The organism is Streptomyces sp. S3(2020) (genome assembly GCF_013044505.1).
Taxonomy (GTDB): Bacteria; Actinomycetota; Actinomycetes; order Streptomycetales; family Streptomycetaceae; genus Streptomyces.
Genome location: NZ_JABERD010000021.1, coordinates 1 through 55,955 on the forward strand (window position 1 = coordinate 1; position 55,955 = coordinate 55,955).

49 protein-coding genes, 4 pseudogenes and 1 riboswitch are annotated in these 55,955 nt (G+C 72.6%); of the genes and pseudogenes, 28 read left to right on the forward strand and 25 right to left on the reverse strand.

Annotated elements, in window-relative coordinates; genetic code table 11:
• Positions 1–253: pseudogene (locus HLK59_RS09815) on the forward strand (hypothetical protein); the annotation flags it as partial.
• Positions 254–269: 16 nt separating this feature from the next.
• Here HLK59_RS09815 and HLK59_RS09820 read toward each other — a convergent pair.
• Positions 270–1,298: a cation diffusion facilitator family transporter gene (locus tag HLK59_RS09820; protein WP_171140935.1), complete on the reverse strand. Its 1,029-nt coding sequence runs from the start codon at positions 1,296–1,298 to the stop codon at positions 270–272.
• Between the two features lie 60 nt (positions 1,299–1,358).
• Here HLK59_RS09820 and HLK59_RS09825 point away from each other — a divergent pair, with 60 nt between their 5' ends.
• On the forward strand, positions 1,359–1,718 hold the full coding sequence (locus tag HLK59_RS09825; protein ID WP_171140936.1) for a metalloregulator ArsR/SmtB family transcription factor: 360 nt from the start codon (positions 1,359–1,361) through the stop codon (positions 1,716–1,718).
• Positions 1,719–1,724: 6 nt separating this feature from the next.
• Here HLK59_RS09825 and HLK59_RS09830 read toward each other — a convergent pair whose 3' ends face one another.
• The 4 genes from HLK59_RS09830 to HLK59_RS09845 all read right to left on the reverse strand — a co-directional run bounded on the left by HLK59_RS09830 (position 1,725) and on the right by HLK59_RS09845 (position 5,140).
• Positions 1,725–2,948 (reverse strand): 4-hydroxybenzoate 3-monooxygenase, encoded by a 1,224-nt coding sequence (locus HLK59_RS09830; RefSeq protein WP_171140937.1) that lies wholly within the window; start codon positions 2,946–2,948, stop codon positions 1,725–1,727.
• 95 nt (positions 2,949–3,043) lie between these two features.
• The gene (locus HLK59_RS09835; protein ID WP_171140938.1) at positions 3,044–3,949 is read right to left on the reverse strand and encodes a formylglycine-generating enzyme family protein; all 906 of its coding nucleotides are present in this window, start codon (positions 3,947–3,949) and stop codon (positions 3,044–3,046) included.
• Positions 3,950–4,016: 67 nt separating this feature from the next.
• Complete coding sequence (locus HLK59_RS09840; RefSeq protein WP_171140939.1) at positions 4,017–4,424, reverse strand: CoA-binding protein; 408 nt, start codon at positions 4,422–4,424, stop codon at positions 4,017–4,019.
• A gap of 98 nt (positions 4,425–4,522) precedes the next feature.
• Entirely contained in the window at positions 4,523–5,140 is a 618-nt protein-coding gene (locus HLK59_RS09845) for a YitT family protein (RefSeq protein ID WP_171140940.1), read from the reverse strand.
• A 98-nt stretch (positions 5,141–5,238) separates the two neighbouring features.
• Here HLK59_RS09845 and HLK59_RS09850 point away from each other — a divergent pair, with 98 nt between their 5' ends.
• The gene (locus HLK59_RS09850; RefSeq protein ID WP_171140941.1) at positions 5,239–5,700 is read left to right on the forward strand and encodes an Lrp/AsnC family transcriptional regulator; all 462 of its coding nucleotides are present in this window, start codon (positions 5,239–5,241) and stop codon (positions 5,698–5,700) included.
• Between the two features lie 44 nt (positions 5,701–5,744).
• Here the strand turns inward: HLK59_RS09850 and HLK59_RS50890 are convergent, their stop codons facing one another.
• Positions 5,745–5,930 (reverse strand): hypothetical protein, encoded by a 186-nt coding sequence (locus HLK59_RS50890; RefSeq protein WP_240982306.1) that lies wholly within the window; start codon positions 5,928–5,930, stop codon positions 5,745–5,747.
• Positions 5,931–6,229: 299 nt separating this feature from the next.
• A complete protein-coding gene (locus HLK59_RS09860) occupies positions 6,230–6,862 on the reverse strand; it encodes a TetR family transcriptional regulator (RefSeq protein WP_171140942.1) in 633 nt (210 codons plus the stop codon).
• Positions 6,863–6,997: 135 nt separating this feature from the next.
• On the opposite strand from HLK59_RS09860, the gene HLK59_RS09865 reads away from it, so the two are divergent.
• The 9 genes from HLK59_RS09865 to HLK59_RS09905 all read left to right on the forward strand — a co-directional run bounded on the left by HLK59_RS09865 (position 6,998) and on the right by HLK59_RS09905 (position 15,339).
• Positions 6,998–8,602: a bifunctional 3-(3-hydroxy-phenyl)propionate/3-hydroxycinnamic acid hydroxylase gene (locus HLK59_RS09865; RefSeq protein ID WP_346779686.1), complete on the forward strand. Its 1,605-nt coding sequence runs from the start codon at positions 6,998–7,000 to the stop codon at positions 8,600–8,602.
• Positions 8,603–8,610: 8 nt separating this feature from the next.
• Positions 8,611–9,486, forward strand: coding sequence for an alpha/beta fold hydrolase (locus HLK59_RS09870; protein WP_240982307.1), 876 nt, complete (start codon positions 8,611–8,613; stop codon positions 9,484–9,486).
• Positions 9,487–9,491: 5 nt separating this feature from the next.
• A complete protein-coding gene (locus HLK59_RS09875; protein WP_171140943.1) occupies positions 9,492–10,493 on the forward strand; it encodes a VOC family protein in 1,002 nt (333 codons plus the stop codon).
• Positions 10,494–10,577: 84 nt separating this feature from the next.
• Positions 10,578–10,783, forward strand: a riboswitch (cobalamin riboswitch).
• Positions 10,784–10,852: 69 nt separating this feature from the next.
• The gene (locus tag HLK59_RS09880) at positions 10,853–11,860 is read left to right on the forward strand and encodes an ABC transporter substrate-binding protein (protein WP_171140944.1); all 1,008 of its coding nucleotides are present in this window, start codon (positions 10,853–10,855) and stop codon (positions 11,858–11,860) included.
• Positions 11,857–12,870, forward strand: a complete 1,014-nt coding sequence (locus HLK59_RS09885) for an iron chelate uptake ABC transporter family permease subunit (RefSeq protein WP_171140945.1) — start codon at positions 11,857–11,859, stop codon at positions 12,868–12,870. Before HLK59_RS09880 ends, HLK59_RS09885 begins: the two co-directional genes overlap by 4 nt.
• The gene (locus tag HLK59_RS09890) at positions 12,867–13,637 is read left to right on the forward strand and encodes an ABC transporter ATP-binding protein (RefSeq protein ID WP_171140946.1); all 771 of its coding nucleotides are present in this window, start codon (positions 12,867–12,869) and stop codon (positions 13,635–13,637) included. The genes HLK59_RS09885 and HLK59_RS09890 overlap by 4 nt, the downstream gene beginning before the upstream one ends.
• Before the next feature lie 111 nt (positions 13,638–13,748).
• Positions 13,749–14,450 (forward strand): hypothetical protein, encoded by a 702-nt coding sequence (locus tag HLK59_RS09895; RefSeq protein ID WP_171140947.1) that lies wholly within the window; start codon positions 13,749–13,751, stop codon positions 14,448–14,450.
• On the forward strand, positions 14,447–14,989 hold the full coding sequence (locus HLK59_RS09900) for a histidine phosphatase family protein (protein ID WP_171140948.1): 543 nt from the start codon (positions 14,447–14,449) through the stop codon (positions 14,987–14,989). Before HLK59_RS09895 ends, HLK59_RS09900 begins: the two co-directional genes overlap by 4 nt.
• Entirely contained in the window at positions 14,986–15,339 is a 354-nt protein-coding gene (locus HLK59_RS09905) for a DUF6210 family protein (protein WP_171140949.1), read from the forward strand. The genes HLK59_RS09900 and HLK59_RS09905 overlap by 4 nt, the downstream gene beginning before the upstream one ends.
• On the opposite strand, the gene HLK59_RS09910 is transcribed toward HLK59_RS09905, so the two are convergent.
• On the reverse strand, positions 15,336–17,300 hold the full coding sequence (locus HLK59_RS09910; RefSeq protein WP_171140950.1) for an amino acid transporter: 1,965 nt from the start codon (positions 17,298–17,300) through the stop codon (positions 15,336–15,338). The genes HLK59_RS09905 and HLK59_RS09910 overlap by 4 nt on opposite strands.
• A gap of 89 nt (positions 17,301–17,389) precedes the next feature.
• Between HLK59_RS09910 and HLK59_RS09915 the strand changes: the two genes are divergently transcribed.
• Positions 17,390–18,016: a YigZ family protein gene (locus HLK59_RS09915; protein ID WP_171140951.1), complete on the forward strand. Its 627-nt coding sequence runs from the start codon at positions 17,390–17,392 to the stop codon at positions 18,014–18,016.
• A gap of 120 nt (positions 18,017–18,136) precedes the next feature.
• Here HLK59_RS09915 and HLK59_RS09920 read toward each other — a convergent pair whose 3' ends face one another.
• Entirely contained in the window at positions 18,137–19,063 is a 927-nt protein-coding gene (locus tag HLK59_RS09920) for a LysR substrate-binding domain-containing protein (RefSeq protein WP_171140952.1), read from the reverse strand.
• A gap of 116 nt (positions 19,064–19,179) precedes the next feature.
• Here HLK59_RS09920 and HLK59_RS09925 point away from each other — a divergent pair, with 116 nt between their 5' ends.
• From HLK59_RS09925 to HLK59_RS09940, 3 genes are all read left to right on the forward strand, one after another.
• Positions 19,180–20,301 (forward strand): diaminopropionate ammonia-lyase, encoded by a 1,122-nt coding sequence (locus HLK59_RS09925; protein ID WP_171140953.1) that lies wholly within the window; start codon positions 19,180–19,182, stop codon positions 20,299–20,301.
• Positions 20,302–20,390: 89 nt separating this feature from the next.
• Entirely contained in the window at positions 20,391–21,836 is a 1,446-nt protein-coding gene (locus HLK59_RS09935; RefSeq protein WP_346779687.1) for a M20 family metallo-hydrolase, read from the forward strand.
• A gap of 44 nt (positions 21,837–21,880) precedes the next feature.
• The gene (locus tag HLK59_RS09940; RefSeq protein WP_171140954.1) at positions 21,881–23,056 is read left to right on the forward strand and encodes an ArgE/DapE family deacylase; all 1,176 of its coding nucleotides are present in this window, start codon (positions 21,881–21,883) and stop codon (positions 23,054–23,056) included.
• Between the two features lie 107 nt (positions 23,057–23,163).
• On the opposite strand, the pseudogene HLK59_RS09945 reads toward HLK59_RS09940, so the two are convergent.
• Both HLK59_RS09945 and HLK59_RS09950 read right to left on the reverse strand, forming a co-directional pair.
• Positions 23,164–23,826: pseudogene (locus HLK59_RS09945) on the reverse strand (CocE/NonD family hydrolase); the annotation flags it as partial.
• Positions 23,739–24,767: pseudogene (locus tag HLK59_RS09950) on the reverse strand (CocE/NonD family hydrolase); the annotation flags it as partial. The pseudogenes HLK59_RS09950 and HLK59_RS09945, both read right to left, overlap by 88 nt.
• Before the next feature lie 657 nt (positions 24,768–25,424).
• Between HLK59_RS09950 and HLK59_RS09955 the strand changes: the two are divergent.
• Together HLK59_RS09955 and HLK59_RS09960 are read left to right on the forward strand one after the other, a co-directional pair.
• Positions 25,425–26,588 (forward strand): exonuclease SbcCD subunit D, encoded by a 1,164-nt coding sequence (locus tag HLK59_RS09955; RefSeq protein WP_171140955.1) that lies wholly within the window; start codon positions 25,425–25,427, stop codon positions 26,586–26,588.
• 34 nt (positions 26,589–26,622) lie between these two features.
• Complete coding sequence (locus HLK59_RS09960) at positions 26,623–29,619, forward strand: SMC family ATPase (RefSeq protein WP_171140956.1); 2,997 nt, start codon at positions 26,623–26,625, stop codon at positions 29,617–29,619.
• Position 29,620: 1 nt separating this feature from the next.
• Here the strand turns inward: HLK59_RS09960 and HLK59_RS09965 are convergent, their stop codons facing one another.
• The gene (locus tag HLK59_RS09965; RefSeq protein ID WP_171140957.1) at positions 29,621–30,067 is read right to left on the reverse strand and encodes an Lrp/AsnC family transcriptional regulator; all 447 of its coding nucleotides are present in this window, start codon (positions 30,065–30,067) and stop codon (positions 29,621–29,623) included.
• 135 nt (positions 30,068–30,202) lie between these two features.
• On the opposite strand from HLK59_RS09965, the gene HLK59_RS09970 reads away from it, so the two are divergent.
• The 3 genes from HLK59_RS09970 to HLK59_RS09980 all read left to right on the forward strand — a co-directional run bounded on the left by HLK59_RS09970 (position 30,203) and on the right by HLK59_RS09980 (position 32,243).
• Entirely contained in the window at positions 30,203–30,685 is a 483-nt protein-coding gene (locus HLK59_RS09970; RefSeq protein WP_171140958.1) for a rhodanese-like domain-containing protein, read from the forward strand.
• Positions 30,686–30,849: 164 nt separating this feature from the next.
• Entirely contained in the window at positions 30,850–31,368 is a 519-nt protein-coding gene (locus HLK59_RS09975) for an immunity 21 family protein (RefSeq protein ID WP_171140959.1), read from the forward strand.
• A gap of 41 nt (positions 31,369–31,409) precedes the next feature.
• Positions 31,410–32,243, forward strand: a complete 834-nt coding sequence (locus HLK59_RS09980) for an SDR family oxidoreductase (protein WP_171140960.1) — start codon at positions 31,410–31,412, stop codon at positions 32,241–32,243.
• 13 nt (positions 32,244–32,256) lie between these two features.
• Here the strand turns inward: HLK59_RS09980 and HLK59_RS09985 are convergent, their stop codons facing one another.
• Together HLK59_RS09985 and HLK59_RS09990 are read right to left on the reverse strand one after the other, a co-directional pair.
• Complete coding sequence (locus tag HLK59_RS09985; RefSeq protein ID WP_171140961.1) at positions 32,257–33,945, reverse strand: DUF885 domain-containing protein; 1,689 nt, start codon at positions 33,943–33,945, stop codon at positions 32,257–32,259.
• A 33-nt stretch (positions 33,946–33,978) separates the two neighbouring features.
• Complete coding sequence (locus tag HLK59_RS09990) at positions 33,979–34,470, reverse strand: Lrp/AsnC family transcriptional regulator (RefSeq protein ID WP_171140962.1); 492 nt, start codon at positions 34,468–34,470, stop codon at positions 33,979–33,981.
• A gap of 60 nt (positions 34,471–34,530) precedes the next feature.
• Here HLK59_RS09990 and HLK59_RS09995 point away from each other — a divergent pair, with 60 nt between their 5' ends.
• Positions 34,531–35,757, forward strand: coding sequence for a PLP-dependent transferase (locus HLK59_RS09995; RefSeq protein WP_171140963.1), 1,227 nt, complete (start codon positions 34,531–34,533; stop codon positions 35,755–35,757).
• Here the strand turns inward: HLK59_RS09995 and HLK59_RS10000 are convergent.
• The 5 genes from HLK59_RS10000 to HLK59_RS10020 all read right to left on the reverse strand — a co-directional run bounded on the left by HLK59_RS10000 (position 35,754) and on the right by HLK59_RS10020 (position 44,793).
• Entirely contained in the window at positions 35,754–37,109 is a 1,356-nt protein-coding gene (locus HLK59_RS10000; RefSeq protein WP_171140964.1) for a GNAT family N-acetyltransferase, read from the reverse strand. The genes HLK59_RS09995 and HLK59_RS10000 overlap by 4 nt on opposite strands.
• Positions 37,110–37,217: 108 nt before the next feature.
• Positions 37,218–39,860, reverse strand: coding sequence for a DUF6493 family protein (locus HLK59_RS10005; RefSeq protein ID WP_171140965.1), 2,643 nt, complete (start codon positions 39,858–39,860; stop codon positions 37,218–37,220).
• Entirely contained in the window at positions 39,857–41,269 is a 1,413-nt protein-coding gene (locus tag HLK59_RS10010; RefSeq protein ID WP_171140966.1) for an SWIM zinc finger family protein, read from the reverse strand. The genes HLK59_RS10005 and HLK59_RS10010 overlap by 4 nt, the downstream gene beginning before the upstream one ends.
• Positions 41,270–41,425: 156 nt before the next feature.
• Complete coding sequence (locus HLK59_RS10015; RefSeq protein ID WP_171140967.1) at positions 41,426–43,000, reverse strand: alkaline phosphatase D family protein; 1,575 nt, start codon at positions 42,998–43,000, stop codon at positions 41,426–41,428.
• A gap of 173 nt (positions 43,001–43,173) precedes the next feature.
• Positions 43,174–44,793 (reverse strand): PLP-dependent aminotransferase family protein, encoded by a 1,620-nt coding sequence (locus HLK59_RS10020; protein ID WP_240982308.1) that lies wholly within the window; start codon positions 44,791–44,793, stop codon positions 43,174–43,176.
• Positions 44,794–44,840: 47 nt separating this feature from the next.
• Here HLK59_RS10020 and HLK59_RS10025 point away from each other — a divergent pair.
• Positions 44,841–45,677, forward strand: a pseudogene (locus tag HLK59_RS10025) (DMT family transporter); the annotation flags it as partial.
• A gap of 33 nt (positions 45,678–45,710) precedes the next feature.
• On the opposite strand, the gene HLK59_RS10030 reads toward HLK59_RS10025, so the two are convergent.
• Positions 45,711–46,541: an alpha/beta hydrolase gene (locus HLK59_RS10030; RefSeq protein ID WP_171140968.1), complete on the reverse strand. Its 831-nt coding sequence runs from the start codon at positions 46,539–46,541 to the stop codon at positions 45,711–45,713.
• Between the two features lie 143 nt (positions 46,542–46,684).
• On the opposite strand from HLK59_RS10030, the gene HLK59_RS10035 reads away from it, so the two are divergent.
• Positions 46,685–47,566: an RNA polymerase sigma-70 factor gene (locus tag HLK59_RS10035; RefSeq protein ID WP_171140969.1), complete on the forward strand. Its 882-nt coding sequence runs from the start codon at positions 46,685–46,687 to the stop codon at positions 47,564–47,566.
• A 166-nt stretch (positions 47,567–47,732) separates the two neighbouring features.
• A complete protein-coding gene (locus HLK59_RS10040) occupies positions 47,733–48,494 on the forward strand; it encodes a GntR family transcriptional regulator (RefSeq protein WP_171140970.1) in 762 nt (253 codons plus the stop codon).
• A 106-nt stretch (positions 48,495–48,600) separates the two neighbouring features.
• On the opposite strand, the gene HLK59_RS10045 is transcribed toward HLK59_RS10040, so the two are convergent.
• From HLK59_RS10045 to HLK59_RS10055, 3 genes are all read right to left on the reverse strand, one after another.
• Positions 48,601–49,758 (reverse strand): ROK family protein, encoded by a 1,158-nt coding sequence (locus HLK59_RS10045; protein WP_171140971.1) that lies wholly within the window; start codon positions 49,756–49,758, stop codon positions 48,601–48,603.
• Positions 49,759–49,856: 98 nt separating this feature from the next.
• Positions 49,857–50,519 carry a response regulator transcription factor gene (locus HLK59_RS10050; protein ID WP_171140972.1) on the reverse strand — a complete coding sequence of 221 codons (663 nt, stop codon included), beginning with the start codon at positions 50,517–50,519 and terminating at the stop codon, positions 49,857–49,859.
• Between the two features lie 14 nt (positions 50,520–50,533).
• Complete coding sequence (locus HLK59_RS10055) at positions 50,534–51,703, reverse strand: histidine kinase (RefSeq protein WP_171140973.1); 1,170 nt, start codon at positions 51,701–51,703, stop codon at positions 50,534–50,536.
• A gap of 108 nt (positions 51,704–51,811) precedes the next feature.
• Here HLK59_RS10055 and HLK59_RS10060 point away from each other — a divergent pair, with 108 nt between their 5' ends.
• From HLK59_RS10060 to HLK59_RS10070, 3 genes are read left to right on the forward strand one after another with little or no spacing between them, the layout of a single operon-like run.
• Entirely contained in the window at positions 51,812–52,732 is a 921-nt protein-coding gene (locus HLK59_RS10060) for an ABC transporter ATP-binding protein (protein WP_171140974.1), read from the forward strand.
• A 1-nt stretch (position 52,733) separates the two neighbouring features.
• Positions 52,734–53,459, forward strand: coding sequence for an ABC transporter permease (locus tag HLK59_RS10065; RefSeq protein ID WP_171140975.1), 726 nt, complete (start codon positions 52,734–52,736; stop codon positions 53,457–53,459).
• A gap of 41 nt (positions 53,460–53,500) precedes the next feature.
• Positions 53,501–53,887, forward strand: a complete 387-nt coding sequence (locus tag HLK59_RS10070; protein ID WP_171140976.1) for a hypothetical protein — start codon at positions 53,501–53,503, stop codon at positions 53,885–53,887.
• Between the two features lie 4 nt (positions 53,888–53,891).
• On the opposite strand, the gene mug is transcribed toward HLK59_RS10070, so the two are convergent.
• The gene (gene mug / locus HLK59_RS10075; RefSeq protein WP_171140977.1) at positions 53,892–54,437 is read right to left on the reverse strand and encodes a G/U mismatch-specific DNA glycosylase; all 546 of its coding nucleotides are present in this window, start codon (positions 54,435–54,437) and stop codon (positions 53,892–53,894) included.
• Between the two features lie 29 nt (positions 54,438–54,466).
• Positions 54,467–55,909: an adenylosuccinate lyase gene (gene purB / locus HLK59_RS10080; RefSeq protein WP_046263405.1), complete on the reverse strand. Its 1,443-nt coding sequence runs from the start codon at positions 55,907–55,909 to the stop codon at positions 54,467–54,469.
• Positions 55,910–55,955: the final 46 nt, after the last annotated feature.

Consider the following 55,955-nt stretch of genomic DNA (forward strand, 5'->3'; position numbering starts at 1 on the left):
CGTGATCGCGCTCCTGTGGCGCGGCGGGGCCGGGGGGGTGGTCGACGGCGAGATGACGGCAGCTCGGTTGCGCGCGGTCAGCGGCGCGGCCGAGCACGCCCGGCTGCACGCCGCGGCCGGGCTGACCGCGGCCCGGCTTCACGCCCACCCCGTGCCATTTCCCGCCGGGGAGGACCCGGCACTCGCCCTCGCCCATCACACCGCGGGCTGCGGTCGGGTGCCAGTGCTCAGGGCCCGTGGCTACGGGCCCTGAGCCCTGGCCCCTGACCTCAGGCCGCGGTGTGATGGGCGAGGGTGAGATGCGGGTCGTCCTCGCCGGGCAGTGGCGCGGGGTCGGCGTGCACCAGGGCCGCGGTGAGCCGGGGCACGGCGTGCAGCAGGGCGTGCTCGGCCTCGACGGCGACCGCGTGGGACTGACGTACCGTCATGTCGCCGTCGACGACCACCGCGACCTCGGCGCGCAGCCGGTGCCCGATCCAGCGCAGCCGCAACTCGCCCACCTCGCGCACCCCCTCGACCTCCCGCAGGGCGTGCTCGGCCAGGTCGACCAGGGTCGGGTCGACGGCGTCCATGACCCGCCGGAACACCTCGCGTGCCGCGTCCCGCAGGACGAGCGCGATGGCGGCCGTGATCGCCAACCCCACCACGGGGTCGGCGAGTTGCCAGCCCAGGGCTGAACCGCCAGCGCCCAGCAGGACGGCCAGTGACGTGAATCCGTCCGTACGGGCGTGCAGTCCGTCCGCGACGAGCGCGGCCGAGCCGATGTCCCGGCCGACCCGGATCCGGTACCGCGCCACCCACTCGTTGCCCGCGAAGCCGACGAGCGCGGCGACCGCGACCGCAGGGACGTGCTGGACGGGCCGCGGGTCCAGGAGCCGCTCGATCGCCGTCCACCCGGCGAACGCCGCCGACGCGGCGATCGTCAGCACGATCACGATGCCCGCGAGATCCTCCGCCCGCCCGTACCCGTAGGTGAAACGCCGTGTCGCCGCACGCCGGCCGAGCACGAACGCGATGCCCAGCGGTACGGCGGTCAGCGCGTCCGCGGCGTTGTGCACGGTGTCCCCGAGTAGCGCGACCGACCCGGACATCACCACCACGACCGCCTGCGCCACCGCCGTCGCACCGAGCACCGCGAGCGAGACCCACAGGGCGCGCATGCCCCGCGCCGAGGACTCCAGGGCGGAGTCGAGCTTGTCGGCGGTCTCGTGGGAGTGGGGGGTGAGGAGATGGGTGAGGCGGTGCCGCCGGCCATGGGTGTGCTCGTGCTCGTGCTGGTGATGATGCCCGTCGCTCACGTGCTTCCCCTCCCGGTGCGTGTAGTGGACGTTCCCCGCCCATCGCGCCATTATGTGCGTATGAGCGCACGCATGCACCTGTCACCTGCGCATCATGCGCACCCGCTCACCCCCGGCGACGAACAGTTCGTCCTCGCCGCCGAACTCCTCGCCCTCCTCGGCGACCGCACCCGCCTCACGCTGCTGCACGCGCTGACGGGCGGCGAGGCCGATGTCACGACCCTCACGGAGACCTGCGGAGCGGCCCGGCCCGCGGTCAGCCAGCATCTGGCCCGGCTGCGGCTGGCCGGGCTCGTGAACACGCGGAAGGAAGGACGCCGGGTGATCTACTCGCTGCGGGACGGGCATCTGCGGCGGCTCGTGGACGAGGCGTTGAACGTGGCGGACCACCGGCTCAGCGATCGGCCGGTGCACGACTGAACCGGGTCAGTACCCCGACCCCTTGCCCAGGTACTGCTCCGCGAAGGCCGACGCCGCGGACGCGGAGCCGAAGAGGCGGCGCAGACGGGCCAGGGTGGTGCCCGCCCGGTAGGGGTCGCCGGAGGACGTGCCGTGGTAGATGTCGGAGAGCCACTGGGAGAACTCCTGGTAGTCCCAGACCCGGCCCAGACACGCCGCCGAGTAGCCGGACAGACCCGTGCCGTCGCCCTTGGTGAGCTGGGCGATCAGCGCGTCGCCGAGCAGGAACGCGTCGTGCAGGGCGAGGTTCATGCCCTTCGCCGCGATGGGCGCCGTGAGATGGGCGGCGTCACCGGCGAGGAAGAGGCGGCCGAAGACCATCGGCTCGACGACATAGCTGTGCATGTCGAGGACCCGCTTCTCGATCAGCCGGCCCTCCCTGAGGGGCGGTGCGCCCGACGCGCCCAGGCGCTCCCGCAGTTCGGACCAGACACGGTCGTGCGACCAGTTCTCGGGGTCGTCGCCCGGCGGGCACTCCAGGTAGTAGCGGGTCACCTCGGGGCTGCGGGCCATATGGCCGGCGAAGCCGTTCGGGTGCATACCGAAGATCACGCAGTCGTTGGACGGCGGGGCCTCGGCGAGCAGCGCCAGCCAGCCGATGCCGTAGTCGTAGCGGGAGATGTGCGCGCGGTCCGGAGTCAGTACGGCCCGGGTCGCGCCGCGCGCGCCGTCGCAGCCCGCGACGAAGTCACAGCCGATCAGCACCCGTTCGCCCGACTCCGGGTCCGTGTACGACACCGACGGGCGGCCCGTGTCCAGGTCGTGCAGCTCCACGTCCCGCACACCGAACCGTATGTCGCCGCCGCGCACGTCGGCGTACTCGCGCACCAGGTCGGTCACCAGCAACTGCTGCGGATAGATCCAGTGATGATGACCCGTCAGCTCGGCGTACTCGAAGCGGTACCGTTCCCCGCCGAACCGGAACTCGCACTCGGCGTGCCGCTGCGCCCGCTCCAGCAGGCGCACCGCGAGACCCCGCTGTTCGAGACCGCGTACCGCCCACTCCTCCAGGACCCCGGCGCGGGGCCGCTGTTCGATGAACTCTCGGGTCTCGGTCTCCAGGACCACGCAGTCGACGGAGGCGGCCCGCAGAATGTTCCCGATGGTGAGCCCCGCGGGCCCGGCGCCGATGACGACGACCGGACTGCGCTGTGCGGCACCGGAGTTGGAGTGGGGGGTGGGGGAAGTCATCCGAGCATTATGTCCGCGCCCTGTCGCACCCGGGAACCGCGTACCGCGGAAATCGGGGTGACCGTGCGGTGCTCGCGAACGGGGTGATGGGTGGGTCAGCTCCGCGCGCAACGGAATCCCGTATGACCACTGGAACTGTCAGGGGTGTTGGCGCTGCGCGCGGCGACACGGTAGCGGTTGCAGTAGGACTTGTGGCACAGGTAGGAGCCCCCGCGGATGACCCGAGAGGGGAGTCCGGCATCCCACCGGTCGGCGCACCATTCCCACACGTTCCCGGACACGTTGTGGAGCCCGAACCCGTTGGGCGCGAAGGCGTCCACCGGAGCCGTGCCGCGATAGCCGTCGGCGGCCGTGTTCCTGGTGGGGAAGGTGCCTCGCCAGATGTTGCAGCGGTACTCGCCGCCGGGGTCGAGTTCATCGCCCCAGGGATACCGCTTCTGCTCCAGACCGCCCCGGGCCGCGTACTCCCACTCCGCCTCCGTGGGCAGCCGCTTGCCCGCCCAGGCCGCGTAGGCCGCCGCGTCGTGCCACGACACATGGACGACCGGATGGTCAGCTCGCTCCCCGACCGAACTGCCGGGCCCCTCCGGCCGGTTCCAGAACGCCCCCTCCACCCCGCACCACCAGGGTGTGTGCTCGGGCCGCGGGGCGCCGCGGCGCAGCCCGGCGGGCAGGAAACCGGCGAAGACGTACGACCATCCCAGGCGCTCGGCGTCGGTGCGGTACCCGCTGTCGGCGACGAACTCGGCGTACTGCTCGTTGGTCACCGCGCACGCGTCGATCAGGAAGGGCTCGACCCGCACCGCCCGCACCGGCCCCTCCCCGTCGGCGGGAAACCCCTCCGCGTCCTGCGCGCCCATCAGGAACTCGCCACCGGGCAGCGCCACCATGCCGGCGACCGGACCCCGGGGAGCCCGCGACGGCGGCACGACCCGTGGCTCCTCGCTCGGGCCGCCTCCCGACGGCATGCAGCAGCGGGCGGGTGGCGGCGACTCGTGCATGGCGCGAGGCTAGGCGACGTTCCTGTGCGGCCGGTCAGCGCTCGGTCAGCGGCCGGTCAGCGGTCGGTCAGCCGAGCCGGGGGATCTCGATGGCGGGGCAGCGGTCCATGACCATCTCCAGACCGGCGGCGCGGGTGCGCTCGTACGCGGCCTCGTCGATCACTCCCAGCTGGTACCAGACGGCCTTGGCACCCTTCGCGACGGCCTCGTCGGCGACGGCACCGGCCAGGTCGCTGTTGACGAACACGTCCACGACGTCGACGTCGAAGGGGATCGCCTCCAGCGAGGGATAGCCCTGCTCGCCGTGGACCGTCTCCGCCTTGGGGTGCACGGGCACGATGCGCTTGCCGTACCGCCGCAGCACGTCCGCGACGCCGTAGGCCGCACGTCGCTGGTTCGACGACAGGCCCACGATCGCCCAGGTGTCGCCGCTCTCGGTGAGGATCTTGCGGATCGTTGCTGGGTCGCCGTACACGCTCGGCCTCCTGTGAAGTCCTGTGCTGCCCTGCCGGGGCTGGTGTGCGCGACAACAGTGGGCCGGGCGCCGGGATTCCCGAGGCGGCCCTCCCTCCGTCAGAGCGCCGCGGGGTAGCGGCCCGGCCGATGGTTCATGACCAGGACCAGGTCGAGCACGGCGACCCCCACGGCGGACAGGGCGACGGTGTGGAGCGGCGCCGTCACGGCCGACAGGGCGACGACCGTGGCGTCGAGCGCGAGGAGCACGTATCCGGCCCGCCACCCCAGCCGGTCCTGGCAGACGAGGGCGACGACCTGGAAGCCGCCGAGGCTGGAGTGGTGGCGCAGCACGATGAGCAGGCCGAGTCCTCCGGCGAGGTTGCCCATGATTACGGCGTACACCGGGTTGATCCGGGCCGCCTCGATGTACAGCGGGTGCAGCAGCGAGAACGCCGACAGCGCGGCCACGGCCAGCACCGAACTCACGACGAACCGCCACCCCCGGCGCGTCCAGGCCAGCACGGCGAAGGGCAGGTTCACGAGGGCGAAGAGGATGCCGAAGGGACAGTGCAGCAGCTGCGAGAGCAGCAGTACGAGGCCGGCCGTGCCACCGGTCACCGCCCCGGCGGTGCCGATCAGGAACAGCCCGAAGGACGTGACGAAGGTGCCGACGGCGATGGCGACGACGTTCTCGGCGAGGCTGTGCGGGACGGGTAGCGAGGCGGACTCGTGCATCCCGTCAGCTTGGGGAAGAGGCCCAGGATGTGCAACACAGGGTCTGAGGGTTGAGCAGAATGGAACATGACTGAAGGGTTGGGTGGCATTGTGTTCAGATGGACAGTCTCGACGCCCAGATCCTCCTCGCCCTCGACGACGAGCCCGACGCCACCGCCCTGGCGCTCTCCGCACGGCTGGGCATCGCCCGCAACACCCTCAGTTCCCGCTTGCAGCGCATGCAGCGGTCGGGCGTCCTGAGGGAGTTCACCCGCCGCGTCGATCCGGCGCTCCTCGGCCACGGGCTGACCGCGTTCGTCTCCATCGCCGTGAGCCAGACCGACTCGGCCCACGCCATGCGGACTCTGCGCGGCATCCCGGAGGTGGTCGAGATGCACTCCACGACGGGAGAGGCGGACCTTCTGGTGAAGGTGGTCGCCCGGGACACCGCCGACCTCCACCGGATCACCGGCCGGATCCTCGACGCGCCGGGCGTGGTGCGCACCAGCACCGCCATCTCCCTGTGCGAGGAGATGCCGCTGCGGATCCGGGCACTCATCGAGGAGGCCGCGAAAGCCTGATCACGCGGCCGACGCCGAGCCGGCCCGGCCGCCGGGGCCGGGGATCACACGAAGTGCACCGAGACCGCGCCGAGGAGGCCGAAGCGTGCCTCGGCCTCCTGGCCGGCCGCGACGAAGGGCGCGGTGGTCATGGCGCCGGGCAGCACCGACTGCCCGGCCTCCAGGGCGGTTCCGAAGGTGGCCAGGGTGTTGGCCAGCCAGGCGACCGCCGTGCCGTCGCCGGAGGCCACGGGGTCGTCGTCGATGACCAGTTCGGCTGTGACGCCGGCGAGGCCGGTGCTGCGTGGCCGACGACGGTCGCCCCGTCGGCCGGCCGCCGGGTGACGTTGTCCCGCTGGATCGCTGGATCGCTGGATCGCTGGATCGCGTAGGCGTCGGCCAGGCCCAGGCCGGGGAGCAGCTCCGTCAGCGGCTCGACGGGACTGACCCGGTGCTCGGCGTGGCGCAGCAGGCGGGCCGCCTCCTGTCTCACGCCCGGCTCCTTGCCTCTCACGCCCGGCTCCTTGCTCTTACACCCGGCTCCTTGCTCTTACCCCCGGCTCCTCGCCGCCATGCGGGTGGCGGCGTCGTAGACGAGCTCGGCGTGCAGCTCGAACATGGCCACGAGGTCGACGGCGTCGCCGTGGATCTCGCGGTGCACGAACAGCCCGTCGGCGCCCGCGACGGCGTAGGTGGTCAGGGTGCGGACGGCCGCGTCGTCCAGGTCCGGGAACAGGGTCCCGATCATCTCGCTGATCTTGCCGCTCGCGACTCCGCGGACCTGGAGGAAGACCGTGCGGCCGCGCGGTTCGGCGGGTCGGCGTTCCAGGGCGAGCATGAGCCCCAGGCGCAGGAAGTCGGGTGCGTCGACCAGGGACTCGGCCACGTTCGCCGCCATGGTGACGCACCGCTCCAGCGGGGTCCCGGTGCCCTCGCCCGGCAGCTCCACGGCCGTGAGCCAGCTCTCGAAGCTGCGCTCGATCACCGCGGCGATCAGGTCGTCCTTGTCCTTGAAATGCCAGTAGATCGAGCTGGCGGGCAGTCCGCACTTGGCGCTGACCGCCGCGATCGACGTGCCCTCGTACCCGCGTTCGCCCGCGATCTCGACAGCCGCGTCGAGAATCCGCAGCCGCGACTCCACCCCGTTCGCACGCTTCTTGCGCGCCGTCTGCGGCCTGGTCATGAGAGGTGCCCTTCCTGCCGTGTCGATCTCTTGACCGTATCCAACACCCAGCTTACCGTAGCGGTTATTCCAATTGGAATGAACGCTACAGCAAGAGTCGCGAAGAGCCGCAGTGAACGACAGTGAGGTGGCCTGGTGAGTGGAATCAGCGCCGAGGAAAGAGCCGGGACCAGCGTTGGGAACGGCGCGTACGACGTGGCGGTGATCGGGTACGGGCCCACGGGTGTCACGGCGGCGAACCTGCTGGGAGCCCTGGGCCTGCGGGTCGTCGTCCTGGAACGTGACGCCGAGGTCTACTCCCGGGCCCGGGCGATCTCCACGGACGAGGAGGTCGTCCGGATCTGGCAGCGGATCGGCCTGGCCGACCGGCTGAAGCAGGACATGCTGGCCGAGCGGCCGCTCGACTTCGTCGACGCCAAGGGCCGCGCGTTCGTCACCGCCCGGCCGACCCCGCGCGGGCACGGCCATCCGCCGCAGATGTTCATCTACCAGCCCGCCCTGGAGCAGGTGCTGCGCGACGGGGTCGACCGCTACCCGAACGTGGAGATCCTGCTCCGGCACGAGTGCCTGCGCATACGTCAGGACGCCGACGGGGTGGAGCTGACGGTGCTGGGCACCGTCGACGACTCCGTACGACGGGTGCGCGCGAAGTACGTCATCGCGGCCGACGGCGGCTCCAGCCTGACGCGGGCGCAGCTGAACGTGGGGTACGAGGGACGGACGTACGAGGACCGCTGGGTGGTCGTCGACACCGAGATGCTCACGCCGTGGCCGGACCACGACCGGCTGCGTTTCCGCTGCGACCCGGACCGGCCCGCCGTGGACTGTCCGACCCCGCTCGGACACCACCGCTGGGAGTTCCCGATCCTGCCGGGCGACGACGAGAAGTACCTGGTCACCGATGACGCGATCCACTCGATGGTGGCGAAGTACGGGATCGGCCGGGACCAGATCCGGATCCAGCGCGCCACGGTCTACAGCCACCATGTCCGCTTCGCCGCCCGCTTCCGGGTCGGCCGGGTCTTCCTCGCGGGTGACGCCGCGCACGCCATGCCGCCGTGGATCGGGCAGGGCATGGCCGCCGGGGTGCGGGACGCGGCCAACCTGTGCTGGAAGCTGGCCGCCGTGCTGCGGGGCGAGCTGCCCGAGTCGGTGCTCGACTCCTACGAGGCCGAGCGCAAGCCGCACGTCAAGGAGGTCACCAGGCGGGCCGTCTTCGTCGGGCGGATCATCACCGAGCGGCGACGCGCGGTCACCCGGGTCCGCGATGCCGTGATGCCGGTGCTGAACCGGGTCGGGGGCTTCAGCGAGTGGCTCCAGGACTCCCACTGGATCCCCGTCGCCCACTACGCCGAAGGACTTCAGGCCCGCCCCCGCACCAAGGCCGCCGGGCACCAGATACCCCAGCCCTGGGTGACCGGCGCCGACGGCGAACGCGTGCGCCTGGACGACGTGCTGGGCGGCGACTGGCGGCTCCTGCACCTCGGACTCCCGACACCGCAGCCCGCCTGGAAGCGCCTGGGCGTCGAGTCGCTGGCCGTCCTGCCGGTGGGCTCCCGGCCCACCGAGGGCGCGGTCGTCGACAGCGACGGCGTGCTGTTGCCCTGGCTCACCGGTCATCGCGCGACCACCGTCGCCCTGCGCCCCGACGCCTACGTCTACGCCGCGGCCTCCGCGGGCGCTCAACTCCCGCCGCCGCCCGCCGGATTCGCCCCGGCATCCCGACTGATCGCCACGTGAGGACGACCATGACCGCGCACACGCACACGCACACCGAACTCCCGGCGATGCAGGAGCGACTGCTCGACGTCGACGGCAAGAAGATCTTCGTCGCGGAGACGGGGCAGGGAGCGCCCGTCCTGCTGCTGCACGGCGGCGGACCCGGCGCCTCCGGCGTCTCCAACTACTCCCGCAACATCGCCCGGTTGGCGGGGGAGTACCGGGTCATCGTCCCCGACCTGCCCGGCTACGGCCGCAGCAGCAAGGGCATCGACCTCACCGACCCGTTCGGCGCCCTCGCCACCGGCATCCGCGGCGTCCTCGACCGACTCGGCCTGGACAAGGCCCACTTCGTCGGCAACTCCTACGGCGGCGCCTGCGCCCTGCGCCTCGCCCTGGACACCCCCGAACGCGTCGACCGCATGGTCCTCATGGGCCCCGGCGGCATCGGCACCACCCGCGCCCTGCCCACGCCGGGACTGAACTCGCTGCTGAACTACTACTCCGGGGACGGCCCCTCACGGCTGAAGCTGGAGAAGTTCATCCGCAACCACCTGGTCTTCAACGCCGCCCAGGTACCCGACTCGGTCATCGACGCCCGCTACGAGGCCAGCATCGACCCCGAGGTGGTCGCCGCCCCGCCGCTCCAGCGCCCCAAGGACCTGCGCACCGTCTGGAAGATGGACTTCACACGCGACCGGCGGCTGTCCCGGCTGCCCGTGCCCACCCTGGTGCTGTGGGGCGCGTCGGACCAGGTCAACCGGCCCTCCGGCGGACGCATGCTGGCCGACCGCATGCCCAACTGCGACCTGTACGAGGTCGCCAACACCGGCCACTGGGTGCAGTGGGAGCGCGCCGACCTCTTCAACCAGCTCTGCGCCGACTTCCTGGCGGGCCGTCGATGAAGTCGATGAACACGAACGTCTTCGGCGCCGTCCACCTCGGCTACGTCGTCATCGAGTCCCGGCGCTTCGCCGACTGGCGCCGCTTCGGCACCGACGCCGTCGGCATGCACCACGACGACATCTCCCCCGACGTGATGCGCTTCCGGCTCGACGACCAGGAGTGCCGGTTCCTGATCCGGCGCGGTCCCGCCGAGGACGTCACGGCCCTCGGCTGGCACATCGACGACCACGCCTCCTTCGAGCGGATCGAGGCGCGGACCCGGGCCCATGGCGTCCCCGTCGTCCGGGGCTCCGACGAGGAGGCCGCCCTGCGCGGGGTGGAGCGCCTCCTGCGCTTCCCCGGCCCGAAGGGCATCGCGCAGGAGATCTACACCACCCCGCTCACCTCGGCCGAGCCACTGAAGATGCTCTCCTCGGGCTGGGTGACCGGTGACTCGGGCATGGGCCATGTCGCGATCACCTCCGCCAGACCCGCCCTGACGCGCGGCTACTTCACCACGGTCTTCGACGCCCGGCTCACCGACTACATCGACGAGACCATCAGCGGCGTCAAGCTCAGGATCCGCTTCCTGCGGGTGAACGAACGCCACCACTCCATCGCCGTCGCCGCCGTCCGGGGCCTGCCGATCGACCCGGTCCGTACCCGCGTCCAGCACCTCAACATCCAGGCGGCCGGCCTCGACGACCTCGCGCGGAGCTATGACCGGGTGCACGAACTCGGCTTCGACATGGCCCTGTCGGTGGGACAGCACACCAACGACAAGGAGCTCTCCTACTACGCCCGCACCCCCTCGGGCTTCGAGTGGGAGGTCGGCTGGAACCCCGTCGTCGTCGACGAGTCGACCTGGGAGCCCACCACCCACCAGGGCATCAGCGTCTGGGGCCACAAGCCGGTCGGCCGGACGATCGTCGACCTGCTCGACCAGTTCCGCCTCGGCGCCCGCTCCCTGGCCCGCCCGGAGATCACCGTTCCGGCGCTGAGCGGCGGCGGCATCCCGGACGACTGACGGATCGGACGGGTGATGGACCCCGTGCCGGACCGGCCTCCCCTCCGGTCCGGCACGGCCGTTCGAAAGGGGCACGCACGGCCGTGATAGCTTGCCGAGGCCAGTCGAACCCATGGACGTGGGTCAGGGAATCCGGTGCGAATCCGGAGCTGACGCGCAGCGGTGAGGGTGACGGGCGGGGCCTTTCGCCACTGGATGCCGTACGACTGAATGCCGTACGACGGTCCGGGAAGGCGCCCCGATCCGGTGGAACCCGAGTCCGAAGACCTGCTGGCGGCCCCCGCGGCCGACCTGCGGCGGGGGAGCCCCGTACGACCGGGCTCCGCGTTCGAGCCCTCGACGACCGAGGACCTACTCCCGTGCCCCACGCGCGTTCTGCCACCCTGCTCGTGGCAGGAACCCTGCTGCTGACCGCCTGCTCCGACGCCGGTCCGACCGAAGCCGAGGCCGCCGTCACCCTGAAGAACTGCGGCCGCACCGTGAGCGTCGACACCCCGCCGAAGCGGGCCGTCTCCCTCAACCAGGGCACCACCGAGATCATGCTCTCCCTCGGCCTCGCCGACCGCATGGCGGGTACGGCGACCTGGACCGACCCCGTGCTGAAGGGGCTGGAGAAGGCGAACGCGAAGGTGGAGCGGATCGCCGACAACGCCCCTTCCTACGAGCGGGTCCTGGAGGCCGAACCCGACTTCGTGGCCGCCTCCTTCGTCTCCACGCTCGGCAAGGGCGGCGTCGCCACCCGCGAGCAGTTCGACAAAGTCGGCGTCCCCACCTACGTCTCCCCGTCCGACTGCACCGGAAAGGACAACGACAGCGGCGGCGACGGATCGCGGAGCAAGGCACTCGGCATCGACGCCGTCTACGGCGAAGTCCGTGACCTGGCCAAGGTGTTCGGAGTCGAGGAACGCGGCGAGAAGCTCGTCGCCTCCCTCAAGGAGCGGGTGCGGAAGGCCGGTTCGGGACTCGACGCCTCGGACGTGACCCTCCTGTACTGGTTCGCCAACTCCGAGTCGCCCTACATGGCGGGCTGTTGCGGCGCGCCCGGCATCATCACCCGGACCCTCGGCGCGCAGAACGTCTTCGACGACACGCACGAGGAATGGCCCCAGATCAACTGGGAGACCGTCGCCGACCGCGACCCCGACGTCCTCGTCATCGGCGACCTCACCCGCAAGTCCCAGACCGCCGAGTCCGCCGCGAAGAAGATCGCCTTCCTGGAGTCCAACCCGGTCACCAAAAACATGGACGCCGTCAGGCACCAGCGGTACGTGCTGCTCAGTGGACAGGCCATGAACCCGACCATCCGCACCATCGAGGGCGTGGAGAAGGTCGCGGCCGGACTCCGCGAGTTCGGGCTCGCGAAGTGACCGCAAGGCCTCTCGCCCTGGGGGCGGCCGGGGCCTTCCTGCTGGTCGCGTCCGTCGCCGTGGCGATCACCATCGGCCCGGCCGACATCCGGGTCCAGGACGTGTGGTCCACCGTCATCGCCCATCTCGGCGTCGGCACCTCGGAGTTGACGCCCATCCGGGACGGCATCGTCTGGCAGCTCCGGCTGCCGCGCACCCTGCTCGCGGCGGTGTGCGGCGCCGGACTCGCCGTGTGCGGTGCGGTGATGCAGTCGCTGCTGCGCAACCCGCTCGCCGACCCGTTCGTCCTCGGCGTGTCCTCGGGCGCCTCGACAGGGGCCGTCGCGGTGGTCGTCCTCGGGGTCGGCGCGGGCGCGGTGTCCGTGCCGGCCGGCGCGTTCGCGGGCGCCCTGGTCTCCTTCGCGCTGGTGCTGTTCCTCAGCCACACCCTGGGCGGCAGCACCGACCGGGTCGTCCTCGCGGGCGTCGCCGCCATGCAGCTCTTCTCCGCGCTGACCTCCTTCATCGTGCTGACCGCGGCCGACGCCGAGACCACCCGGGGCGTCCTCTTCTGGCTCCTCGGCTCGCTCAGCGGCGCGGGCTGGACCGACGTCTGGGTGTGCGCGGCCGTGCTCGCCGCCGGACTGGCGGTGTGCCTGACGTACGCCCGTACCCTCGACGCCTTCGCCTTCGGCCAGGACGCGGCGGCCGCCCTCGGGGTCTCCGTCGCACGCACCAGGCTGGTCCTCCTCTGCGTCACCGCCCTGCTCACGGCCGCGCTGGTCAGCTCCGCCGGGGCGATCGGCTTCGTCGGTCTCGTCCTGCCGCACGCCGTGCGCGCCCTCGTCGGCGCCGGCCACGCCCGGCTGCTGCCGCTGTCCGCGCTGGCCGGGGCGGTGTTCCTGGTGTGGGTGGACACCCTGGCCCGCACCGCGCTCGACCCGCAGGAGGTGCCGGTGGGCGTGGTGACCTCGCTGATCGGAGTGCCGGCGTTCGTGGCGGTGCTCCACCGGACGAGGAAGGTGCGATGAGCCTGCGCGCGGACCGTGTCGGCCGTACGACCGACGGCCACCTCATCCTCGACGGCGTCACCCTCGCCCCCGAACCGGGCTCCGTCGTCGGACTGTTGGGCCCCAACGGCTCCGGCAAGTCCACCCTGCTGCGGCTGCTCGCGGGGCTGCTCGCCCCGACGACGGGGACCGTCACACTGGACGGCGCGCCCCTGTCCGGCCTGCCCCGGCGAGAGGTCGCCCGACGGCTCGCCGTGGTCGAGCAACAGGCGGACACCCAGGTCGAGTTGACCGTCCTCGACGTCGTACGACTGGGCCGCGTCCCGCATCGCCGTGCCTGGACGCCCGCCACCGAGCAGGACGAGAAGGCCGTACGCGCCGCCCTGGAACGCACCGGCCTCACCGACCGCGCCCACCAGCCCTGGCACACCCTCTCCGGCGGCGAACGCCAGCGCGTGCAGATCGCCCGCGCCCTCGCCCAGGAACCCCGCGAACTCCTCCTCGACGAACCCACCAACCACCTCGACATCCACCACCAGTTGGACCTGCTGGACCTCGTCGCCGGACTCCCCGTCACCACCGTCGTCGCCCTGCACGACCTCAACCTCGCGGCGATGTACTGCGACCAGGTCGTCGTCCTGCACACCGGCCGGGTGCACTCCCGCGGTGCACCCGGGGACGTGCTGACGCGGGAGCTCATCGCCGAGGTGTACGGCGTGCGGGCGGCCGTCAGCAGGGACGGCGCCGACGGGCGGCCGCACGTGCGGTTCCTGGGGACGCTGCTCTGAACGCCTGTCCGGGCAGCCGTACGCCCTGCGCGGTCGTCGCGAGGTCGCCGCTGTGACCGGAATCCGCGCCACCTGCCTGCGCACGGCCCCGACCCCGCCTACGCTCACCCCGTGCTGCACATCATCGACGCCCGAACCGGCGCCCCCGTCCCTGCCCGCCGTGGCCCGACCCGCGTCGAGGCACATGTGCCGGGGTACGACGGCACCGCCCTGCGCGTGCTCCTCGTCGCCGACGTCCTCGCACGCGCCCTGGAGATCGGCGGCACACCCGTCTGGTCACTGCTCAGCGCCGAACGGGACCGGGCGGAGCTGCGGGCAGGTGCCGCGGACCTCGGCATCCGGCCCTTCGAGGACGGCCGGGACGGTGGCCCGGGGACGGGCGGGTCCCAGGTCATCCACGTGGTCGGCGAGGGCGGGGCGACACCCGACGGGGTGCGGCTCGCCGTCGCGCCGGTCGCGGGTGCCCCGGAAGGCGCCGACTCCGGTGCGCTCCGGCTGGCGCTGCTGTCCAGCCGCCACGGCCTGCCCGTACGGCTCGACGAGGACGCCGTGTCCCAGGCCCACGACACGCTCGTACGCTGGCGCCGAGCCGTCGCCGTATGGGCGCGCACCCCGTCGAAACCGGTCCCCGACGACGTGCGCGGAGAGCTGCGCACCGCCTGGGAGGACGATCTGGACGTCCCCGGGGTGCTGCGGGTCCTGCGCCGGGTCGAGACCTCCGGCCTCCCGGAGGGCGCCCGCTTCGAGACGTACGCCTACACCGACCGGCTCCTCGGCCTGGAGCTCACCCGCGAGCTGGGAACCCTCGCGTGATCGCGCGCGCCGGAGCGGGCCCGCTGCGCCGCCTGGTCGTGCTGCGGCACGCCAAGTCCGCCTGGCCCGAGGGCGTCCCCGACCACCGGCGCCCCCTGGCCCCGCGCGGCCGCCGCGACGCACCCGCCGCGGGGCGCGCACTCGCCGAGGCCGACTTCCTGCCCGACCTCGCGCTGTGCTCCACCGCCGTCCGCGCCCGTCAGACCTGGGACCTCGCCTCCGCCCAGTGGGGCACCCCGCCACCGGTCCGGCACGACACGCGCCTCTACGGAGCCGACGTGGCCGAACTCCTCGACGTCGTGCACGAGGTGCCCACCGAGGTCGAGACGCTGCTGCTGGTCGGCCACAACCCCGGTCTGGAGGAGCTCGTCGTCGACCTGGCGGGCGACGGCCTCGACGACACCCTGGCGCGGGTCCACGTGAAGTTCCCGACCGCGGCCGTCGCCGTGCTGACCTGGCGCGGTACCGGGTGGGAGGACCTGCTCCCCGGCACGGCACTGCTGACCGCGGTGACGGTGGCGAGGGGGAGGAAGCAGTGAGCGTGGCCAAGCGGTACGTCGTCCTCGACCCCGACGGCACCGGAACCGATCAGGGCTGGATGTTCGTCGTCGTCGCGGCGCCCACCGGCGTGGTCTACCAGAACCAGGGCGGCAGCTACGGCTGCATACCCTACGAACAGGAGGGCTATCTGCTCCCCGTGTTCGGGCGGGACCTCGACGACGAGCTGAAGGGATGGGGTGCGGGCGGCCTGGACTGGCCGGAGGAACTCCTGGCCAGGCTTGGGAAGGCGGTCGCCGTCCAGATCTACGGTTCCGCCGACCGCGACGACACCTGGCCGGTGCTCACACCCGACGGACCCGGCTTCCTGGCCTGGGAGAACTCCGACTAGCCGACGTGCACCCGCGGCCGGCGCTCCGGATCCGGCTCGGCCCGCCGCAGCACCTCGCGGGTGACCGGTGCGACCTCGCCGTCGCCGAAGACCAGGAACCGGACGAGATGACCGACCGGGTTGCCCTCGGTCCAGCTGAAGTAGGCGTGCGGCACCTGGCCCGTCCGGTCGCGCAGGGCGAGCAGGACGGCGGCGACGGTGTTGGGGACCGTCGCGCCCTCCACCCGAAGCCTCCTCACCCCGTGCTTCTCGTCCCCGCGCACCACGAGATCGGCCGTGAAGTCCGAGGAGTCCCGCACGAACGCCTCCAGGAACAGCACGGGACCGCCGCTCGGGATGTGGGTGTGCTCGCGCTGGCTGTACTCCTTGGCCCGGTACTCCCGCGTGCTGTGCTCCCGCGGCTCGTTGGCGATCAGCCGCAGCGGTCCGTGCCGGGCGGCCTCGTCGACGAACGCCGCCGCCGTCTCGTCGAAGGTGACCTCGGCGGCCCGCAGTTCGAAGGCACGGTGGATCCGGGAGCCGAGCGAGGTGACCAGGATGGCGAAGATGAAGATGGCGGCGATCCGGATGCCGTCCGGCCGCTCGATGACATTGGCGACCAGGGTGTAGGCGAAGACGGCGGTGATGGCGCCGAAGCCGAGCGTCGCCCGCCGGTGCCCGTGCCGGTGCACCGCGACCGTGGACGCGAACGCCGCGGACAGCATCAGCACCAGCACGCCCGTCGCGTACGCCCCGCTCTGGTCGTCGACGCTCGCGTTGAACCACAGCGTGATGAGGACCGCGGTCGCCATGAACACCAGCACCAGCGGGCGCACCGCGCGTGTCCACTCCGGCGCCATGCCGTAGCGCGGCAGATAACGCGGTACGAGGTTCAGCAGCCCGGCCAGCGCGGAGGCGCCCGCGAACCAGAGGATGGCGATCGTCGACACGTCGTAGACCGTCCCGAACACCTCGCCCAGATGCGCGTGCGCCAGATACGCGAGCGCCCGCCCGTTCGCCGGGCCGCCGCTCTCGAAGTCCTCCTGCGGGATCAGGATCGTCGTCGCCAGACTGGACAGCAGCAGGAAGCAGCTCATGATGACGGCGGCGGTGGTGAGCAGCTTGCGGGTGTCGCGGATCCGCCCCCGCGGATGCTCCCACGTATCGCTCGCATCCCCCTTGACCTGCGGCATCACCGCCACACCGGTCTCGAACCCGGACATGCCGAGCGCCAGCTTCGGAAACACCACCAGCGCCACACCGACCATCACCCAGGGCGAGGAGTGCTCGGCCGTCATCGCCTGGGTCCAGTCCTCGATCCGCACCGGACGGGAGAGCACCTCCCAGGCCGCGACGGCCAGAACGACGACATTGAGCGCGAGGTAGGTCGCCACCAGCACGACCGCGATGCCGATGGCCTCCCGGAACCCCTTCAGGAAGACGGCCGCGAGCCCGCCGACGAGGACCAGGGTGATCCACTCGTTCCCGCCGTCCATCCAGTGCGGTGCGTACGGGTTCTCCACGACGTGCGCGGCGGCGTCCGCGGCCGACAGGGTGATCGTGATCATGAAGTCGGTGGCCGCGAACCCCAGCAGCACCAGGACGAAGATCTTCCCCGACCACCACGGCAGCAGCCGCTCCAGCATCGCGATCGACCCCTCGCCGTGCGGACTCTCGTGCGCCACCCGCCGGTAGACGGGCAGCGCGCCGAGCAGCGTCAGCGCGATCAGTACGAGGGTCGCCAGCGGGGAGAGCAGCCCGGCCGCGAGCGCGGCGATGCCCGGCTGGTAGCCGAGGGTGGAGAAGTAGTCGACGCCGGTGAGACACATGACCCGCCACCACCGGTGGCCCTCGGTCCCCTCCTCCGGGGCGGCGTGCGGCCCCGGGTGCCGGGCCGTCCGCTCGCTCAGCCCCTCCAGCAGCCACTCCCGGCAACGGGCCCTGGCATCGCCCCGCGAGCCCTCCACCTGCCTGCCGGTCATGCGGTGATCTCCCTGCGCGCGATCTTCCCCACATCGTCGCCCGCGCCTTGGGGGCGGGCGAGCCGGGACGGTCCGCATAGGGTGGCCGGATGCAGGACGAGTACCGCACAGTCGCCCACGCGGGCGTGCACGAGACCGAGGTCAACCGCTCCCGCTTCCTGTGCGCCCTCGCCCCTGCGGCCACGGAGCAGGAGGCCCAGGACTTCATCGCGTCCGTCCGCAAGGAGCACGCCGACGCCACCCACAACTGCTTCGCCTACGTCATCGGCGCCGACGCCGCGATTCAGAGGGCGAGCGACGACGGCGAACCCGGCGGCACCGCGGGCGTCCCCATGCTCCAGATGCTGCTGCGCCGCGACATGCGGTACGCCGTCGCCGTCGTCACCCGCTACTACGGTGGCGTCAAGCTCGGCGCGGGCGGCCTCATCCGCGCGTACGGCGGCGCGGTCGGCGAGGCCCTGGACGCCCTCGGCACGATCACCCGCCGCCGCTTCCGCCTCGCCACGGTCACCGTCGACCACCAGCGCGCCGGCAAGCTCCAGAACGACCTGCGCTCGACCGGCCGCGAGGTACGCGACGTGCGCTACGCCGAGGCGGTCACCATCGAGATCGGCCTCCCGGACACGGACGTCCCGGCCTTCGAGTCCTGGCTCGCCGACGTGACCGCCGGGACGGCCGGGTTCGAACTGGGCGGAGAGGCGTACGGCGATGCCTGAAAGGCCGGTAACCGCCCTGTTGTAAGACCCGGTCGTCGGTCTCGGGATCATGCGAAAGCGGAAGGGCGTCAGACGTATCTGTTGTCGCACCGTGAACTGCGCTTGTCACGGTGGGTGTGGTCACGACGGAGAAGCGACGGCCTGGTGGAGGGCGGTCCGGCCCGCCTGGATGGCGGGGTGCCCGCTGCTGCCGCGGCGTACGACGGTGAAGACGCGCCGGGTGCGCTGACCGCGCGGGAGTTGTCGCAAGGGCGTCGTCGGTGGTTGTCCGCTCCAGACGAGGTCGGGCAGGAGAGCGGCGGCGTGCCCCTGCTCCACGAGGCGGCGGTGGAGCAGGAGGTCGGTGCTCTCGAACCGGACATCGGGTTCGAAGCCGGCGTTGCGGCACAAGGTCATGGCCCAGTGCCGTGCGGCGGTGTCCTCGGGTTCCATCACCCAGGGGTGGTCCGCCAGCGAACGCAGTGCCGCCACCGGGGTCTCGGCGACGACCGGGGCGTCCGCCGGATCACCGGGGAGCTGCGGCAGGGCGAGGCGGAGGGGGTCGTCGAGCAGGTCTTCCTGTTCGAGCTCGGCGGGGCGCGGATTGGGGTTTCCGGGGTACTCCTCGGCGAGGACCAGGTCGAAGTCGCGGGCGAGGAGGGCCGGGAGAGCCTTCTCCGGTTCCGTCTGGGTGACGTGGACGCGCAGGTTCGGGTGCTGTTCGCGCAGCAGTCCGAGCGCGGTGGGAACGAGGGCCAGGGCGGCGGTCTGGAACGCGGCGATGCGCAGGGTGCCGGTCAGCTCGGTCAGGGAACCGGCGATGTCCGCCTCCGCGCGTTCCAGGCGTTGCAGGACCGCTTCGGTGTGGGCGACGAGGATCTCTGCCTGCTCGGTGAGCCGTACGCGCCGCCCGACCGGTTCCAGCAGCGTGACGCCCACTTCGGCTTCCAACTGCGAAAGCTGTTGCGAGACGGAGGAGGGGGCGTAGGACAGGGCGGTGGCGACGGCTGCCAAGGTGCCGCGGTGCTTGAGTTCCCGCAGCAGGCGCAGGCGGTGCAGGTCGAACATCGTCGGGTGGCCCTTCCTCACTGCCGCGGAGAGAACTGAATGCTCGGTTTTTCCGATGAGTATAGGTCGGAAACATTCGCTGGACCGATCACGGGAAGGTGGCGGACCCTGAGCGAGTGACCAAGAGGACTTCCACTTCACGTACGTTGCCGTGGTTCGCGCGGCCCGGCGCCCGTACGTGGCGCTGCGACGCCGTACCCGCAGAGGTGCGCGCCTTCCACACGACCCTGCCCGACTACGCGCCCACCCCGCTGACCGAACTCCCCGCCCTGGCAGCCGAGTTCGGGGTCGGCCGGGTCGTCGTCAAGGACGAGTCGAGCCGTCTCGGACTGCCGGCCTTCAAGGCGCTGGGCGCGTCCTGGGCCGTCCAGCGAGTCCTTGACGACCGGGCCGCCGGCGGTGCCGCGCCGGGCCCGGTGACGCTGGTGACCGCCACCGACGGCAACCACGGCCGGGCGGTGGCCCGCATGGCGCGGCTGCTCGGCCAGCAGGCCCACGTCTTCGTCCCGCGGGGTGTGCATCCGGCGGCGGTCGCGGCCATCGTCGCCGAGGAGGTCGAGGTCACCGAGGTTCCCGGACCGTACGACGAGGCCGTACGCCTGGCCGCCGAGGAGGCAGCCGTGCCGGACGCGGTCCTGGTCCAGGACACCGCCTGGCCGGGCTATGAACGGATCCCGGGATGGATCGTCGAGGGCTACTCCACCCTCTGCGCCGAGATCGACGAGCAGTTGACGGCCGCCGGGGTCGTCGGGGGACCGGACCTCGTCGCCGTACCCGTGGGTGTGGGGTCACTGGCCCAAGCCGTGATCGCCCACTACCGCAGCCGCCCCTCGGGGCACGCCCCCGCGCTGCTGTCCGTCGAGCCGGAGGCCGCGGCCTGTGTCCTCGAAAGCCTCACCCGCGGCGAACCCGTCAGTGTCACCACAGGCGACACCACCATGGCCGGCCTGAACTGCGGCACCCCCTCCAGCATCGCCTGGCCCTACCTGCACGGCGGCCTCGACGCCGCGGTCGCCGTCACGGACGCCGACAGCGCCCGCGCGGCCGAGGATCTCGCCGCCTTCGGTGTCTCCTCGGGCCCCTGCGGGGCAGCGACGCTCGCCGGCCTGCGGGCGGCGCTCACCGGCGAGGGCGCCGAGGAACGCCGTACGGCTCTTGGCCTCGGGCCGGCCTCGGTCGTCGTACTGCTGAGCACCGAGGGCACGGCCGCCAACCCGCGTTCCGCCACCGACCACTGAAGTCCCGATCCGCGAGAGACCCCTGAGCTGAACCCCCGCACCTGCTTCACCCCACCCCCGACCGGCTCGATCAGGAGGAGGCCGATGACGTGCTGACCCCGCTCACGGCCGCGACCGGCGTCCTCGCCTGGCCGGGCAGCTACGTGCTCCTGCTGCCCAAGGCCGGTCCTGTCCTCCAGAGGCCGCGGATCAGCCGTGCGCTCGGCCGACGAGCAGTCACCACCACCCACCGCTTCCACCACCGTCTCGGGAGACAGCCCATGAGCAGCCCCACCCCCGACACCGTCACGGTCAACGGCGACCGCCTGTGGCAGTCCCTGATGGCTCTCGCCGAGATCGGCGCGTACGACGACGAGCGCACCGGCCTGCGCGGCGTCGACCGTCTCGCCCTGACCGACGCGGACGCGGCCGGCCGTCGCCTGGTCATCGGGTGGATGGAAGAGGCCGGACTGGCCGTCCGCGTCGACCGGATGGGGAACATCTACGGCCGCCGCGAGGGCACCGACCCCACCGCGCCCCCCGTACTGACCGGCTCGCACATCGACAGCGTCGCCACCGCGGGGGCCTTCGACGGCTGCCTGGGCGTCCTGGGCGGCATCGAGGTCGTCCGCACCCTGAACGAACGTGGCATCACCACCCGTCGCCCGATCGAGGTCGGCGTCTTCACCGAGGAGGAGGGCGTCCGCTTCGGCACCGACATGCTCGGCAGCGCCGTCGCCGCGGGCCGCCTGACCCTGGAGTACGCCCACGCCCTGACCGACCGCGACGGCCGTACCCTCGGCGGGGAACTCGCCCGCACCGGCTTCGACGGCCCCGTCGACGTACGGCTGGACCCTCCGTACGCCTACGTCGAGTGCCACATCGAGCAGGGCCCGGTGCTCGCCGAGAACGACGTCGAGATCGGCGTCGTCACCGCGGTGCAGGGCATCTCCTGGCAGGAGATCACCGTCCACGGCCGTGCCGCCCACGCCGGCACCACCCCCACCCACCTGCGCGCCGACGCGGGGCTCGCCGCCGCGCAGATCGTCGTCCACCTGCGGGCCCTGGTCGACTCCGGTGACTACGGCGACCTGCGCGCCACCGTCGGCCACCTGATGGTCCACCCGGACCTGACCAACATCGTCCCGGCCCGCGCCGAGATGACCGTCGACCTCCGCAACCCCGACGACGTCCAGATGGCCCGTGCCGAGGAGGCCCTGGCCTCGTTCCTGCGCGACCTGGAGGACAGCCGGCCGGGCCTGTCCCTGTCCGTCCGGCGGATGGCCAGGACGGCGTACGTCCCCTTCGACGAGGGCGTGCGGAAGGTCATCGCGCGGGCCGCCGACGACCACGGCCTCGATCACATCTCCCTGCTCTCCGGTGCCGGTCACGACGCCCAGGAGATCGCCGCGCTCTGCCCGACCGCCATGATCTTCGTGCGCGGCGAGTACGACGGCATCAGCCACAACCCCCGCGAGTACTCCACCCCCGAGGCCTGCGCCCACGGCGTCGACGTCCTGGCCACCACCCTCCTGCGCCTGGCCGACCAGGACTGACCAGCCACGACCGATGCGCAAGAGCCGCATTCCGAGAGGCACCCATGCTCCCCGAGACGTTCTCCGCTCCCGACCGCCCGGACTCCGACCCCACCGGTCTGCTGGCCAGGCTGATCGCCATCGACTCCGTCAATCCCGACCTGGTACCCGGCGGCGCCGGCGAGACCGTAGTCGTGGACCTCTGTAGCCAATGGCTGACCGCCCGCGGGTTCGAGGTCCACCGGCTGGAGAAGCGACCCGGCCGGCCCTCGCTCGTCGCCGTCGCCCGCGGTACCGGCGGTGGCCGTTCGCTGATGCTCAACGGCCACCTCGACACCGTCAGCCTCGCCGACTACGACGGAGACCCGCTCCACCCGCGGATCCACGACGGCAGGATGTACGGCCGCGGCACCTTCGACATGAAGGGCGGCATCGCGGCCATGATGGTCGCCGCCGCCCGCGCCACCGCCGACGGCCCCCTGCGCGGCGATGTCATCCTCGCCTGCGTCGCCGACGAGGAGCACGGCAGCTTCGGCACCGAGGAGGTGCTGGAGTCGTTCACGGCCGACGCGGCGATCGTCACCGAGCCGAGCCACCTCGAAGTCACCCTCGCCCACAAGGGCTTCGTCTGGTTCGACGTGGAGATCGAGGGCCGTGCCGCGCACGGTTCCCGCCCCGACCTCGGCATCGACGCCATCGCCAAGGCCGGGCACTTCCTCGTCGCCCTGGAGGCCCTGGGCCGGCGCCTGGCCCAGGGGCGGGCGCATCCCCTCCTGGGCAGCGGCACCGTGCACGCCTCGGTCATCCACGGCGGCGAGGAGGCGTCCACCTACCCGGCGAGCTGCCGCATCACCCTGGAACGCCGCACCGTCCCCGGCGAGAACGCCGACAGCGTCGAGCGGGAACTGGCCGCCGTCCTCGACGAACTCTCCGACAGGGTCCCCGACTTCCGCTCCCGGCTGACCCGTGGCCTGCACCGCGAGCCGTTCGAGGCCGACACCGAGGCACCCATCGTCCGCACGCTCACCCACCACGCCGAGCAGGCCCTCGGCCACCCGCCCGTGGTACGCGCCGAGCCCTTCTGGACCGACTGCGCCCTCCTGGACCGGGCCGGCATCCCCTGCCTGCTCTTCGGCGTCGACGGCGAAGGCGCCCACGCGGCCACCGAGTACGTCGACCTCGCCTCCCTGGACCGCCTCACCGGCATCCTCACCGCCACCATCACCGACTTCTGTTCCTGAACCCCGCGGCCGGCCCCGATGGGACCCGGGCCCGGCACGGAACGAAACGCGCATCACCATGACCACGCCCGCACTCGTCCCCGGGATGTCAGCGGCAGACGGGCGACCTACTGAGCTTCCCCGTCCGGGGCCTCCGCGACGGTGATGACGGGGAGGACGAGCCGTGCGCCGGTGATGCCTCCGACGGTGAGGCTCTGCGTGCTCGGGGTCCGTTTCGTCGTGAGCCACGGGTTGCTCTCGGTGCCCGGGTGTGCGGCGGAGTGGGGGAAGTCGCTCGACTGGATCTGCAACTGGAGACAGTGGCCCTCGCGGAGCCGGTAGGCGTTGTCGTCCAGGGCAAGGGTCAAGGCATCACCCGCCCGCGCGGACAGAACGGCGCGGCCCCACGAGATCGGGTGTGTGGTGCCGTCGGGGTGCACATCCTGGAGCTTCGCGAAGACGTGCGTGGACGGCGCCGAGAAGGAGACGCGCCCCGTGAGGACCGGCTGTCCGGCGAAGTCGAGGTGCTCGGTGAGGGGTTCGGTCCGGAAGGTCAGCACGTCGGGGCGGTCCGCGAGGTCACGCTCGTCGGGGTAGGCCGCGAGGAGGTACCAGATCGCCTCGATGCCGGTGCTCGACGGGACGGGGTGGTCCGGGTCGTGGACCCACGTCAGCGACGTCGCCTCCTCGTCCGGTTCGCCGTTCAGGAGGTAGGTTCCCGTGCCGTGGGCGGAGAGGTGGAAGGCGCGCGGTTCGCTCGGCGGCGGGTACTCCGGCGAGGACTGCCAGCCGACGTGTCCGACGTGCCACCGGGCGCGCGGGCGGGGGGCGTCGGCCGTACGCCGTTGAGATGCTCGTCGAAGAAGTCCGCCACCTCACCGCACTCGGTCTCGATCTTCTCGGCGAGGGCGGTGCCACTGAGGTACGGGTTGCGCTCGTCCCCGGCCCCGACGTCCTGGAGCAGGTAGCCGGAGTGGTCGGCCGATCCGACGCGGAGGTGGTGCAGGTCGCGGGTGCCGGCCAGGGAGCGGAAGTGCCGCCAGTCGCGCAACCCCAGGGGGGCCAGGCCGGGGTCGTACCAGTTCTGCCAGTGCAGGATCGGGACGGAGGTGGTGTGGTACGGGTGCCGGTCGCCGTACGGGTTGTACCACCCCTGGTCCACGGAACGCTCCAGCATCTCCGTGGCCGCCCGGCACTCGCCGATCCGCGCGCGGGCCGCGGCGACGATGTTCTCGACGGAGTCGGCGCTCCAGTCGATCTCGGCGAGATAGCCGTTGTTGCCGGTCCAGATCTGGAGGAGGTCGTTGAGGCCCGCGAGGTAGGGGATCTGCCGGCCCCACTGCGCTCCCACGTGCCCGGCGGCCATGTCGATCCCCGTCACCATCGGGACCGCCGCCCTGATGGCCGGGTGGCCGCTCGCCACGGCGGCCCAGGTGGTGAAACCGTAGTACGACTGGCCGGTCACTCCGACGCGGCCGTTGGACCAGGGCTGTCGGGTGATCCACTCGACCGTGTCGTAGCCGTCGGCGACGTCGTGGGCGTAGGGGAGCGTCTCGCCGCCCGAGCGGAACTTGCCCCGCACGTCCTGGGTCACGAACGCGAATCCGCGTGCGCGGTAGTACTCGGCCTCGAAGGCGAGGGCGGTGTAGCGGCTCGACTTGTCGTAGCAGGTCCGCACGAGAATGACCGCATGGGCGGTCGCGTGGTCCGGCAGGTAGACGTCCGTGGCGAGTTCGACTCCGTCAGGTCGGCGTCAGGTTCGGGCGTCGGCAGCAGTCGGCCCATCGCCTGCCCAAACGCGTCCGCACCCGCATCGGAGACCCCCTCGATGCGGTAGACCACCGGCTGGGTTCCGCCCAGCAGTTCGATTTCGACGGCGCGTCCCTCCACCCGTACCTCCGCCACGGCATCCACCGGTATGCGCAGCTCCTCGGCGGAGCTCCGCAGCACCACCGTCTGACCCTCCAGGCGGAGCGCCGTGCGCCCCTTTCCCCGCAGCACCAGTGCGGCAGCCGTCGTCGCCATCCCCGTGACTCCCCCTCGACAGCCCTCGACAGCCCTCGACAGCCCGCGACGGGCCCGTCCCCAAGAGCGCGGCATCCACACTGACAGGCGATCTTGGGCGCAGGCAACCGCCCACGACCAGTGCGAGTACGAGACCGCTGAAGCCGGGGTGTTCGGCGTCGGCAAGGAATGAGGGGCATTTCCAGTGAGGGAGTGACGGACATTTCCAGCGGTCCGCTGCTCGGCGTCACCCTGTGGTGTGAGGTCAGCGGGGAATCAGGTGCCGGCAGGCGTTAGCGTGGTGGGTGCCGATCGGCGTGGTCGTGCTGGTCGGTTCTGGTTCCAGGGGTGTCATGGGGGTAAATGTGCAGGTCGGGGTAGTTTGATGAGAATCCTGCACACTTCCGACTGGCATCTCGGCCGGGCGTTCCACCGGGTCAACATGCTCGGGGCGCAGGCCGAGTTCATCGGTCACCTCGTCACCACCGTGCGCGAGCGCGGGGTGGACGCCGTGGTCGTGTCGGGGGACGTGTACGACCGGGCGGTGCCGCCGCTGGCCGCGGTGGAGCTCTTCGACGACGCCCTGCACCGGCTGGCCGACCTCGGGGTGCCCACGGTGATGATCTCCGGGAACCATGACTCCGCCCGCCGGCTGGGGGTGGGAGCCGGCCTCATCGACCGTGCGGGCATCCATCTGCGGACCGAGCCCGCGGCGTGCGGGACACCGTTGGTGCTCGCGGACGCCCACGGCGACGTGGCCTTCTACGGGCTGCCGTATCTGGAACCGGCGCTGGTGAAGGACGAGTTCGGCGTGGACAAGGCCGGCCACGAGGCGGTGCTCGCCGCCGCCATGGACCGCGTCCGCGCCGACCTCGCCACGCGCGCGGAGGGAACCCGTTCCGTCGTCCTCGCGCACGCCTTCGTCACCGGAGGCGAGGCCAGCGACAGCGAGCGGGACATCACGGTCGGCGGCGTGGCCGCGGTCCCCGCCGGTGTCTTCGACGGCGTCGACTACGCGGCGCTGGGGCATCTGCACGGCAGCCAGACCATCACCGAGCGCGTGCGCTACTCGGGCTCCCCGCTGCCGTACTCCTTCTCCGAGGCCGACCACCGCAAGAGCATGTGGCTGATCGACCTGGACGCCGGGGGCGCGCTGACCGCCGAGCGCCTCGACTGCCCGGTGCCCCGCGCGCTGGCCCGCATCCGCGGCACGCTGGAGGACCTGCTCGCCGACCCGGACCTCGCCCGCCACGAGGAGGCGTGGGTCGAGGCGACCCTCACCGACGCGGTCCGCCCCGCCGACCCCATGGCCCGTCTCACCGAACGCTTCCCGCACACCCTCAGCCTCGCCTTCGACCCCGAGCGGACCCCGGACGACCCCGACGTGTCCTACGCCCAGCGGCTCGCGGACCGCAGCGACCAGGAGATCGCCGAGGACTTCGTGGCCCATGTGCGCGGCGCGGGGCCCGACGAAGACGAACAGGGCGTGCTGCGGGACGCGTTCGACGCGGTGCGCGCGGACGAGGCGGTACGGGAGGTGGCGCGGTGACGCCGCGCGCGACGAGGACAGGGGAGGGCGCCCGGTGAGGCTGCACCGTCTCGACATCACCGCGTTCGGGCCCTTCGGCGGCTCCCAGAGCGTCGACTTCGACGAACTGTCGGCCGCCGGACTCTTCCTCCTGCACGGACCGACCGGCGCGGGCAAGACCTCCGTCCTGGACGCCGTCTGCTACGCGCTCTACGGCGCCGTTCCCGGTGCTCGGCAGAGCGGCCAGGGGATGACCCTGCGCAGTGACCATGCCGCTGCCGAGACCCGTACCGAGGTCCGTCTCGAACTGACCATCGCGGAACGCCGGTTGGAGATCACCCGGCAGCCGCCCTGGGAGCGTCCCAAGAAGAAGGGGCGGCCTGGGACCACGGTCGACAAGGCCCAGAGCTGGCTGCGCGAGTACGACGCCCGGGCCGGTACCTGGAAGGACCTCAGCCGTTCCCACCAGGAGATCGGCGAGGAGATCACCCAGCTGCTCGGCATGAGCCGCGAACAGTTCTGCCAGGTCGTGCTGTTGCCCCAGGGCGACTTCGCCCGCTTCCTGCGCGCCGACGCCGAGGCGCGTGGCCGCCTCCTCGGCCGGCTCTTCGACACCCACCGTTTCGCCGAGGTCGAGAAGCGCCTCGCCGAACGCCGCCGCGCCACCGAGACCCAGGTACGCGACGGCGACACCGAACTCCTCGCCGACGCCCACCGTATGCAGCAGGCGGCCGGCGACGCGATGGAACTGCCGGACACGGCACCGGGAGAGCCGGGCCTCGCCGAAGCCGTACTGTGCGCCGCGGCCGTCGCCCGCAGTACCGCCCGCGAGCAACTCGGCATCGCCCGCGGCCGGCTCACCGCCGCCGAGTCGGGGCAGGCCGGCGCCGAGCGCGCCCTGGCCGACGTACGCGAACTGGCCCGGCTCCAGCAGCGGTTCACCCAGGCGCGGGAGCGGGCCACCCTGATGGAGGAGCGCTCCGACAACTACCGGCAGGCGCTCGTACGGATGGAGCGGGCGCGCAAGGCGGAAGCCGTGAAGCCCGCGCTGGACTTGCGGGAGGCCGCCGACGCCGAGCACCGTCGGGCGGGCGCCGCCCAGGCACACGCGCGTGGTCTGTTGCCGGACACCTTCACGGACGCCGGTGCGTCCGGGCTCGCGTCCGCCGCCCGGCGGGCCGCGGAGGAGCTGGGCGGGCTGGAGTCGGCGCGCCGGGGTGAGCAGCGGCTGGCCGAACTCGTCGCCGAGCGGGAAGGGCTGGACCGTCAGGAGCGTGCGGACGAGGACGTTCTCCAGGACGCGGCGGCCTGGCTCGCCGGGTGGGAGACGATCCGCGCCGGGTTCCAGGCCCGGATCGACTCCGCGCAGGAGGCCGCGACGAGGGCCGAGCAGCTCGGCGTGCAGCGCGAGCCCGCGCAGAAGCGGCTGAACGCGGCCCGGATGCGGGACCAGTTGGCCGGCGACACGGACACGATCGCCGAGCGCGTCCGCCAGGCCCAGGAGGACGCGCTCGCGGCCAAGGCGCACTGGCTCGACGTCAGGGAACAGCGCCTGAACGGCATCGCCGCCGAGCTCGCCGCGCGGCTCGCGGACGGTGAGCCCTGTGCCGTCTGCGGTTCGCCCGACCACCCGGCCCCGGCCCGCAAGGACGCCGGGCACGTGGACCGGGAGGCCGAGGAGCGCGCGCTGGCCGCCTACCAGCAGGCGGACGAACGGCACGTCGAGCAGGAACGGCGCCTGGGCACCGTACGGGAGGCGCTGGCCGCCGCCACGGCAGAGGCGGGGGACACCCCCACCGGGCAACTCGCCTCGGCGTTCGAGGAGTTGGAGCGGCTGTACGCCCAGGCCCACCGGGACGCCTCGGACCTGCACCCCGCGCGCGAGGAACTCCGCCGTGCCGAGGCCGAGCACGAGCAGCGGGCCACCGCACGGCAGCAGGCCGAGGTCCGGGCGGCCTCCCGGGTGGGGCACCGGGAGCGGCTTGACCAGGAACGGGCCCTGCTGGAGGGGGAGTTGACCCAGGCGCGGGGCCCCGCCGACAGCGTGGCCGCACGGGCCGCCCAGCTGGAGCGGCAGACCGCGCTGCTCACCGACGCCGCCGACGCCGCGCGCGCCGCCGAGGACTCCGCCCAGCGGCTCAAGGACGCCGACGCCCGACTCGCGGACGCCGCGTTCCGGGCCGGCTTCGACACCCCGCAGGCGGCGGCCGACGCCCTCCTCGACGACGCGGCCCACCGTGACCTCCAACGGCGGCTGGACGCCTGGCAGTCCGAGGAGGCCGCCGTGCGGGCCGTCCTCGCGGAGCCCGAGACCGCGGACGCCGCCCGGCAACCGGCCGCCGACCTCGCGACGGTGGAGCGGGGAGCGGCCCTCGCGGGCCAGGGGGTGCGCGACGCCGCCTCCGCGCGCGACGCGGCGGCCCGGCGCTGCACCGACCTCGACCGGCTCTCCACGCGCGCGGCCGGCTCCGTACGACGGCTCGCCCCGCTGCGCGAGGAGTACGACCGCGTGGCCCGCCTCGCCTCCCTCGCCGCGGGCACTTCGGCGGACAACGAGCGCAAGATGCGCCTGGAGTCGTACGTCCTGGCGGCCCGCCTGGAACAGGTCGCCGCCGCCGCGACCGTCCGGCTGTTGCGGATGTCCTCCGGCCGCTACACCCTCGTCCACTCCGACGACCGGGCGGGGCGCGGCCGCAGCGGGCTCGGGCTGCATGTCGTCGACGCCTGGACCGGCCGTGAGCGGGACACCGCGACGCTGTCCGGCGGCGAGACGTTCTTCGCCTCGCTCGCCCTCGCCCTCGGGCTCGCGGACGTCGTCACCGACGAGGCCGGCGGGGTCCGCCTGGACACCCTCTTCATCGACGAGGGCTTCGGCAGCCTCGACGACCAGACCCTCGACGAGGTCCTCGACGTCCTCGACTCCCTGCGCGAGCGGGACCGCAGCGTCGGCATCGTGAGCCATGTCGCGGACCTGCGGCGCCGTATCCACGCGCAGTTGGAGGTCGTGAAGGGCCGGGCCGGGTCGGCGCTGCGGCAGCGCGGCACGGAGTGAGTCAGCGGCCCAGCGGGCGGCGGGGGAGCGGCGAGGAGTACACGACGCTCGTGGTCACCGAGCCCAGCGAGCCGATCTTGCCCGACACCTCCTCCAGGTGCCGCATCGAGCGGGCGGCGACCTTGATGACGAAGCAGTCGTCGCCCGTGACGTGGTGCGCCTCCAGGATCTCAGGGGTCACCTCCACGAGGTCGTGGAACGGCTTGTAGTTGCCGTTCGGGTACCGCAGCCGTACGAACGCCAGGATCGGCAGCCCCAGCCGGTCCGGGTCGACCACCGCGGAGTACCCCTGGATCACCCCCGCCTCCTCCAGGCGGCGTACCCGCTCGGTCACCGCGCTCGGGGACATGGAGACGGCCCGGGCGAGCTCGGCGAAGCTGGCCCGGCCCTCCCGCTGGAGGACATCGAGAATGCGCCAGTCGGTGGCGTCCGGGGAAAACGCGGTCATACACGAGAGATAGCAGGGGATTCACCGGCCGATCAAGCCGAAGGCCGGGGATCGACACTTCTGAATCATGATCATCGGCCATAGATTTCTGGTCGTGGCGATACGCCGCGAGAACCGCCAGGGAAAGGCCAGAGCATGAGCACCAGCACCGCCGTCGTCAACCCCGTCCTGCGTGTCGCCCCCGCGGCTCCGGCCGAGGCCGCCGCCTACTTCCGTGCGAGCCTCGTCTTCCACGCCGACGTGTCCGACGTCGCCGCCGCCCTCGCCGCCGAAGGCGACCCCGGCTTCGTCGTCCTCGACTCCCGCTCCACCGAGGCCTGGGACCAGGGCCACATCCCGGGCGCCGTCCACCTGCCGACCGCGCTCGTCGCCGAGCAGGCCGAGCAACTCCTCGACAGGAACGTGCCGGTCGTGACGTACTGCTGGGGCCCCGGCTGCAACGGCGCCACCCGCTCGGCCCTCGCTCTCGCCGAACTCGGCTACCAGGTCAAGGAGATGCTCGGGGGCTTCGAGTACTGGGCGCGCGAGGGCTTCGGGTTCGAGACCTGGGAGGGCACGGAGCGCCGGGACGCGGACCCGCTCACGGCGCCGGTGGGTGCGGAGAACTGCGGGTGCTGAGTCTGGCGTTGCGTCGCAGGGCCATGTTGGTGAACCTGGCGTTACGCCGTGGAGTGGTGCGGTTGAACCGGGCCGTCCGCGCACGGGCACGGTAGCTGAATCCAGTGTTCCGCTTTTTGGTATCCGCCGACGCGCGCTGTCATGCACGCGGTAGATTCCGCGCCATGGTGCGATACGCGGAGCCGGGCGCGGCGGAGTGGGTCGAGTCCGGCGGCGGGCCGCTGATAGCGGTGCCCGAGACGGTGCTTCCGTTCTGGGCGGGGGCCGACGGCGACGAACTGGCCTCGGACTACGACCGGGCCTGCGAGGTGGACGGATACGTCGGGCTGCTGCCCGTCGGGGACAGCGCGGCGCTCGTGCTCGGCGACGAGCCCGCCTCCACCACGTATCTGCCGGACCACGGCATCTTCGTGCGGTGGTCCGCGGGGGAGTCCGAGGAACTGCTGCTGGCCGAGGTGCCGGCGGCGCTCGACACCGCCGTGTGGGGGCCCGAGGTGGCCTGGAACGTGCCGGGACCCGTGCTGCTGTTCGACGCCGCCTGGCCCGGCAACGACACCCTGCGCACCGACCATGTGTGGATCGCGCTGGACCCCGGCCGCTACGCGGTGCGCGCGGCGCAGGTGCGGCCCGGTCCGGAGACCTGGCTGGGACTCGTACAACTCAGGCCCCTGGCGCACGGATAACCACGTGCGCCGCAGGGGCGCCCTGACCATCATGGGCGTCCATGCCACGACTCCCGCACCCCGCCCCCGAAGACCTCCGCCGCGACCCCCTGCCCCTGCGAGGACGCACCGCCCTGGTCACCGGCGCCAGCAGACGCGGCGGCATCGGGCACGCGGTCGCCCGACGGCTGGCCGCGTACGGCGCGAGCGTCTATCTGCACCACCATGTGCCGCACGACGCCGCCCAGCCGTGGGGCGCCGACCGCCCCGAGGACGTCCTCGCCTCCGTCCGCGCCGCACTCGCCGATCCGCGGTCCCGCATCGAAGCGGGCCCCGGTGACCTGACCGACCCGGGCGCACCCGCCGAACTGATCGGCACCGCCGCCGCCGCGCTCGGCGGCCCCCTCGACATCCTGGTCGCCAACCACGCCCTCAGCGGCAGCGACGGCACCCTCGACGAGATCGACGCGGCCATGCTCGACGCGCACTGGGCGGTCGACACCCGCTCGGTGCTGCTGCTCGTGCAGGCCTACGCCCGGCACCGCCCGGACACGCCGGGCGGCCGGATCGTGATGATGACCTCCGGCCAGGACATCGCCGGCGGCATGCCCGGCGAGATCGCCTACGCCCTCCAGAAGGGCGCCCTGGCCTCCGTCACCCGCTCGCTGTCGACGACACTCGCCGAGCGGGCGATCACGGTGAACACCGTCAACCCCGGCCCCGTGGACACGGATTACCTGACCGGCGAGGCCTACGAGGCCGTCGCGGCCCGCTTCCCCGCCGGCCGCTGGGGCATGCCGGACGACCCGGCCCGCCTCATCGCCTGGCTGGCGACGGACGAGGCGGGCTGGGTCACCGGACAGGTGATCGACTCGGAGGGCGGGTTCCGCCGCTGAACCCGCTGCCGGGTCAGAGCGCGGAGAGTTCGTCCACCAGGTCGTCCAGACCGAGTGACCCCTGCGAGAGGGCCGCCATGTGCCACGCCTTGAGGTCGAAGGCGTCGCCGTGGCGGCTCCGCGCGTTCTCCCGGCCCAGCAGCCAGGCCCGCTCGCCCAGCTTGTAGCCGATCGCCTGCCCCGGGATCGTCAGATAGCGGGTCAGCTCGCTCTCCACGAAGTCCGCCGTTCGGCTGCTGTGCGCCCCGAAGAACTCCTGCGCCAGGTCCGGCGTCCACCGCTCGCCCGGACGGAACGGCGAGTCGGCCGGGATCTCCAGCTCCAGATGCATGCCGATGTCCACGATGACCCGCGCGGCCCGCATCATCTGCGCGTCGAGATAGCCCAGCCGCTGCTCCGCGTCCGTGAGGAACCCGAGCTCGTCCATCAGCCGCTCCGCGTACAGCGCCCAGCCCTCGGCGTTGGCGCTGACGATGCCGACCGTGGCCTGGTAGCGGGAGAGGCTGTCGGCGACGTGCACCCACTGCGCGAGCTGGAGGTGATGGCCCGGGACACCCTCGTGGTACCAGGTCGACACCAGGTCGTACGCCGGGAAGCGGGTCTGGCCCATCGTCGGCAGCCAGGTGCGGCCCGGGCGGGAGAAGTCCTCCGACGGCGGCGTGTAGTACGGGGCCGCGGCGCCGCCGGGCGGGGCGATGCAGGACTCCACCTTCCGCACCCGCTCGGCGAGTTCGAAGTGGGTGCCGTCCAACGACTCCATCGCCTGGGACATCAGACCCTGGAGCCAGTCCCGGACCTCGTCGACACCCTCGATGTGCTTGCCGTGCTCGTCGAGGTGCGCGAGCGCCACCCAGGGCGTCCCGGCGCCGGGAAGGATCTTCTCGGCCTCCTTCTTCATCTCGGCGAGCAGCCGATGGTACTCGGACCAGCCGTACGCGTACGCCTCGTCCAGGTCGAGGTCCGTGCCGTTGAAGTAGCGCGACCAGTGGGCGTAGCGCTCACGGCCCACCGTGTCCGGCGCGCCCTCGATCGCCGGCGCGTACACGTCCCGCATCCAGTCCCGCAGCTCGGCGACCGACGCGGTCGCGGCACGGGCGGCCTCCTCCAGCTCGGCGCGCAGCGCCTGGGGACCGTCCGCCGCGAAGTCCTCGAACCAGCCGCGGCCCTCACCCGTGTCCGCCCACTCGGTGAGCTGCTCGACGAAGGTGGCCGTGGGGCGCGGGGACGCGTACAGCTTGCGGTCCAGACCGAGCGCGAGGGACTCCCGGTACCCGGCGTACGCGTCCGGCACGGCCCGCAGCCGCTCGGCGATCGCCGACCAGTCCTCGTCCGTTTCCTGAGGTGTCACGGTGAACACCTCGCGCACCGAGTGCGCCGCCGTCGCCATGTTGCCGACCGAACGCAGGCCCTCGTCCGCCTCGTGCACCGCGAGCTCCGCGGTGAGCCGCTCGCGCAGCAGCCGGGCGCAGCGCCGCTCGATGTCGCTGTCCGCACCGGGCTGCCGCTCGGCCTCGGCGAGCCGGGCGAGCGTGGCCCGCTGCAACTCCGCGAGCGCCTCCTGGCCCGCCGGCGAGGTGTCGGGCAGCCTGCTCGAACTCTCCTTCACGCCGAGGTACGTACCGGTGATCGGATCGAGGGCGATCAGGTCGTCGACGTAGGCGTCGGCGACCTCGCGGGGCAGCGGGCTCTTGGTCTCTGACATGCGGTCCATCCTCATACGGGGGGCCGCCGCACGTCACGCGGATTGAGCCGAGGGCGTAGGCGGCAGCAGCGGTCCGCAGTCCCACTGCTGGAAGATCAACCGCGTCTCCACCCGGGCCACCTCACGATGCGCGGTGAACCCGTCCAGGACCAGCCGCTGCAGATCCGTCATGTCCGCGACCGCGACATGGACCAGATAGTCGTCCGGCCCGGTCAGATGGAACACGGTCCGCGACTCCGGAAGCGCCCGGATGCGCTCCACGAACGGCCCCACCAACTCCCGCCGATGCGGCCTGACCTGCACGGACAGCAGTGCTTCGAGGCCGCGCCCCAGCTTCGCGGGATCCAGCCGCAGCTGATGGCCGAGGATCACCCCGGCGCGCCGCAGCCGCGTCACCCGGTCCAGACAGGTCGACGCCGCGACCCCCACCTGGGCGGCGAGGTCGCGATAGGTGGTCCGGGCGTCGTTCTGCAACAGCCGCAGAAGATGAAGGTCCACCGGATCCAGTACGACAGATTCGGCCATCAACCGAACGTAGCACGGTGTACGAACCCCGTACTCCGGTCGGTGTTCAATCTTGCCCGCATGGAGACGACGCCCGCGCCCATGAGAGCCCTGGCCACCGAAGCCGTTCACGCCGGCCGCGACGACCTCGCCCGGCAAGGACTGCACGCCCCGCCCATCGACCTGTCGACCACCTACCCCTCGTACGACAGCCGGGGCGAGGCCGCCCGTATCGACGCCTTCGCCACCACCGGCGCCGACCCGGAGGGCCCGCCCGTCTACGGGCGGCTGGGCAACCCGACCGTCGCCCGCTTCGAGACGGCCCTGGCCCGTCTGGAGGGCACCGAGTCCGCGGTGGCCTTCGCCAGCGGGATGGCCGCGCTCAGCGCGGTCCTTCTCGTACGGTCCTCCCTGGGCCTGCGCCATGTCGTCGCCGTCCGCCCCCTGTACGGATGCAGCGACCACCTGCTCACCGCCGGCCTCCTCGGCTCCGAGGTGACCTGGACCGACCCGGCGGGCATCGCGGACGCGCTGCGCCCGGACACCGGCCTGGTCATGGTCGAGTCCCCGGCCAATCCGACACTCGCCGAGGTGGACCTGCGCGCGGTGGCCCATGCCTGCGGCTCGGTCCCGCTGCTCGCGGACAACACCTTCGCCACGCCCGTACTCCAGCGCCCTGTGGAGCAGGGCGCACGGCTGGTGCTGCACAGCGCCACCAAGTACCTGGGCGGCCACGGTGACGTGATGGCGGGAGTGGTGGCCTGCGACGAGGAGTTCGCCGGACGGCTGCGGCAGGTCCGATTCGCCACCGGCGGCGTCCTCCACCCCCTCGCCGGATACCTCCTGCTCCGCGGCCTCTCCACCCTGCCGGTCCGCGTCCGCGCCGCCTCCGCCAACGCCGCCGAACTGGCCCGCCGCCTCACCGCCGACCCGCGGATCGCCCGCGTCCACTACCCGCGCATCGGCGGCGCGATGATCGCCTTCGAGGTCCACGGCGACCCGCACGAGGTGATCGCGGGCGTCCGCCTGATCACCCCGGCGGTGAGCCTCGGCAGCGTGGACACCCTGATCCAGCACCCGGCCTCCATCAGCCACCGCATCGTGGACGAGGGCGACCGACGGGAGGCGGGGGTCAGCGACCGGCTGTTGCGGATGTCGGTGGGCCTGGAGGACGTGGAGGACGTCTGGACGGATCTGGACAACGCCCTCGGCGCGATGCCGCTCAGGGGCGCGGGGCTGCATCGATACGCGGCTCCGCCGCGGGGCGCGACAAGCCACAGCACACCCGCACCCGCGATCGGGCACTAACCCCTACGGCGCTCCGGCGTCCCTGAACTCACCTGCTCCACCACGCCTTCCGAAGCCAGCCGAGCCGTGATGACCAGGGTCCCCTCCTCGATCTGATAGTCGAGGGGGAGCCCCAGCCCCCGCATGGCGGCGACCATCCCGGTGTTGGCAGCCTGCGTCACGGCGTACACACTCTCGCACCGCGCCTCCACCGCCAGCTCCACCAACCTGCGGAGCAACTCGCCACCGATACCCCGCCGCTGCCACTCGTCCTCGACGAGCAGCGCGACCTCCGTCTCGTCCCCGTCCCACAGCAGATGCCCCAGGCCGACGAGCCGACCCGACGCCGTCTGCACGGCGAGGGTCCGGCCGAACCGAGGGCTGAGCAGATGGTTGAGGTACCGGTCGGCGTCGCCGAGCGGTCCGTGGTACCGCATACCGAGCGTCCGCGAAGAGCAGCGCTCGTGCATCGCCTTCGCCGCGTCCAGGTCGCCGACGTCGGCCCGGCGCACCGTGATGTCGTTGCCCTCGGGCAGCGTCAGCACGTCCTGACTGCGCGGCACCCGGGGCCCGAGCACCGCGTCCAGCTCCACCAGGGCCCGCGCCCGCGCGAACTCGGTCGGGGTGAAGGGCAGATAGGGCCGCTCCACGGTGATCACTCCGCCTTCCGGCGCCCGCAGCCTCATCACGGTGTCCTCCAGCGTGCCCTCGGTGGGCACGGTCTCGGGCCCCGGACCCGCGGGTGACTGCCGGATCGTGCACCGGCCCAGCAACTGCCGCAGCGCCAGCGGCAGTTCCGCCGCGTCCAGCGCGGTACGGGTAGCGAGGCCCAGCACCCGGGTCGGCGCGTCGACCAGGTCATGGGCGTCGGCCCGCTCGATCCATGTACCGGTACCGCCGGCCAGCGAGACCGCCCGGGTGATCCCGGACGCCTCCAGCGCACCGGGCGCCCGCAGCAGGAACTCGTCCACCGTGCCCTCGGCCAGCGGATGCGTCTGGAGGCTGAGGATGTCGACCCGGTGTCCGGCGAGCGCCGTGCACAGCGCGGCCAGCGACCCCGGCTCGTCCTTGACCGTCGTCCGCATCCGCCACAGCGTGCTCGCCCCGGCCGGCTCCGAAGAGAGCGGACGGGCGGCGGTATCGGTATCACCGGGCGATGGCGGTGCGTGACCGTGGCGGCGTGCCCACCACGTGCGGAACCCCGCGATGGCGCCCAGCACGACCGCCGAGCTCAGCACCAGCACCGGACCGCTCGGGCCGACCCCGACCAGATGGGCGACGGCGTCCACCACCGCGACCGTCGCGAACAGCGCGGCGAGTACGACCGGGCGGCCGTGCCTCGCACGCGTCACATCAGACATTTCTCGACTCATGCATCCACTGTGAAGGAAGGGTGTTGCGTGATCACGAACGCTCTGTGACCTAGCGGTAAAGACTGGATATGTGATGTTTGTCGCTCTTGTTGCGTTTGTGCCATGGCGTCATGCCGCCACCTCCAGAGCCAGCGCGCCGCGCAACCGCCGGGCCTGCGTGACCAGTCGGGAGGAGCCGCGCCGGTCCGCCGCCCGTGCCAGATGCGGCAGCTCGCCCCGCGCCCCGGACCGCTCGGCACACTCCGCGGCCACGGCGAGCAGCTCACCGAGACCACGGGCCTTCCCGGCCTGTCCGTCCGGCCCGCCGGTCGCGAGGTCGGCGAGCAGCACGGGCAGCGTGTCCCGCAGCAGCCCCCAGATGGTGGCGTTCGCCCCGGTCGCCGCCGCCGCACGCACCGACTCCGCCAACCGCAACGGCTTCACCGCCCCGCGTCGCACCAGCTGCCCGAGATCCGCGCCCAGCAGAGCCACGTCGAGCCGCCCCCGCGCCGCGAGCACCAGCAGCGCGTCCACGGCGGCGAGCCGATCCTCCTCGTGCCGGGCCCCGAGCCCGTACGCCAGGCACAGGTGTACGGCGTCGCCCGCCTCGCCCCCGGACTCGGCGAGCAGCGGAAGTACGGCCGCGGCTCCCCGGCTGTCGTCGACGGCGACGTTCGAGAGGTCGCGCAGGACGCGGGCCGCGACGAGCTCGCGGCGCTCGGGGAGGAGGGCGAGCCAGTGCCGACGGGGGACGTCGTCCCAGTGGTAGCAGTGCCAGCGGTCCTCGTACACACTCACCGGCCGGCCCAGATGACGGAACTCGGGGCCGAAGTCCTCCTGGAGTTCAAGCAGTTCACCGAGCTCGACCAGTAGACGCGCTCCCGCGGTCCGTCTCCGGTACGTGGGGAGCGTCGGCGGCCCCGAGGAGAGCCACCGGGCGAGGCGCTCACCTTCCGTGGTGCCGAGCCCCGCCGCCTTCTCGGCCGCCGCCGCGGACGCGGACTCGTCCGTGCGGCGCACTCGCAGCAGCGCCTGGTCGAAGTCCGCCGCCGACACCCGCGCACCCAGGCGCCGGTACGCGTCGAGGCGGGCCACCAACTCGTCGGGCTCCAGCAACCCCGTGCTCCAGGTGGGCGTGGACAGCAGGAAGGGCAGCGGATCAGTGGCGGTCCGGTACGCCACCTGCGCGATCCGGGCGGTGAAAGCCCGGGTCAGCGGGCTGTGCACGCAGGCGTGTGCCGACGCCCCGTGCTGGACCGCGCGGTGGAGAGAGTCCGGACGGACCTTGCCGAGCAGCGTCGCCAGCAGGACTTCGAGCGGGGACAGGCGACCTCCGAAGGCGTACTGCCCGACGTGCGCGGGTTCGCCGCCGACCCACCACAGGCGTGCCACCACCGGGCCGAGAGCCTCGACCAGGGACTCCCGGTCCTGGTGGGCATGGCGCACGAGGCCGTCCAAGGTGCGCTCGAACGCCGCCACATCCCCGTCGGCCGCCAGCAACGCCCCGACCTCCTCGGCGAGTTCGGCGGCCGACGCGGGCACGGGGGCGAGCCGCACCGGCTCCGGGGCCGGTGGCAGCACCTCCGCGTGGACCGCGGTCTCCGATACGGCCGGCGACGCACCCAGCAGGGCGACCGCCCGGGCGCGCAACGCCGGGATCAACTGCTCCGCCGCGACACCGAGTCCGTCCCGCACCTCGGCGCCGGCCTTCAAGATGTGCCGCTCGATCAGCCTCAGGGCCCGCTCCTGCACATCCGAGTCCTCGTGCCCGAAGGCCTGCGCGGCGGCCGGCAGCAGCTCGTCGGCCGCGCCGGCGTCCCGTGCGAGAACCTTGCCCACCAGGACGAGCTGGGCCCGTACGAGCTTCTTCTCCCTGCGGAACAGCACCGCGTCCGACATCTCGGCGAGCCGGCGCACGGGCAGCGCGCCGTCCAGGGCCAGGGCACCCAGCACCGACTGCGCGTGCGAGGCCACCGTCGACGCGGCGTCCGCGGCCAGCGCCAGCCAGTCCGCCGTCCGTTCGAGCTCTTCGTCGCGGGTGAGCTCCAGAGTCTTGAGAAGGCGGAGAAACACCCGGTGGTCGGCGGGCCGGCCGCCCCGAAGAAGCCGGGCGACACAGGCGTCGACCATCGTCCGCCGGTCGAGGGTCCCCTCGGCCGTGAGCTGGGACAGAGCCGCCGTCCAGCTGTTGGGCCCGTCACCGGACAACCACCCCAACTGGGCGCCGGCCTCGTCCGTCTCGAAGACGGCGGCCACCAGTTGCACCAGATGCGGCTCCCGGCGCAGACGGTCGCGCACGGTCCCGTCGTGAGGCCAGGTGACGCCGACATGGAGCAACCAGCCCCGGACGTAGGCGTCCGTCGTCGGCACCGGACAGCCGGAGAGACGCACCAGGCCGGACACCAGCTCGTACGCCACGCCGGCACCGACCGGACGCCGCGCCAGCCGATGCGCGACGTCCGCCAGCCACGCGGGTTCACGGTCGCCCAGCACATCGATCAGCACCGCGGGCTGCGCCTGCCACCAGCGCGTGTCGGAGGCCCCGAGCCAGCTCGCCACGGCCGCCGCACCCGTCTGACAGGCCGCCCCCGCCACCTGGAGGGCGGGGTACGCACGCCGCGTGGCCGGACCCCAGCGATCCGCCCGGAGCTCCTTGCGGAGTTCCCTCAACTCGGGGAAGACCGCCCGCCGTTCCCCGTCCGTCATGCCGTCCAGCAGACCCACCACCTCGGCCGTCCGCCCACCCCGCACCGCATCCACCAGCGCACTCATCGCACACCCCCGTCGACCCGCACCGACTCCTGCTCCACGGCGGCGCCCCGCCGCACCATCCGCACCGCCAGCGCGTGCTTGCACGGCCCGCGCCCACCCCGGTATCTCGCCCACCACAGACAACTGCAGCTGAGCACCCCCGCCGCGTCCCGCACCCGGTGCGCATGTCCGTCCTCGGCCGTCACCGTGCCGCCCGCGCCGTCCAGGGCGACCGCGCCCGCCGCCACCAGCGCCCGGGCCGACCGCAGCCGCGGGTTGTGGCGCTCCACGCGCCCGGCGTCGTACGGCAGCTCCCGGTGGAAGTAGGCCGCCTCCGCCGTGTCGTACCCGACGCGGCCCGAGGTGCCCAGGCGGACCAGGGCCGCCCGGACCCGGTCGGCGGTGAGGCCCGCCGCGGCGGCGAGGTCGGCGACATCGACGCGGGGCTCCCACGCCAGCAGCACCGAGATCAGCTCCGCGTCCTGAGCGGCCTCGTCGGTCGCGAGCGCGTCGAGGACACCGCCCTCCCCGGAGAACCCGCGTGAGGCGTCGGGCGACAGCGTCAGGGTCAGCCGCATGCCCGGCAGGACGGCCTCCCAGGCGCCGGCCATGGCGGCCGTGGCGGCCGGGCCGGCTCCCGGGGTGACCGCCGGGCCGTACACCCGAAGGGCCGTCGCGTGCCGCAGCACCCGCTGGAGCGCGACCAGCCGCTCCGGCCCCGGCAGACACACCGCACCCGGCACCGCCCGGGTGGTCGGCCGCAGGGTGCCGCCCGCCGGCACCACCCAGCGCGGGCCCCCGCGCGCCCCGCCGCGAGGCAGCGCCCGCAGGAACCGCACGGCCTCGGCGGCGGGCAGCTCGGCCCGCAGATCGAAGCCCGCCGCGATCACCTGGGCCTCCGCGAAACCGCGCAGCCAACGGTCAGGGAGCGGAACCTTCTTCTCCACGACCGGGCCGTCGAGCGTGGTCACGGCCAGCTCCTCGGGGCCGACCCGCAGATGGAGCGGGTCGTCCGCGCCGATCCGTGAGAGCGCCTCGCGCAGCGGGTTGTTGACGTCGACGTTCGTCGTGCCGTGCCCCACCTCGCCGCCGTCCAGGCCGGGCGCGAGCACGTCGAGGCGGGCGTAGACCCCGCCGCAGCCGGAGAAGGACTCGAACCGCAACCGGTCGCCGTTGCCCGTCACCACCGGGTCCAGCGAGGCGCGCGACTGCGGCTGGAAGTAGCGAGCGGCCGCGACGTCGGCCACCGCGAGCAGTCCGGCGGAGGCCGCCTGAGGAGACGTCAGGAAGCCCGCGAAGAACCGCGGATGGTCCTCGGCGCCCGCGGGCGTCGCACCCCGTGAGGTCTCGAGCCCCAGTCGCTGAGCGCCCGCTGCGGACTCCAGCACGGAGGGTCGGCGATAGGCCACGGCCTGTAGAGATCGCGTCATGGAAAAACCGTAGAGGCGACCACTGACAATCGGCTCTGACCTGCGAAAACGCCGTGGCCGAGGGGGAGTTCGCAGGGCCATGGGCCGGGAGGGGATACACAGGCCGCGCACCGGGGGATGACGCCGGGACGCGGCCCGCCCAAGAGCGTACGGGAGTTACTGGCCCACGCGGCCCGGCTGGAGCACCTGGGTGAACAGCACGGTGCCGTCCGACTCCCGCAGCCGGACCGTCAGCTCGCCGCTGCCGCCGTCGATGTCGACCTCGCCGAAGAACTGGTAGCCGCCGGCGGGGGAGACGTTCGCGGTCGTCGGCGCCTTGAGGAACACCCGCTCCGGGCCGAAGGTGCCGTCCAGCGTGTTGGCAGGGAAGGCGCCGGCGTTGAGCGGCCCCGACACGAACTCCCAGAACGGTTCGAAGTCGGTGAAGGCGGCCCGGGAGGGCTGGTAGTGCTGGGCCGAGGTGTAGTGGACGTCGGCGGTCAGCCACACCGTGCCGGTGATCCGCCGGTGCTTGACGAACCGCAGCAGCTCCGCGATCTGGAGCTCACGCCCGAGCGGGGCACCCGGGTCGCCCTGCGCGACGGCCTCGATGTTGGGCCTGCCGTCCGTGGCGTCCGGCACCACCAGACCGAGCGGCATGTCCGAGGCGATGACCTTCCACACCGCCCGCGAGCGGGCCAGTTCACGCTTGAGCCAGGCCAGCTGCTCGGCGCCGAGGATGCCCTGCGGGTCGGTGGCCTGGTCGTCCGGCGAGTTGGCGTTGCGGTACGTGCGCATGTCCAGCACGAACACGTCGAGCAGCGGACCGTGGTTGACCACCCGGTACACCCGGCCGTCGGGGCGGCGCAGCGTCGAGATCGGGAAGTACTCGGAGAACGCCTGCCGGGCACGCGCGGCCAGCACGTCGAGGTTCTTCTCGGTGTAGCGGGAGTCGGCGAAGATCTCGCCGGGGAACCAGTTGTTGCTCACCTCGTGGTCGTCCCACTGGACGATCGAGGGGACCTGGGCGTTGAACCGCCGCAGGTTGTCGTCGAGCAGGTTGTAGCGGAAGTTGCCGCGGAACTCGGCCAGCGTCTCGGCGACCTTGGCCTTCTCCTCGGTGGTGACGTTCCGCCAGGTGCTGCCGTCGGGCAGGGTGACCGACGCCGAGAGCGGACCGTCGGCGTAGATGTTGTCGCCGCTGCAGATGAAGAAGTCGGGATCCAGCGCGCCCATGGCGTCGTAGATCCGGTATCCGCCGAGGTCCGGGTTGATGCCCCAGCCCTGACCGGCCAGATCGCCCGACCAGACGAACCGCACGCCGTCACGCCTCCTGGCCGAGGCCGTGCGGAACGTACCGGCGACCGGTTCGCCGGTACGGCGCGGGTCGTCGGGATCGGCCAGCCGCACCCGGTAGTGGATCTGCTCGCCGGGCGGGAGACCGTGCAGCCGGGTCGTGCCGGTGAAGTCGGTGTCCGCGCCGAGCAGCGGGCCGTGCCATCGGCGCGGATTGCGGAACGACTCGGTCGCGGACGTCTCGACGATCATGCGTGCCGGCCGGTCGGACCGCACCCACACCAGCCCCGAGTCCGAGGTCACGTCGCCCGTCTGCACACCCCAGCCCGCCTCGGGGCGCCCGGACAGGGCGAACGCCGGTGCCGAACCGGCCGTGGCGGGCAGGGCCAGGGCCGCCGACGCGACCAGGGAGCCGCGCAGGACGGTGCGGCGGTCGGGGAGCGGACGATGCGACATGGATGCGCCTCCAAGGACGGGATCCGGCCAGTGTGCGATGCCACAACTACTCGTGCGCCGCAGCGCACACGCAAACCACAGGTGAACAACTGACCGCAGGCGTACGGGAACCGGTGTGCGATACCTGTGGGCGGCGGAGTACGGCACCTATGGGTGGCGAGGTACGACACCCCTCACCCGGAGCCCGCCTCGGCCATCAGCCGTACGCCCGCACGGATCCGCGCGGGGGAGAGATGCGCATATCCCACCACGAGCCGGATCTCCGCCGAGGCTTCGGCACGCGCGTGCGCGCAGTCCGACAGCGGACGGACCGCCACCCCGGCGGCGGCCACGCGTTCCAGGAAGCGCTCCTCTGGCCCGTACCGCTCCGGCAGGGTGGCGATGACGTGCAGCCCCGCGGCGATCCCCGACACTCTCGCGCCGGGGAAGCACTCCTCCAGCGCAGCCACGAGTGCGTCGCGCCGCTCGCGGTAGGCGCGCTGGCAGCGGCGCAGTTGACGGTCGTAGTCCCCGCGCTCCACGAACCGGGCGAACAGCGCCTGGTCGAGGGTGGGATGGCCCAGGTCCATGGTCCGTTTGCGCTCGATCACCTCGTCGGCGAGCGACTCCGGTACGAGCAGCCAGCCCAGCCGCAGTCCCGGGGCGAGGGACTTGCTGACGGAACCCGCGTAGGCCACACGGTCGGGATCGAGACCCTGGAGCGCGCCGACCGGGGCACGGTCGTAGCGGAAGTCGCCGTCGTAGTCGTCCTCCAGGACGAAACCGTCCACGGACCGCGCCCAGTCGAGCAGTTCGGCACGGCGGCGCGCGGAGTACGCGATCCCGGTCGGGTACTGGTGGGCGGGCGTGGTCACGACGGCCCGTACGCCCGAGGCCCGCAGGGGGTCGACGGCGAGCCCGTCCTCGTCCAGCGGCACGGGCACCGCGGTGACGCCCGCCGCGGCATAGAGGTCGTCGTGCTGGGGGCTGCCGGGATCCTCGACACCCACCTCGCGCAGCCCGCGCGCGTGCAGGGCGAAGCCGAGCAGGGTCGACGCCTGGGCCACCCCGGACACCACCACGATCCGCTCCGGGTCGGCCACCACACCACGGCGGCGGGCGAGGAGTTCGGCCAGCGCGGTGCGCAGCCGGGGCAGCCCGCGCGGATCGGGATAGCCGAGCTCGTGGTGCGGCAGCTCCGCCAGCACCCCGCGCTGTGCCGCCGCCCAGGCGGCACGCGGGAACAGGGACAGATCGGGCGTCCCCGGCACGAAGTCCGCGCGGTCGCCGGGAGGACGCGGCGCGAGATCACGCGCGCGTGGCTGGGCGGAACGCACGGCACCGCCCACCCAGGTCCCCGCGCCCCGCCCGCTGCGCAGATACCCCTCGGCCGTCAGCTGCTCGTACGCCTCCGTCACGAGACCGCGCGACACACCGAGGTCACCGGCCAGGTCCCGGCTCGACGGCAACCGGGTACCCGACGGGAGCCTCCCCGACCGGACCGCCTCCCGCAGCGCCGCCTGCAACGAACGCCCACGCGTGCGTGCGGGCGCGGAGCCGAGCGGAAGAAGCAACTCCCACGCGGCGGACCCGTCCCGACCACCCGGGACGAGGCCGCCCCCGCCGCCCGGCGCGGAGTCGCTCCGGTCTTGGGGCGCGGACGCCTTCTGACCACCCGCCGCCGGGCTGGTCCGGTCCTGCGCCGCGGACGCCGTCCGCCCGCCCGACACGGCGCCGGCCCGGTCCTCCGACACGGAGCCTGTTCCCGCGCCCGACTCCCTGCCCCGCTTCCGATTGGTCTGCGATGACGTCATGGAACTGGACCTTAATGCGGGCCACCCCGCTGCCTAGCGTCGTTCCCATGAACGCCACCACCACCCGCGGAGCGCTCCTCGCCGCGCTCGCCTGCGTCCTCGTCGGCGCGTCCTTCACCGCCAACAGCGTCCTCGGCGACTACCCGTACGCGGGCGGCCAGTTCCTGCGCTACGGCCTCGCCTGTCTGCTACTGGTGCCACTGGTGGGACGCGGCGCGGCGGCCCGGCTGCGGACGCTCGCGCCCCGGCACTGGGCCCGTCTCGCGCTCCTCGCGGCCGTCGGGATGGTCGGCTTCAACATGGCCGTCATCGCGGCGGAACGTACGGCCGAGCCCGCCGTCCCCGGCGTCCTCGTCGGCTGCGCGCCGGTCGTGGTGGCCGTTGTCGTGCCCCTCCTCGACGGGCGCCGCCCCCGACGCACCGTCCTGTACGGGGCGTTGCTCGTGGCGCTGGGAGCCTTCACGGTCCAGGGCTGGGGGCGGACGGACGGCGCGGGCCTGGCGTTCTCCGGGTGCGCGCTGGCCGGCGAGGTCGGTTTCGCGGTCCTCGCCGTGCCCGTGCTGCGGCCCCTGGGGCCACGGCTGCTGTCGGCGACGGTGTGTGCGATCGCCGCGTTGGAGTCCCTCGCGGCCGGACTGCTGGTGGACGGCACGGCGTGGCTGCGCGTGCCCGAGCGGACCGAGGCCGCCGCGCTGCTGTGGCAGGCGGCGGTCGTCACGGTCGTCGGGTTCGTGTGCTGGTACATGGGCATGCAGCGGATCGGCGCGGAGCGCGCCACGCTGTTCTCCGGGCTCATCCCGGTCGCCGCCGCCTGCACCGCCCCGCTCGTCGGCACGGGCTCCTACGGCGCCGCCCAGGCGGTCGGGAGCGCCGTCGTCGGTGCCGGAGTCGCCCTCGGATCCCGCGCGTCGCGCAGGTCAGCGGCTGCCGTCGAGGATCACGCGCGCGACGAGCGCCGGGTCGTCGTTCATCGGGCAGTGGCCGCAGCCGGGCAGCCGCACGAGACGGGCCTTGGGGATGATCTGCTTGGCGCGGACCCCCTGCCGGCGCAGGAGCAGACGGTCCTTGCTGCCCCAGGCCACGGTGACCGGGACCCCGGGGACGTCGTCGACGAACCGCACGGAGCCGCCCGCGCGGAGGGTCTCGGTGAAGCCGGTCGCGTTCACCAGCGCGAGCGTCTCGGCGACGACGGCCTCGGGTGAACGGCGGGCCGGGTGGGCGTAGATGGTGCTGGTGAGCGCGGTGCGGCCGGCCGCCGAGCGGGACAGCCGCTCGACCATCGGCCGGGGCATCCGCAGGGCTATGCCGCGCATCGTGAGCAGCACGGCGAAGGCGTAACGCCGCTCCGCCTCCGACCAGAACCCCGCCGGGGAGAGGGCGGTGACGGACCGTACGAGCTTCTCCCGGCCGAGTTCCAGGGCGAGCAGACCGCCGAGCGAGTTGCCCGCGACATGCGGCCGGTCGAGTTCCAACGCCTCGCAGAGGGCGCCGAACACGGCGGTCGTGGTGGCGAGGTCGTAGGTCAGTCCGTCGGGCAGCGCCGGGGAGTCCCCGAAGCCGGGCAGATCCACGGCGATGACCTCGCGCTCGGTCGCCAGGATGTCCACGACCGGGTCCCAGGCCTGCCGGTGGTGACCGATGCCGTGCAGCAGGAGCAGCGGTTCGCCGCTGCCCACGCGCGCGTAGTCGACGGTCACGGTCCGCGGGCCGTGCGGGGAAGGGACCTTGAACGAGACGGTGGCGGCCATGTACGTGTGCTCCTCGTCTGGGACTCGCAGCCGGACGGCGCGTAGACAGCTTGTCAGCAATTGCTACCGGCGGGTAGCCCCCTTCGTGTGGCACGTGCCCGACTCGCCTGGACAGCATGCGAGACGTCGGCTGGGATGGTGTCGTGAGCACCGACACCGTGACCGACGTATTCGAAGAGCACCGCCCCGTCCTGGCGGGCGTCGCCTACCGCATGCTGGGGCGGGTGGCCGACGCGGAGGACGTGGTCCAGGAGGCCTGGCTGCGCTGGTCCGGGGCCGACCGCAGCGAGGTGCGCGAACCGCGCGGCTATCTGGTGCGTGTCACGACCCGCCTCGCCATCGACCGGCTGCGCCAGGTCAAGGCGCGCAACGAGGCGTACGTCGGCCCATGGCTGCCGGAACCGTACGTCACCGACTTCGGGGACACCGTCCCGGACACCGCCGAGCGCGCCGTCCTCGCCGACTCGGTCTCCCTCGCCGTCCTCGTCGTCATGGAGTCCCTGTCGCCGCTGGAACGGGCCGTGTTCGTGCTGAGGGAGGCCTTCGGGTACCCGTACGCGGAGATCGCCACCATGCTCGACCGGGGCGAAGCGGCGGTGCGCCAGCTCTGCGGGCGGGCCCGCAAGCACGTCGAGGAACGACGGCCCCGCTACGACGTCGACCCCGTCCAGCGCCGGGACCTCACCGAACGCTTCCTCGCCGCCGCCGCGGAGGGCGACCTCCAGGGGCTCATGTCGATGCTGGCCCCGGACGTCCGCCTCGTCGGCGACAGCGGCGGCAAGTCCAGGGCGCCGCTGCGCGTCATCGAGACGGCGGACAAGGTGGGCCGCTTCCTCGTCGGCGCCGCGAAGAAGGGCGTCCCGGACCTGTCCTTCCGCTTCCTGGAGCTCAACGGCGGCCCCGCGCTCCTCCTCCTGTCGGGTGACAAGCCCGACTCGGTCTTCCAACTGGACGTCGTCGACGGCCGGATCCAGTCGGTCTACGTCGTACGCAACCCCGACAAACTCCAGTCGCTCGCCGCGTAGCGAACCCCCACTCGATGCCCCCGTCCCACGACGGGGGCTTTTTCGTCATCAGGGATTGGTCTTGACCAAGGGTGGGGGCCGTCCTATGGTCGCAGAGAAGTGAAACAACCTTTAATAAACAAGGGCGCTAAAACGCCGCCGGACCACGGCGATTGCGGAGGACAGGGTGGGGACCACGCAGCTGGAAACGGTGCCGGAACCGAAATACTGGCACCTCAAAACGGTGCTCACAGAGGCGCTGGACTCCGAGTTCTCGGTAGGTGAGATCCTGCCCAACGAGCGCGATCTCGCCGCCCGGTTCGGCGTCGCCCGCGCCACGCTCCGCCAGGCTCTGGAGCAGCTCGAACTGGAAGGCCGGCTCCAGCGCCGGCGCGGTGTCGGCACGACCGTCGCCCCGCCCCGCGTGGGTGTCGCCGTCGGCACGGAGCAGCACGTCTGGCCGGGCACGGCCACGGACGCCTGGCAGTCCGTCGACAGCACGCTGGAGGTCCCGCCGGCAGCCGTCGCCGGGGCACTGGAAACCGGCCACGACGAGGCCGTGCACATCGTCCGCCGCTCCCGTATGACGCACGGCCAGCCCGTCGCCGCGGAGCTGCTCTACATCCCGCAGCTCTCGGTGCCGGACCTCTCGGCCATAGACGCCCCGTCCGGTGCGGCACGCGCGCGTGCCGTGCTGCGCGAGTTGCAGCGCCTGGGACTTGAGGGCCAGGACAGTGCTGTAGAACTGGGCTCGGCCCGCGCCGACGACGCCAAGCAGCTGGACCGGCTGCCCGGGGCGCCCGTCCTCGTGGTGACGACCCGCTTCTTCTCGGAGGGCCGCACCGCCGCGCTGTCCGTCGCCACCTACCGCGCCGACACCTGCCGGCTGACCTTCGGGGACTCCGGCGGCGTGGAGATCCACGAGGACTCCGAACGCCGGGCGTCCTGACCGCCGTAGCGCCCAACGCCTCGCGCCCCGGAGCGACTCCGGGGCGCGAGGCGTTTCAGCGACAAGAGCAGGAATCAGCGACAAGAGCAGGAACGGCACCACGCGCTCAGCGTCGCGCCGTCACCGTGCCCTCCACCGCGAAGAGTTGCTCCTCCACATGGTCGAGCGCCAGCCGCAGGGCCCCCGTCGCCACGGCGGCCTCGCCCAGGAGCGACAGCGTCACCTTCGGTGGCCGCAGACAGTAACGCGCCAACTCCTGCCGCAGCGGCTCCAGTACGTCGTCGAGGCCGGTCGCCCAGCCGCCGATGACGACCAGTTCGGGGTCGAGGGCGAGGGAGAGGGCGGCCACGTCGTGGACGAGCCGCTGGAGGAAACGGTCGACGGCCGCCCGGGCCCGCTGGTCGCCCTCGCGTGCCTGCGCGAAGACCTCGGCGACGGCCTGCTCGTCGAGCGGGTGCAGCGGCTCGTCCGTGGTGGACAGCAGCTTCTCCGGAGTCACCTCCCGCCCGAGCAGATGCAGCGCGCCGATCTCGCCCGCCGCCCCGCCGTACCCCCGGTGCAGCCGTCCGCCGATCAGCGCCCCCGCGCCCGGACTCAGCCCCGCCAGCACGAACACGACGTCGTCGGACTCGGTGGCGGCACCCTTCCAGTGCTCGGCGACCGCCGCGGCGTTGGCGTCGTTCTCCACCAGGACCGGGCACTTGAAGGAACGGCTCAGCCGCTCACCGAGGCGCAGCCCCGTCCACTGGGGCAGCGCGGCGCACAGCCGCACGGTGCCGTCCGCCTCGACGATCCCGGGCGAGGCGACCCCCACCGCCCGCAGCGACTCCCGAGCGACACCGGCCCGCCGCAGCAGCTCAGCCACCGCGGTGCGCAGCCGCTCCAGGCGCTCGTCGGCCGACGCCGTCTCGGAGACGTCCTTGGCGACGGCGCCGAGCACCCGGCCGTCCAGGTCCGACAGGAGCGCGGCGACCCGGTGGGGCCCGATGTCGAGACCCAGCAGATGCCCGGCCTCGGCCCGGAACCGGAACCGCCGCGCGGGCCGCCCCTGGCGCCGTACGACACTCTCGTCGGCCGCCTTCTCGACGACGTACCCCGCCTCGATGAGCCCTTCGACCACACCCTCGACGGTCGGCCGGGACAGACCGGTCACCCGCGTGATCTCGGTCAGCGTCGCGCAGTCCGTGGCGCGCAGCGCGTGCAGCACCACCGCGGAATTGATCCTTCGCAGCAGCGAGGGATCCCCGCCGGTCAGCCGCCCCAACGTCCGTCCTCCCAGCTCGTGCGCGTGTTGGCCGGATCGTACTCGTCAGGACGGGGCCCGGCGAGTGCGGGGACCGCAGAGATCGCTTGCTGTCCGTATCAGCCGGGCGCCACGAACCCCGACTCGTACGCCGCGATCACGGCCTGCGTGCGGTCCCGCGCCCCGAGCTTCGCCAGGACGGCGCTGACATGGGACTTCACCGTCTCCGTCCCGACGGTCAGCCGCTCGGCGATCTCCGCGTTGGACAGCCCGCGGGCCATCAGCCGCAGCACCTCGGCCTCCCGCTCGGTCAGCTGGGCCCGCTCCATCGCCGCCCGCGCCGCACGATTCCCGCCACCCTCGCCGTACTCGGCGGCGAGCTGCCGCACCGACGCCGGGAACAGCAGCGACTCGCCCTCGGCGACCAGCCGCACCGCGTGCACGATCTCGGCCGGCCGGGCCCGCTTCAGCAGGAACCCGTCGGCCCCGGCCCGCAGCGCCTCGTACACGTACTCGTCGTTCTCGAACGTCGTCACCACGAGGATCTTCGGCGGCTCGTCGACCGTCCGCAGCACCGCGCGCGTGGCCTCGATCCCGTCCAGCAGCGGCATCCGTACGTCCATGGCGACCACGTCGGGCCGCAGTCGCCGTACCAGCGGGATCACCGCGGCGCCGTCCGCCGCCTCCCCGACGACCTCGATGTCGGGCTGCGCCTCCAACACGGCCCGCAGACCCGCGCGTACGAGGGGTTCGTCGTCGACGAGGAGAACGGTGACCGGCATCCGGCCAGCGTAGATCAGCGCAGCGGCAGCTCCACACGCACCTGCCAGTCCCCCTGGTCGGGGCCGGTCCGCGCACGGCCGCCCAGCAGGGCCGCGCGCTCCCGTATGCCGCGCAGACCGCTGCCGCCGCCCGGGCCGGCTATGTCGGCCGCCAGCGGATTGCGGACCTCCAGCGCGAGGCTGTCCGCCTCGACCGCGATCCGCACGCGCACGGGGACGGCTCCCGCGTGCCGCAGCACATTGGTCAGTGACTCCTGGAGGATGCGGTACCCCTCGCGGGAGACCGGTCCGGGCAGGGTGTCGACGGGTCCGGTCAGCTCGGCGTCGACCTTGGCGCCGGAGACGCGGGCGGACTCCAGGAGACGGTCGCAGTCCGTCAGTGTCGGCCGGCTGCCGACCGGCCGCTCGGACTCGCGCAGGATCCCGAGGACCCGTTCCAGGTCCTCGAGGGCCGCCCGGCCGGTCTCCTCGATGGCACCCAGGGCGCGGTCGGTGAAGGCGGGATCACCGGCCGCGCGGGCGGCGCCCGCCTGGACGACGGCCACGGTCAGGGCGTGGCCGATGGAGTCGTGGAGTTCGCGGGCGATACGAGCGCGTTCCAGGAGCTGCTCGGTGCGTTCCTCCAGGGCGGCGAGACGATCGGCGGGAGAGGGGCCCAGGAGACGGCGGGCGAGTGCGGTGATCAGCCGGCCCGAGCCGACCACGGTCACCGCCAGGGCGGCCAGCGCCGGGGGCACGAGCAGGACGTGCCACCAGGCGTGGCCGTCGAGGAACACCAGCAGGCCCTCACCGACGTCACGGCCGAACGCCGACGCCACCAGGTCGACGCACGCGAGGAGCAGTTGCACGCAGAGCACCGAGGTCACGCAGCCGATCAGCAGCCGCGCCTCCAGCCACACCACGACCCGCCCCCGGTCGGCCCAGGACACGGACGGTGTGACGACGATGTCGGTGCCCGCGCTGTCGTGCCGGTGACCGGTCAGCAACAGCCGGGCCTGCAGACCCTCCACGGTGCGCATCGCGGGCACCAGCCCGACGGGAGCGAGCACCGCCGCCGCGGCCACCCAGGTCCACCACGCCTCCTGGACGAACAGCCACATGCTCGGCCACACGATCGCGATGAACAGATGCAGCAACCGTGTGTACGTCACCGCCCGGCCGAACGGGCGCAGCAAACCGACCATTCCGTCATCGTGCCAGCCGCCACTGACAGCGGACCTCCCCCGCACGGGGGAGGCGATCTCCACTCGCGGGGGAGGCCCCGCCCCCGGCCCACCGGCCAGGCTTCAGCCATGACCAGCATCGAAGTCCGGAACCTGACCAAGGAGTTCGGCCCCCGACGAGCCGTGGACGACCTCACCTTCACCGTCCTGCCCGGCCGGGTCACCGGCTTCCTCGGCCCCAACGGAGCCGGCAAGTCCACCACCATGCGGCTGGTGCTCGGCCTCGACCGGCCGACGTCCGGCACCGCCACGATCGGCGGCCGCGCCTACGCAGGTCTCGCCGAACCCCTGCGCCACGTCGGCGCCCTGCTCGACGCGCAGGCCGCGCACGGCTCCCGCACCGGCCGCGACCACCTGCGCACGCTGGCCACGAGCAACCGCATCCCGGACAGCCGCGTCGACGAACTCCTGGAGGAGACCGGCCTCGCCCCCGTGGCCCGGCGCCGGGTGAGGACGTACTCCCTGGGCATGCGCCAGCGGCTCGGCATCGCGGCCGCGCTGCTCGGCGACCCCGAGGTGGTCATGCTCGACGAGCCCTCCAACGGCCTGGACCCCGAAGGCATCATCTGGATCCGCGGATTGCTGCGCCGGCTCGCGGGGGAGGGGCGCACGGTCCTGGTCTCCAGCCATCTCATGAACGAGACGGCGTCCTTCGCCGACCACCTCGTGGTCCTCGGCAGGGGCAGGCTCCTCGCCGACACCCCGATGCGCGGATTCATCCACGCACGCGTGCGGCCTCGGGTACGGATCCGCACCACGGACCCCGCCACCCTCGAAGCCGTCCTGGCGGAGCACGGCCACCACGCCGTCGAGCACGAGGACGGGCACTGGACCGTGCACCACGCGCGCGTCGACGAGATCGGCCGCCTCGCGTCCGCCGCGGGCATCCCGATCCTCGAACTGACCGCCGAGGAAGGCACGTTGGAGCAGGCCTATCTGGACCTCACGGCCACCGAAGCCGAGTTCACCGCACAGCCGCAGGAGGCCTGACATGCCCTACGCACCCGTTCTGCACGCCGAGTGGCTCAAGATCCGTACGCTCCGCTCGCTCCTCGGGGCGCTGTCGGCGCTGTTCGCGGCGACCACGGCGTTCTCCGCGCTCGCCGGTGTCTCCGAGACGTCCGACCCCGACTTCGACCCGCTGTTCACGGCGTTGTCCGGGGTCGCACCCGGTCAGATCGCCGCGATCTCCTTCGGCGCCATGGCCGTGTCCTCGGAGTTCCACAGTGGTGCGCTGCGGCTCTCGCTCGCCGCCGTGCCGCGACGCGGACGCTGGTACGCGGCCAAGCTGACCGCGATCGCCGTACCGACCCTGGTCGTCGGGCTGGCGACAGCCCTTGCCGCGCTCCTGGTCGCGAAAGCGGGCCTGGGCGACGCGGCGAGCGGTCTCACCACGGCCGAGCAGGCACGCGGCGTGGTGGGCTGCGGCCTCTACCTCATGCTGATGGCGCTGCTCGCGGCCGGCCTCACGGCCCTGCTGCGCAGCGGGACGGGCGCGCTCTCGCTGCTCATCCCGTTCGTCCTCGTCGTCTCGTTCGTGATCGGGGACGCGGTGGGCGGCGCGACGGACTTCCTGCCGGACCGGGCCGGACAGGTGGTCCTGCACGAGTCCTACGAGGGCCGGCTCGGGCCGTGGACAGGGCTGGGGGTGACCGCGCTGTGGACGGGCGCGGTACTGGCGGCGGGCGCGTGGAGCGTGCGGCGCAGGGATGCCTGACGGCACGCCAGTTGTCAGTGGGACCCGGTTTACTGGATCACATGGACATCGCGAAGGATCTCGCCCTGATCGACGCGCTGTGCGTCCGGGACTTCCCCGCGGAGCACAGCGGGTACCACATCGCGTGGTTAGGGCCAGGGGATTGGCCGAACGCGAGTGATTGCTACGCCTACGAGGCGGCTCTCGGCGAACGGCTGACGCACCGGTGGGGAGAGCCGTCGGGTTGGGGGACGGTCACGCTCCAGGAGCGCATCGCGCGAGGTGAGGACATACCCGAGGCCTGGGCGATACTCGCCGACCTGGCGGTCGACCTGCGCACGTGGGACGTGCCCGGCGGCGACCGCTGGGTCACCCTGGCGGTCGCCGACCGGAACGCCGAGGAGCAGCCCCAACTCGGGGTGCTCGTCACGGACATCGACCCACCCTGATCCGTCAGGCCTGCGCCGCCTCCCGCAACCGCCCGAACTCCTCCGCCATCGTCGCCGCCGTCCAGTGCGCGTTCAGCCCGCTCGGATTCGGCAGCACCCACACATGCGTGTCCCCGAACGTCCGCTCCTGCGGACCCATCCGGGCCTTCCTGTCATCGAACGCCGCCCGGTACGCGGTGACTCCGACCACCGCCAGCCAGCGGGGCCGCAACCGTGCCACCTTGAGCGCCAGTTGCCGCCCGCCCTCGCGATACTCCTCCGCGCTCAGCTCGTCCGCCCGCGCGGTCGCCCGCGCCACGACGTTCGTGATGCCGAGCCCGTAGGACAGCAGCTCCTCCTGCTCCGAGGGCTTCATCAGCCGAGGCGTGAACCCGGACAGATGAAGGACCGGCCAGAAGCGGTTGCCGGGACGAGCGAAGTGATGGCCCGTCGCGGCGGTCATCAGACCCGGGTTGATACCGCAGAACAGCACATGGAGACCGTCCGCGACGACGTCCGGTACCAGACGGTCGCGGGCGGCCTCCAGCTCCGCGGGGGTGAAGCGCGCCATCGCGTGCGGTGGTCAGCCGGTGCGGCGGATCAGAGGATCGCGCCGGGCGTGTATCCGGCCGCCTCCGGGTGCTGCTTCACGATCTCCTCGATCCGGCCGACGACCACACCGACCTGGTCGGCCGCGGCGCCCGTGAAGGACAGCTTGTCCGCCATCAGCGCGTCCAGCTGAGCCCGGTCGAGCGGGATGCGCTCGTCCGCGGCCAGCTTGTCGAGGAGCTCGTTGCGCTCGGCGCCCTGCTCGCGCATCGCGAGCGCCGAGGCGACGGCGTTCTCCTTGATCGCCTCGTGCGCGACCTCACGGCCGACACCCGCCCGAACCGCGCCCATCAGCACCTTGGTGGTGGCGAGGAACGGCAGGTAGCGGTCCAGCTCACGGGCGACGACCGCCGGGAAGGCGCCGAACTCGTCGAGGACGGTGAGGAACGTCTCCAGCAGACCGTCGAGCGCGAAGAACGCGTCCGGCAGCGCGACCCGGCGCACCACCGAGCAGGACACATCGCCCTCGTTCCACTGGTCGCCCGCCAGCTCGCCGGTCATGGACGCGTAGCCGCGCAGGATGACCATGAGGCCGTTGACGCGCTCGCAGGACCGCGTGTTCATCTTGTGCGGCATCGCGGAGGAGCCGACCTGGCCCGGCTTGAAGCCCTCGGTCACCAGCTCGTGCCCGGCCATCAGCCGGATCGTCTTCGCGATCGAGGACGGCGCCGCCGCCAGCTGCACCAGCGCGGTGACGACCTCGTAGTCCAGGGAGCGCGGGTAGACCTGGCCGACCGAGGTGAACGCCTGCGAGAACCCCAGGTGCCGCGCGATCCGCTGCTCCAGGTCCGCCAGCTTCGCCGCGTCGCCGCCGAGCAGGTCGAGCATGTCCTGCGCGGTGCCGACCGGGCCCTTGATCCCGCGCAGCGGGTAGCGGCCCAGGAGCTCCTCGACCCGGCCGTGGGCGACGAGCAGCTCGTCGGCGGCGGTCGCGAAACGCTTGCCGAGGGTCGTGGCCTGCGCGGCGACGTTGTGCGAGCGGCCGGCCATGACCAGCTCGCCGTACTCGCCGGCCAGCTTGGCCAGCCGGGCCAGGACGGCCACCGTACGGTCGCGCATCAGCTCCAGCGAGAGCCGGATCTGAAGCTGCTCGACGTTCTCGGTGAGGTCGCGCGAGGTCATGCCCTTGTGGACGTGCTCGTGCCCGGCGAGGTCGTTGAACTCCTCGATCCGCGCCTTCACATCGTGCCGCGTGACCTTCTCGCGCTCGGCGATGGAGGCCAGGTCGACGGTGTCCAGGACACGCTCGTAGTCGGCGATCGCCTCGTCCGGCACCTCGATGCCGAGGTCCTTCTGGGCCCGCAGCACGGCGAGCCAGAGCTGCCGCTCCAGCTTCACCTTCTGCTCGGGCGACCAGAGCGTGGCGAGCTCGGCGGAGGCGTAGCGTCCGGCGAGGACGTTCGGGATGCGGGGCTTGGCGGGAGCAGAAGTCACGTGGACGGAGTTTACCCGGCGTCCGTGAGGGCTCTGCCACGTCCAT

What these genes read in the sequence shown, in the direction of transcription:
- HLK59_RS09825 (WP_171140936.1), top strand. Translation starts at nt 1,359, where the DNA reads ATGAGCGCACGCATGCACCTGTCACCTGCGCATCATGCGCACCCGCTC.
- HLK59_RS09830 (WP_171140937.1), bottom strand. Translation starts at nt 2,948, where the DNA reads ATGACTTCCCCCACCCCCCACTCCAACTCCGGTGCCGCACAGCGCAGT.
- HLK59_RS09835 (WP_171140938.1), bottom strand. Translation starts at nt 3,949, where the DNA reads ATGCACGAGTCGCCGCCACCCGCCCGCTGCTGCATGCCGTCGGGAGGC.
- HLK59_RS09845 (WP_171140940.1), bottom strand. Translation starts at nt 5,140, where the DNA reads ATGCACGAGTCCGCCTCGCTACCCGTCCCGCACAGCCTCGCCGAGAAC.
- HLK59_RS09850 (WP_171140941.1), top strand. Translation starts at nt 5,239, where the DNA reads ATGGACAGTCTCGACGCCCAGATCCTCCTCGCCCTCGACGACGAGCCC.
- HLK59_RS09860 (WP_171140942.1), bottom strand. Translation starts at nt 6,862, where the DNA reads ATGACCAGGCCGCAGACGGCGCGCAAGAAGCGTGCGAACGGGGTGGAG.
- HLK59_RS09870 (WP_240982307.1), top strand. Translation starts at nt 8,611, where the DNA reads ATGACCGCGCACACGCACACGCACACCGAACTCCCGGCGATGCAGGAG.
- HLK59_RS09875 (WP_171140943.1), top strand. Translation starts at nt 9,492, where the DNA reads ATGAACACGAACGTCTTCGGCGCCGTCCACCTCGGCTACGTCGTCATC.
- HLK59_RS09890 (WP_171140946.1), top strand. Translation starts at nt 12,867, where the DNA reads ATGAGCCTGCGCGCGGACCGTGTCGGCCGTACGACCGACGGCCACCTC.
- HLK59_RS09910 (WP_171140950.1), bottom strand. Translation starts at nt 17,300, where the DNA reads ATGACCGGCAGGCAGGTGGAGGGCTCGCGGGGCGATGCCAGGGCCCGT.
- HLK59_RS09915 (WP_171140951.1), top strand. Translation starts at nt 17,390, where the DNA reads ATGCAGGACGAGTACCGCACAGTCGCCCACGCGGGCGTGCACGAGACC.
- HLK59_RS09920 (WP_171140952.1), bottom strand. Translation starts at nt 19,063, where the DNA reads ATGTTCGACCTGCACCGCCTGCGCCTGCTGCGGGAACTCAAGCACCGC.
- HLK59_RS09940 (WP_171140954.1), top strand. Translation starts at nt 21,881, where the DNA reads ATGCTCCCCGAGACGTTCTCCGCTCCCGACCGCCCGGACTCCGACCCC.
- HLK59_RS09955 (WP_171140955.1), top strand. Translation starts at nt 25,425, where the DNA reads ATGAGAATCCTGCACACTTCCGACTGGCATCTCGGCCGGGCGTTCCAC.
- HLK59_RS09965 (WP_171140957.1), bottom strand. Translation starts at nt 30,067, where the DNA reads ATGACCGCGTTTTCCCCGGACGCCACCGACTGGCGCATTCTCGATGTC.
- HLK59_RS09970 (WP_171140958.1), top strand. Translation starts at nt 30,203, where the DNA reads ATGAGCACCAGCACCGCCGTCGTCAACCCCGTCCTGCGTGTCGCCCCC.
- HLK59_RS09975 (WP_171140959.1), top strand. Translation starts at nt 30,850, where the DNA reads ATGGTGCGATACGCGGAGCCGGGCGCGGCGGAGTGGGTCGAGTCCGGC.
- HLK59_RS09980 (WP_171140960.1), top strand. Translation starts at nt 31,410, where the DNA reads ATGCCACGACTCCCGCACCCCGCCCCCGAAGACCTCCGCCGCGACCCC.
- HLK59_RS09985 (WP_171140961.1), bottom strand. Translation starts at nt 33,945, where the DNA reads ATGTCAGAGACCAAGAGCCCGCTGCCCCGCGAGGTCGCCGACGCCTAC.
- HLK59_RS09990 (WP_171140962.1), bottom strand. Translation starts at nt 34,470, where the DNA reads ATGGCCGAATCTGTCGTACTGGATCCGGTGGACCTTCATCTTCTGCGG.
- HLK59_RS09995 (WP_171140963.1), top strand. Translation starts at nt 34,531, where the DNA reads ATGGAGACGACGCCCGCGCCCATGAGAGCCCTGGCCACCGAAGCCGTT.
- HLK59_RS10000 (WP_171140964.1), bottom strand. Translation starts at nt 37,109, where the DNA reads ATGAGTCGAGAAATGTCTGATGTGACGCGTGCGAGGCACGGCCGCCCG.
- HLK59_RS10005 (WP_171140965.1), bottom strand. Translation starts at nt 39,860, where the DNA reads ATGAGTGCGCTGGTGGATGCGGTGCGGGGTGGGCGGACGGCCGAGGTG.
- HLK59_RS10010 (WP_171140966.1), bottom strand. Translation starts at nt 41,269, where the DNA reads ATGACGCGATCTCTACAGGCCGTGGCCTATCGCCGACCCTCCGTGCTG.
- HLK59_RS10015 (WP_171140967.1), bottom strand. Translation starts at nt 43,000, where the DNA reads ATGTCGCATCGTCCGCTCCCCGACCGCCGCACCGTCCTGCGCGGCTCC.
- HLK59_RS10020 (WP_240982308.1), bottom strand. Translation starts at nt 44,793, where the DNA reads ATGACGTCATCGCAGACCAATCGGAAGCGGGGCAGGGAGTCGGGCGCG.
- HLK59_RS10030 (WP_171140968.1), bottom strand. Translation starts at nt 46,541, where the DNA reads ATGGCCGCCACCGTCTCGTTCAAGGTCCCTTCCCCGCACGGCCCGCGG.
- HLK59_RS10050 (WP_171140972.1), bottom strand. Translation starts at nt 50,519, where the DNA reads ATGCCGGTCACCGTTCTCCTCGTCGACGACGAACCCCTCGTACGCGCG.
- HLK59_RS10055 (WP_171140973.1), bottom strand. Translation starts at nt 51,703, where the DNA reads ATGGTCGGTTTGCTGCGCCCGTTCGGCCGGGCGGTGACGTACACACGG.
- HLK59_RS10060 (WP_171140974.1), top strand. Translation starts at nt 51,812, where the DNA reads ATGACCAGCATCGAAGTCCGGAACCTGACCAAGGAGTTCGGCCCCCGA.
- HLK59_RS10065 (WP_171140975.1), top strand. Translation starts at nt 52,734, where the DNA reads ATGCCCTACGCACCCGTTCTGCACGCCGAGTGGCTCAAGATCCGTACG.
- HLK59_RS10070 (WP_171140976.1), top strand. Translation starts at nt 53,501, where the DNA reads ATGGACATCGCGAAGGATCTCGCCCTGATCGACGCGCTGTGCGTCCGG.
- mug (WP_171140977.1), bottom strand. Translation starts at nt 54,437, where the DNA reads ATGGCGCGCTTCACCCCCGCGGAGCTGGAGGCCGCCCGCGACCGTCTG.